Here is a 56429-nt window from a genome sequence, read left to right on the forward strand (position 1 = left end):
ACGAAGTACGCCGCGGCGCCGGCCGGGACGAGCAGGATCGCGGTGGCGAACACGGTCCAGTCGCGGCCGCCGAAGCGGGTGACGGCGTAGCTGTAGGGCAGCCTCAGCAACGACCCGACGACGGTGGGGACGGCGACCAGCAGGAACTTCTCTCCGGGGTCGAAGTCGAAGCCGATGTCGGGGGTCATGAAGAGGACGAGGACGGACCACAGGGTCCACACCGAGAACCCGACGTGTTCCGAGAGGACGGACAGGACGAGGTTGCGACGGGCGATGCGACGGCCGCCCGCCCGCCAGGCGTCCTCGTCCTCGGGGTTCCAGCCGGTGAGCCAGTGGTGTCGCTTTTTCGCTGCTTCGGCCATGGCGTGCTCCAGGTGTGTGGAAGGCTCGTGGGCAAGGGCCGGGCCCCGGCGAATGGTCGTCGCCGGGGCCCGGTCCGTCCGGCTGCGGGGCCGCCTGGATCAGAAGTCGAGGTCGAGCGCCTTGACCTTGTCCCGCTCGCGGTCCGGGTGGCTGTCGGAGAACACGAAGCAGCGGGTGTTCTTGAGCTTGTCGTTCTCGACCTTGGCGGTGGAGAAGATCACCACGGGTACGCGCTCGCCCTTGTTGAGGAAGTCGGCGCGGAAGTCGATGATCGGCGCGTCCTCCCCCCAGCGGCCGAGGAAGTCCTCCACGACCTCCTGGTCGGCGTAGATGTGCCGGATGTGGTGGCCGACGTAGCCGTCCGGCCGCTCGGTCGCGCCGACGATCGCGATGTCCTTCCAGTTGGCGTGGGCGACGGTGCCGTCCTCCTCGATGAGGTGAATGGCCACCGGGCAGTTGTCGTAGTAGCTCTCGATGAACGGGACCGCTTCCTCGCCCACCGGCCGGTACGACGCGTCGGGGCGGTCGACCTCGGCGATCCAGGCGACCGCGGTGGTGTCGCCCTCGCCGGCTCGCGGGGAGGGCGTCGGGTGCGAGGTCACCGGCCGCAGGGCCCAGAAGCCGTAGGTGGCTCCGTCGACCTCGCCGAAGCCGACGTTGGCGTATCCGGCGGGGAAGCGCGGGTGGGCGAAGGTCGTCTCGATGTTCTCGACCGGCCGGCCCGCGGCCAGCAGGGCGGCGTGGTCGTCGATGCCGAGGGCGCCGGGGAGCTTGGCGCCGGTGGCGGAGTGCTCCGCGAGGAGCTCGGTGGCGGCCTTGTTCGCGAGGACCACGACGCCCTCGGCGTCGGTGACGAGCATGCCCGGCGAGGCCCAGTTGAAGAGGTCGAGGAGCTGCTCGGAGGAGGGGTGCTGTGCCATGGTGATCATGCCTTTCGTGGGATCAGAGAACCTTGCGGCTGTAGTTGAAGACCTGGCCCGTGGGGCCGTTGGAGGGGAAGGCGGCGATCGTGACGATCCACTCCGCGACGGTGCGCGGCGACTTGAGCCAGTCGGTGCCGAAGCCCTCGTTGATGGCGCGGATGATCTGGTCGCTCGCCTCGCCGTCGAGACCCGCCATCGTCATGGCGGTGGCCACGGGACCGGGTCGGACCTCGTTCGCCACGACACCGTCGTCGGCGAACTCGACGGAGCACGCCCGCATGAGCGTGGTCATGGCGGCCTTGCTCGCCGCGTACGCCCAGCGTTCCGGCTTGTAGCCGTTGGCCAGGCTGGCCCCGACGAAGGTCAGGGACCCGCCGCCGCCCTGCTTGAGCAGTCCGGCGGTCGCCTGGACGAGGGTGAGGGCGGTGTGCACGTTGTTCTCGTACGCTTCGGCCGCCACGCCCCAGTCGAGCGTGGGCAGGCCGTCCGGGTCGGGTGAGACGCCGGCGTTGAGGACGACGGCGTGCACACCGTCCCGGGTGGTCGCGGCGGCGGACGCGAGGGCGGCTCGTACGGCCTCGTCGTCGCGCAGGTCCGCCACCAGGTCCACGTACCCGTCCTCGGCGGCCAGGGCGGGGTTGCCGCGCCGGGAGAGGCCGATGACGGTGTACGCGCGGCGCAGGAACTCGGCCGCCACGGCGGCGCCGATGCCGGACGAGGTGCCCGACACCACCGCGACCCGGGAAGCCCCGGAGGCCATCAGGCCGCCTGGAAGACGGTCGTGTCGATGGCCTTCAGCGTGCGCATCGACGCGATGGTGATGACGCCGGGGTCCAGCTTCCGGCCGTGGATGCGCTCCACCTCGATCACCATCTGCACGAACTGGAGGCTGGTGACGGTGCCCGATTCGATGAGGTCCGTGTCGTCCTGGATCCGGACCGGCCCATCGTGCAGGTTCTCGAGCCAGGTCCGCAGCACGGATATCTTGCTGTCCACGTGTCTTCTTCCTCTCTTCTCTCTTACTTCGCTGTGAACCGCACCGCGAACGCGCTGGGGTGGGAGAACGACTGGCTCGCCGCCCTTCTGCGGTCGCGGGTGACGGCGATGTCCGCGCAGCGTTCGACGAGGTCCGCCACCAGCAGCGAGAACTCGGTCTTGGCGAGCAGCGCCCCGGGGCACGCGTGTGCACCGACGGCGAAGGGGATCGAGCCCTTTCGGCTCCTGCTGAGGTCGAACCGGTCCGGGTGGGCGAAGACCCGCGGGTCCCGGTTGGCTCCGGCGATGGACGCGAGGACGGCCGAGTGGCGCGGTATCCGTACGCCGCCCAGGGCGAGGTCCTCGCTCGCGAACCGGACGATGGTCTGCACGGGCGGGTAGAGCCGGAGCGCCTCTTCGACGAAGTCGTCCCGGACCGCGGGATCGTGGAGCTCGTCGAGGCCGAACAGGCCGCGGCCCATGCAGTAGACCAGCGAGGTGATGAAGGCGCTGCTGGTCTCGGTGCCCGCCAGGAAGAACAGCAGGGCGGTGGAGCGTACTTCGGCGTCCGTCAGGGAGATGCCCCTGCGGTCGCGGGTCTGCTCGATGGTCTCCAGCAGCGACCGGCCGTCGCCCCGGCCGGCGGTGCGCTGCTCCTCGATCAGCCGCAGCAGTTCGTCGACGTTGGTGTGCGTCTGCTCGGTCTCCTCGGTGGGGTAGTCGAGGAGCCGGGCGAGGGGGCGGGTCAGGGTGTGGAACCGGTCCTCGAGCGCCGGGTCGATCCCGAGGATCGTGCACACGATCCCGTAGGGCACCTTGTGGGCGTGGGTGGCGTGGAAGTCGTCGCACTCCGAGTCGAGGACGGAATCCACGAGGGCTTCGACGAGGCCGGGCATGAGGGTCCGCTTGTAGGCGTCGACGCGCCCGGCGGACAGGATCGGGGCCAGCAGGGCCCGGAAGGCGCGGTGCTCCGCGCCGTCCGCGTCCAGGACGTTGGGCCCGAAGGCCCGCGCGCTGGCCTTGAGCGGGTGCTCGGCCACGATGTCCGGATGGGCGAGGGCCTCCTGCACCGTCCTGTTGCCGGTCACGGCGAACACTCCGCCGTCGAGACGGTGGACGTCCGCGTCCGCGGGCAGTGTCCGGTACCAGTACGGCCGCGCCAGCAGGCCGACGGGATCCGCCGCCGTCGCTACGCCGGGCATGTGAGGGTCCCTCCGGCACCGAGGGCCGCGATGCCGGCCAGGATGCGCATGGCGGCGAGCCATTCGGAGTTCGTCAGGCCCATCGAGCCGGGCTCGGTGTAGTGGGCGGTGAGAGTGCCGGTGCGGCCGTCGGGCAGGCGGATCGCGCCGTGGAACCGAGCGGTGCGGGAGGCGTCGCCCTCGCTTTCGAGGGCGAGGTCACCGAAGGCGAGGGTGACGTCGTCGGTGAAGTTGCGCCTGATGAGTTCGTGGGCGAGCCTCAGGCGTTCGGCGGGATCGGGTTCGGCCGCGTACCGGTCGAGGAGGGCGTTGGCCGCTTCCAGGACCTGTTCGACGCGGCGCTTGCCCTGGATGGAGTCGAGCGCGAGGGAGAACCGCGCTTCGGTAGGGCTGTGCGTCTTCACGGATGTACTTCCTTGCCTGCGCGCGGAGTACCGCGCACGGTGGAGGTGCGGAGGAAGAAACGTTCATTCAGGCCGTCGTCTCCGGCCTTTTCTCAGGCCGACTTCTCAGGCCGACGACTGCTCAGGCCGTCTTCTAGGGCCGGGGGCCGTGCCTCGGACGGTTCCGTCCGGCCGTTCTCTCGGACAGTTCCGTCCGGCCGTTCTCTCGGACAGTTCCGTCCGGCCGTTCTCTCGGGCAGTTCCGTCCGGCCGTTCTCTCGGACGGTGCCGTCAGGCCGCTCTCGGCGACCTTTCCCGGCGGTCGTTCTCTCGGACAGTTCCGTCCGGCCGTTCTCTCGGACGGTGCCGTCAGGCCGCTCTCTGCGACCTTTCCCGGCGGTCGTTCTCTCGGCGGTGGTGGTCGGCGTCGTTCTCGGCGCCCTTCCCAACGGTCGTTCTCGGCGGTCGTTCTCGGCAGCCGTTGTCGGCGGTCGTGCTCTCAGGCCGTTCCCTCCGGCCGGTCCGTCAGTCGGAGTAGCCGAAGTGTGCCGAGAGCCGCCGCTTGTCGATCTTCGTGTTGTCCAGCAGCGGCATGGCGGACACGAAGTGCACCGCGGCGGGCACCATGTAGGAGGGCAGGGTGGCACGGAGCCTGCTGCGCATCTCCGCTTCCGACGCGACCGTCTCGGGCTTCTCGGCGAACAGGACGAGGCGCCTGCCACCGTCGCGGTCCCGCGGCGCGATGACGACCGACCGCGTACTGCCCAGCGCGAGGGCGGCCGCCTCGATCTCCGCCGGTTCGACGCGGTGTCCCGCGACCTTGATCTGGGCGTCCTCGCGCCCCGAGAAGTGGAGGACGCCCGCGGCGTCCAGCCGGCCCCGGTCTCCCGTCAGATAGACCCGGCGCACCCGGCCGTCGACGGTGACGTCGCGGAAGGCGGCGTCCGTCAGGTCGGGCGCGTCCAGGTATCCCGCGGCGAGTCCGGTGCCGCCGATCGCGACCTCGCCCGTCTCGCCGGGCGGGACCGGCGCCCCGTCGCGGAGGATGTGCAGCTCCGTGCCGGGGACGGGCCGTCCGGCGGGGACGCCCGCGGCAGCGACGGTGTCGGCCTCGACGATCCGGTGGACCGTGGCGAAGACGCAGGACTCGACGGGACCGTATCCGTTGTACAGCTCGATGTCCGGATAGGCGGCGAGCAGCGCGCGGCAGTTGGAGGGTGAGGGCTTGTCTCCTCCGAGGAGAAGGGCGCGCAGCCCGGCCAGGCAGTCGATGTCCCCGCCGGCGATCACGTCGTACAGCGAGGGGGTCAGGAAGAGGTGGGTGGCGCCGTGGTCGGCGACATAGGAGCGGATCGCGGGCGGCAGCAGGAGATCGTCCTCGTGGACGAGTACGGTGCCTCCGCGCAGCAGCATCCCCCACAGTTCCAGGGTGAAGGCGTCCCAGGCGACGGCCGCGGCGTTGATCATGACCGGGGTGTCGCCCCAGTCCATGAAGCCCGTCGGGGTGAACAGGCGGGTGGTCGCCCGGTGGGGCGAGAGCACCGCCTTGGGAGTGCCCGTGCTGCCGGAGGTCCAGAAGACCGTCGCGGTCGCGCTCGGGTCGACGTCCGGCAGTGGCCGGGTCGGCGTCGGCGCGGCATGCGCGTCCGCGCGCAGGGCTGCCAGTTCGACGGGGACGATCCCGGCCTCGTCCAGGACCACGGCTCCGGCGGCGTCGGCGAGGACGACGGGAGGGCGCATGTCCTTCACGAAGGCGCCGACGCGGGCGGCCGGCCATCTCACATCGAGCATTCCGTACGCCGCACCGGTCATCAGAATGCCCAGAAGGGCGGCGGGGAGGTCGCGGGACCTGCGGGCCACGACGGGGACGATATCTCCCGGAACGACGCCGCGAGCCGTCAGAACGGATGAGATACGGCGCGCTTCGGTGAATAGTTCCGCATAGGTCACCCGCCCTTCAGAGGAAATGATTGCATCCCTCTCGGGTAATTCTCGTGCCAACCTCCCCAATGCGCCATGAATGGTTTCTTCGGTATTAGTTTCGCCGTACACGCTGCTCGTCATGAACTCCCCCGTAGAAAATCACAGAGATTTCTCCGACACGGCGGGGGAGCTCAGTCATAGATCATCGACGAGGGAACGAGGGAGCCCGGGGCGAGGTCGAGGCGGGGCGGCGCGGAGAACTCCAGGAGAACCGCCCCCTCCTCGCCGACGAACGTGGCGGTGTGACGCTTCCGCGAGGGGATGTAGGCGACGTCGCCGGCGTTGAGCTCGTACTCGGTCCCCTCGCAGACGAAGCGGATCGAGCCCTCGGTGACCACCACCCACTGCTCGTTCTCGTGCCAGTGCGGCGGCAGGTTCAGGTCGCCGGACCGGTCGGCGACGACCCTGAGGCAGGACATCTCCTGCCCGAAGGCGAAGCGGCGCGCCAGCGCGATCCCCTCGGCCTTCAGCTCCTCGTGGTCTTCCCAGTTGATCTTCATTTCTCTCTCCTCGTCTACGTTCGGGCCTCGCGGCCCTTCATGCGGAATTCGGAAGGAATGGAAATTTCAACGGGCTCGCTTATCGAAGCCGAATCCAACAGTACGTGACCTTGAAATGCCGTTCAATGCCGTTTCAGATGATGGGATGACTGCAAAGAGACGTTCAAGTTCCGCAGACGACATTTCAAAGCAGGATTACCTACCTGGGACCTGGGGTACCGGCGGGAATATCTGTCAAGTTGGGCGCATCCTTTTCCGAAGCCTTCCCGACGGGGTCGCGAAGGCGGAACGCCAGCAGTACGGGCACGACGAACAGGCCGAGGAGCGCGTAGAAGGCCGCCCGCAGGCCGCTCGTGTCCGCGAGCCACCCGAACAGCGGCGAACAGAGCCCGCCGGCCGCCATGGCCAGGCCCAGGGTCAGCCCGCTGGCCGTGCCGGGCCGGCTGGGCAGGTAGTCCTGAGCGAGCGTCACCTGGGCCGCGAACGGAAGGAACATCGCGGCACCGAACAGGACCGTGCTCACCGTCAGGACCCAGAAGGACGGCGCCCAGGCGATGCCCGCGAGGGTGGGCATCGCCAGCAGATAGCCGAGCCGCACGGCCCCCATCCGGCCGTACCGGTCGCCGATCCAGCCGCCGAGCAGCGTCCCCACGGCGCCCGCCGCCGTGTATCCGGTGAGCACGGCCGCGCCCGCCGCGCCCGACTGGCCCAGCTCGCGCTGCGCGTACAGGGAGACGAGCGAGGTGACGGTGACGAAGGGGACGGACCAGCCGAGGATGACGACCACCAGGTGCGAGAAGCGCCGCCAGTCGTCCGCCCGGGCGGGTCCATCCGGTGCCGCCGCGGCCCGCGCGCCCGGCGGCGCCGGGGTCGCGGTCCGCAGTCGCCGGCGCGCCCTGCCCGCTTGGAGGAGCCACAGGACCGCCATGACAACGGCCGGGACGGCCAGCAGAGGGCTCGCGGGGAAGCCGAGCGCCCCGATGACCCAGGTGACGAACGCCGGGGCGAGGGAGCCCCCGACGGTCCCGCCGACCGAGAACACGCTCATGGCCTTCTGCGAGGAACCCCCGGCCAGTCTCGCCTGGCTCGTCGCCGGCGGGTGGTAGGCGGCGATGCCCACTCCCGCCAGCGCGACGAACACCCAGGTGGCGAGGTAGCCGGTGGACAGGGCCGCCGCGACCACGCCGAACGCGGCCGTCAGGAACCCGGCCGGCACCAGCCAGGTGCGCGGCCGGCGATCCGACAGCACACCGAAGACGGGCTGGAACAGGCTGGAGACCCCGCTTGCGGCGAACGCCAGGCCGGAGACGGCGGCATAGCTGTAGTGCCGCTCCGTCATCAGGAACGGCAGCATCGCCGGGATGGCCCCCTGGTACAGGTCGTTGACCGTGTGCGTGCCGGTCAGGAAGGCGAGCTGGCCCTTTTTCATCGTGAAACGTCCGGTTCCGTTCTTCAGATGCCGACATATGACCTCAGCTACTCAGGTCCTCTGAGGTGTCACCTTAGCGATCACCCGTGCGGAAGGAAACCCGCCTCCTCGCACGGGTGTTGAGGCGAGCGCCCGCCCTCGGGACAAGACCCGCCGCGCGGTCGACGAGGGCAGAGGACGCGCTCGCCCCGGCCTGCGGGCCGGGCGGTGGCCGCCGCCCGACCCGCGTTCACCCGACGGCGGCCGGGTGCCTCGTCCGTACGCTCCACCGGCCGTCCCGCCGGTCGAGCCGGACCGGATGGTCGAAGCAGGCACTGACCAGATCACCGGTCAGGACCTCCTCGACCCGTCCGGCGGCCAGGCACCTCCCGCCCCGCAGCAGCATCGCGTGCGTCGTCCCGGGCGGAAGCTCCTCCAGGTGGTGCGTGACCAGAACCGATGCCAGTTCGGGGTGGGTCAGGCCGAGTGCGCCCAGCCGGTCGATCAGCTGCTCCCGGCCCGCGACGTCGAGCCCGGTGGCGGGCTCGTCGAGCAGGAGCAGCCGGGGACTGGGCATCAGCGCGCGGGCGATGAGCGCCCGGGTCCGCTGCCCCTGGGACAGCACGGGCCAGCGCGCCTCCCGCCGGTCCCCCAGGCCGAGCAGCCCGATGAGCTCCTCGGCCCTGGCGGCCTCGTCTCCGGTCGGGGACCACCGCGGCACCCGCTCGACGCTGTTCGTCAGGCCGGTCAGCACCACGTCCCGCACCGTCAGGGGCGAGCGCAGCGGATGCCGGGGGTCCACATGCCCCACGCGCGAACGCAGTCGACGCATGTCCACCCGGCCCAGCCGCTCCCCCAGCACCTCGACCGTCCCCCGAGTGGGGTGTGCGAGCGCCCCCAGGAGGGAGAGCAGCGTGCTCTTGCCCGCGCCGTTGGAGCCGAGGAGCGCCCAGTGCTCGCCGGGGCGCACGGCCAGGGACAGGCGGTGCAGGATGGGGTCGCCGTCGCGGACGAAGTCCACGCCGGTGACGCGGAGTACGGGCGCCTCGCTCACGGCCGCGCGGCCCACGCGCGGTTGACCGCGGCCATGACGGCGTGCACCGAGGCGGCGAGGATGGAGGTGTCCCAGCCCGCTCCCCAGACGCCGGCGCCCTCGACCCGGCACTCGGCGTAGGCCACGGCGGGGCTTCCGGGGCCGACGGCGGTGGCGTGTTCCGCGTAGGTGAGGATGTCGACGTCGATCCCCGCGGCGCCCAGGGCGTCGGTGAGCGCCGACAGCGGGCCGTTGCCCGTTCCCCGGAGGGTGTGCTCGGCGCCGCCCACGGACAGGGTGCACAGGATCTCGTGCTCGGCGGGGCCCGTCTGCGCGGTCTGCCAGGAGGCCAGCGTGACCGGCCCGTCCTGGGCGGGTGCGATGTAGGTGCGGTGGAACAGCTCCCACAGGTCCTTGTGGGAGAGCTCGAGCCCGCTGGTGTCGGTGACCTGCTGCACCGTACGGGAGAAGTCCGGGCGCATCGCCTTCGGCAGGTCCAGGCCGTGGTGCGCCTGGAGCAGGTGGGCGATGCCGCCCTTGCCCGACTGCGAGTTGATCCGGATGACCTCCTCGTAGGTACGGCCGACGTCGCCCGGGTCGATGGGCAGGTACGGCACGGCCCACGGCGCCCGCTCGGCCGGTACGCCCAGGTCACGGGCCTGCCGGGCGTGGTGGGCCATGCCCTTGGAGATGGCGTCCTGGTGCGTGCCCGAGAAGGCCGTGTGCACCAGTTCGCCGCCGTAGGGGTGGCGGGGGTGGACCGGCAGTCGGGTGCAGTGCTCGACCACCTCGCGTACGGCGTCGATGTCGGAGAAGTCCACCATCGGGTTGACGCCCTGCGCGTAGAGGTTCAGCGCCAGCGTGACCAGGTCGACGTTGCCGGTCCGTTCGCCGTTGCCGAACAGGCACCCCTCGACGCGCTGCGCGCCGGCCAGGACGGCCAGTTCGGCGCAGGCGACGCCGGTGCCGCGGTCGTTGTGCGGATGCACGGAGAGGATGACCGACTCGCGGCGCGCGAGGTGGCGGTGCATGTATTCGATCTGGTCGGCGTACACGTTCGGGGTCGCGATCTCCACCGTCGCCGGCAGGTTGTGGACGACCGGCCGGTCGGGGCTCGCCTCCCACAGCTCCGTGAGCCCGTTGCAGACCTCCAGGACGTAGTCCGGCTCCGTGAGGTTGAAGACCTCCGGGGAGAACTCGAAGCGGATGTCCGCCCCGCGCCGCTCCTCGGCGCGCCGCATCAGATACGTGGCGGCCTCCCGGATGAGCGCGTGCAGCTCGTCGCGGGTCCGGCCCAGGACCACGTCGCGCCAGGTGGGCGCGGTGGCGGTGTACAGGTGGACCAGGGTGTGGGGCAGTCCTTCGACGGAGGCGACGGTCCGGTCGATCAGGTCCTGCCGGGCGGCGGTGAAGACGGAGATGGTGACGTCGTCGGGGACCGCGCCGCTCTCGGCGAGGTGGCGGACGAAGTCGAAGTCGGTCTGGCTCGCGGACGGGTAGCCGACCTCGATCTCCTTGAACCCCATGGCGCACAGCAGGTCGAACATCCGGCGCTTGCGGGCGATGTCCATCGGCTCGGCGAGCGCCTGGTTGCCGTCGCGCAGGTCGACCGGGACCCAGAGCGGGGCCTGCACGAATTGCCGGGACGGCCAGGACCGGTCCTGGAGGGGCAGGGCGACCCGCTCGTGCGCGGATCGGTAGCGCTCGTGCGGCATCGCGCTCGGCCGCTGCGGATTCCAGGAGGGTGCGCCCGTGGGAACGGCACCCGAGGGCGTGCGCAGCGTGGGGAAGGTCGCGCTTCGCGGGGATTCCATGACTCTGAACTTCCTTCGGTCGACCATCGGTTGACCGGCGCAGAACGGCCCCGCTGCGGGGTGCCGGTCAGGTCAGACCCCGCAGCGGCAGCCGAGAAGAAGGGCACGCAGCGTCATGGCCGGTACACTAACCACAGCTCAGCTCCTCAGACAACCCGATAGGTGAAGAACATGCCACTTGGCGCCCTCCGCCCCAGCCCTCTGGTGGAACAGGCCACGCAGCACCTGCGCGACCAGATCACAGGAGGCCACTGGCCGGTCGGCACCAAGCTGCCCGCCGAGACCGCCCTGGCCAAGACGCTCGGAGTCGGCCGCTCCACCGTCCGGGAGGCCCTGCGCGCACTGGCGGGAGCGGGCCTCGTGCAGGCCCGCCAGGGCTCCGGCGTGTTCGTCGTCGCCACCGAACCGGCCGAGGACTGGCCGACCCGGCTGCGCCAGGCCGCCATCACCGACATCTACGAAGTCCGGATGCTCATCGAGGTCGAGGCCGCTCAACTCGCCGCGCAGCGCCGTACCGAGGACGACCTCACCGTGATCGACGCGGCTCTGGCACGCCGTCGCGAGGCCGCGGGCGGCGACACCATCGGCTTCGTCGACGCCGACATCGCCCTGCACGCGGCGGTCGTGGCCGCAGCGCACAACCCCGTACTCACCGGCCTGTTCACCGAGTTCGTGCCCGTGCTCCGCCAGGCCCTCGTCGATCTGGTGGAGCTGCTCGGTCTGCGCTCCGACGAGCCGAACCATGGCGACGTCGGCCACGCCGCCCTGGTGGACGCCATCGCGCAGTCGGATGCCGAGGCCGCGGGCACCATCCTGCGGGACGAGCTGAACCAGACGCTCGCCCAGCTCCGCAGCATCTGACGAACGCCCCTGCCGCCGACGGAAGGCCCACCGGCATGCCGGACGCCCTGCCCTGGATACGTCCCTATCCGTCCTCCGAATCCTCCGGCCGGCCGGCCCGGGCAGGGCGACGCTGGAGAGTCCTGTTCTTCCCCCATGCCGGAAGCTCCAGCGGCTCCTACGAGCGGCTCGCCTCCTCACTGTCCGGCGAGGCCGACACGGCCTGCGTCCAGTACCCGGGCCGGGCGGAACGGGAGCGGGAGCCGTTCTTCACGGACCTCCATCGGGTGGCGGACGAGGTGGCCACGGCCTTCACCCGCTGGCGCGGTGGCGACCCGGTCCTGCTCTTCGGCCACAGCCTCGGCGCGGCGGTGGCCTACGAGGTCGTCCGACGGACGGCGGACCAGGGCCGACTGGTCCTCGCCGTCTCCGGGCACCCCGCCCCGTCGCGCCTCCCCCACGACCGGCCGACCGTCTCGGACGATCAAGTGGCACGACTGGTCGGGGAGTTGGGCGGTGCCGATGCGGAGTTTCTGGAACATCCGCTGCTGCGCCGGCTGTTCCTTCCCGTGATCCGAGCCGACCTTACGGCGCACGCCCGCTACCGACCCGGCGCGGGCGCGGATGTGCGCTGCCCCGTCGTCGCCCTGATGGGAGACCGCGACCCGCTCACGAACCCGGCGGACGTGTATGCCTGGCAGGACCACACTCGCGCCGCGCTCCGAGTCCACACGCTCGCCGGAGGGCACTTCTTCGCCACGGAGCACCCCGAGGAGGTGGCGGACATCTTGCGCCTCGCCATGCACCTCCCGACGACACCGTGCCTCCGTCCGGCGCGCGGGAACGCGGACGGGGTGTTTCCGGGGCAGTGGTGGCACCTCGCGTGACCGGTGGCTGAAGTCCCTTCTCCCGTTGCCGATGCGCGCTGCGGGGAGACCGTCAGGCGCCGACTGTGGCGGTGGCCTCGACGGCTGCGGCCAGCTGGGACCGAAGTGTTCCCGCGTCGGGACGGAGGGAGCCGCTGAAGGCGGCGGAGCCGATGGTGAAGGCGTCGGTACCGGCGTCGGCCAGGGCCTGTATCTGAGCGGCCGTCGTGATGCTCCCGGCGACGACGAGTCGCCCGGTGGTGGCGGCCCGGGCGGCCCGGACGAGGGCGAGCGGGTCGGCTTCCGTCGCTCGGTAGGCAAGCAGGTCCACGCCCGCGCAGCCCGCCGCCTCGGCTCGGCGGCAGTCGTCGGCTATGCGAGCCGGGCCGCCGGCCAGGCTGGTGGGGTGACCCTGCGGTTCGCCGGCGAAGGGGAGGTACTCGATGCCGGTGCCGGAGAGCAGGGCCTGTGTCTCGTCGATCCAGGTCCCGCCCATGAGCCGGTCGACGCCGAGTTCGACCGCGGTCTTCACCGAGGCGAGGGCCTGTTCGCGCGAGGTGCTGACGACCTCCAGGTAGCTGGTGGCGCCCATGTCCGTGATCTGCCGGTGGAGGCGGGCGAGGGTGACGGGTTCGACGCCGACGTCCTTGAAGCCGATGTGGTCGATGCCGAGGTCGCGGACGGCATCGAGGACGTCGAGGCAGTCGGAGACGGTCCGGTCGTCCCGGGTGAGCATGAAGATGAAGTCCACGGCGAAGGTCCTCCGGGTCGAGATGGGCCGGTGCGGGTGGTCGTGTGCGGGTGGTCGGTGGGTGGTCGTGCGTGGGTGGGCGGGGGGTGTGGGCGGGTGGTCGTGCGTGGGTGGTCGTGCGTGGGCAGCGCGCACCGACGGGTGCGGTCGCGACGCGTGCCGGTCCGGGGACGGGGTGAGGCGAGGCGAGTAGGAGCGGGGGTTGGGGCTCGGTGTACGTGAGAAGGCGCGCGCAAGGTCTCCGGCCGGAGTTCGGTGCGGGCACGGGAGCTCCCGCCGGGGGCCGACGAGGGGACCCCGACTCCCGGCCGGGACGCCGGTCAGGACTCCGACCCGGGGGGCGTGGCGTGGGTGCCGGTGTGGGCGTTGGCGGGTCAGATGCCCGTCGGCGCGGGTATCGGCGGCCCGGCCGCACCCGCGCCCGAACCCGCACCCGTGCCGAACTCCGGGCCCGCTTCCGTGCCGGATTCCGCCCCCGCGAGGGCGTCGGCATGGTGGAGGGCGGTGAGCAGGCTGGTGTGGTCCGCGGTGCCCCGGCCCGCGAGGTCGAAGGCCGTGCCGTGGTCGACACTGGTCCGGACGAACGGCAGCCCGATGGTGATGTTGACGCCGTGCTCAAGCCCCAGGTACTTGACGGGTATCAGACCTTGGTCGTGGTACTGCGCGACGACGGCGTCGAACTCCCCGGAACGCGCGCGCATGAAGACCGTGTCGGCAGGCCAGGGGCCGCTGGCGTCGATGCCTTCGCGCCGGGCTGCCCGAACGGCCGGCTCGATGATGTCGAGGTCCTCGCGGCCGAAGAGCCCGCTCTCCCCCGCGTGCGGGTTGAGCGCCGCGACGGCGATACGGGGACGGGTGCCCGTCGGACCGCCGGTGAGGAGCGTACGGTGCGTCAGCCGGATGATCTCCAGCTCGCGGGCCGTGGTGAGCGCGTCGAGGGCCGTGCGCAGTGACTGGTGGACGGTGACCAGGACGACCCGCAGCTCGTCGTTGGCCATCATCATCGCGTAGTCACGCGTGCCCGAGAGCTCGGCAAGGATCTCGGTGTGCCCCGGGTAGGGCAGCCCGGCCAGCCGAAGCGCCTCCTTGTTGATGGGGGCGGTGGTGAGGGCGCGGACTTCGCCTCGGAGGGCGAGTTCGATGCCCCGGCGTACGTACCGGAAGGAAGCGGCTCCGGCGCGGGCGTCGACCGTGCCGAGAGCCAGGTCGTCGGGCAGCGTGTCCTCGGCCAGGACGTTCATGACTCCGGGGCTGTGGGTTGCCTCCGCCACGGAGCGGACGGGCCGCACGGTCACGTCGGTGCCGGTGACGCGGCAGGCCCTGGCGAGGGTGTCCGGGTCGCCGATGACGAGGGCGGTGGGGCGGCGGCGCGGGTCGGCGTATGCCTTGACGGTGATCTCCGGCCCGATGCCGTTCGGGTCGCCCATGGTGATGGCGATGGGCGGTGTCGAGAGGGATGTCGACCCCGTGGGCGTCATGAGACGGGTCCCCCTTCCATGAGGAGGCGGCGGAGGCGGTCGAGGGTTCCCTCGTCGCCGAAGCCGCCGGCTTTGATCAGGACGGGGAGGTGGGGCGCGCTGAGGAGCACCCCGCGTGCGACTCCGGGTTCGGGTTCGTCGACCAGGTCGATGCCCTCGGTCCCGAGCGCTTCGAGCACGGCCACGGCGGTCTCCCCTCCGGTGAGCACGAGTCCGTCGACCGCCCCGGCCACCACGGATTCCCGTACCGCATGGGCCAGATCTGCGGTGAGGGAGCCGCTGGGGGTACGGCGCTCGTCGGGGGTGTGGAGCACGAGGACGGGTGCGGATGCCCGCCGCACGGCGTGGACCGCCGCAGTCGGGTCGTCGGCCACGGCGACGGCGGCCACCTCGGCTCTCGTCCGCAACAGGTCCAACTGGCGCCGGGTGGCCGGGTTCGCGCTACCGACGACCACCAGGGGGCGCCGGGCGCGAGGAAGCTCGGGTCCACGAGCCTTCGGTGTGCGGGCGTGATGGCGGGCCAGTGCCGCGGCGAGGCCCGGGGAGCCGACCCAGAGCACGTCGCGAGCCCGGGGCGCCGAGGAGACGAGGAGGTCGAGCTCGCCGTCCGTGGCCGCCGAGCAGACGAACACGCCACCCTGGCCGATCAGTTCGGGCAGCTTCTCGAACTGATCCGGTTCCAGATGCTCGGCTTCCGGCAGCAGCCGTGCGAGGTCCGAGCAGCGCACCGGGTGGGCCGGGTCCCGCGCGAACTCCGTGTCGTGCACGGGAACGCCCTGCACGTGCTGGATCCCGCGGATCGTGGTCCTTCCCTCCGCGGGGAAGGCGGGCGCGACGACGACCGCACGTCGGCCCGAACCCGTGAGGGCGGCACGGATCTCGGCCGCCACATGCCCCCGCAGCGTGGAGTCGACGGTCTTGACCAGCAGCTCGGCCGTCGCGAAGGCACGCGCGGCCCGTTCGGTCCGGGTCACCGCCGCCCATTCGTCCAGCAGCCGGCTGCCGAGGTCGACGGCGACCACACCCTCCGGGGCCGCCGACCCGCCCGCTTCGAGCGCGTCCCAGCCCCCGGAACCGACATCGGTACCGGCACCGCCATCGGCACCAGCACCCTCCGTACCGGCACCACCCCCCGTACCGGCACCACCCTGGGCACCGGCACCGGCACCGGCACCGCCCTCGGTAGCCGCGTCACTCTCGGCGATGGTCAACAGGACCTTCGCCCGGTGTCCGGCCCTGCGGAAGGGCGCCGCGCCGTCGCCGGCGCTGGTGAGATCGTCCGCGAGCACGGCGATGCTCGCCACGGGATCGTCCTGGGGTCCCACCCACATGCGTCGTCCTCCTCTGCCGACCGACCGGTGACGACATCAACACTGACGCCAGGAAAGCACCTGGACAAGCGATTCCTTCTCACCCCACCTGTGACTAGATTTCACACATGCGCTGGCCCGACCTTCCTCCGCTGAACTCGCTGCTGCCCTTCGAGGCGACCGTGCGGCACGCGAGCATGACGCGAGCCGCCCAGGAGCTCCATGTCACGCACGGTGCGGTCAGCCGTCAGATCCAGAACCTGGAGAAGTCACTCGGCGTCACCCTCTTCGAGCGCGGGACCCGCTCCCTGCGTCCCACCGCGCAAGCACGCCGTCTGGCGGCCGCCGTCCGCGACGCGCTCGACCAGGTCGACACCGCCGCACGGGAGGTCTCGCGCCGGGAAAGCGGCGGTCCGCTCGCGCTGTCCTGCGAGCCCACGCTGCTCATGCGCTGGCTCATCCCCCGCCTGCCGGACCTCGCCGCCCAGGTGCCCGGTCTCACCGTGCACCTGTCGGCAGGCGGCGGGCCCGTGTCGTTCGAACGGGACACCATCGACGTCGCGCTGCGCCGCGACGACTTTCCCGTACCGCAGGAGGTGAGCCGTTCTCCGTTGTTCCTGGAGCGGATCGGTCCGGTCTGCAGTCCGGAGATGGCGGATCGGGTGACGGGCAAGGGCGGTGTCGTCGGTGTGACGATTCTGCACACGAGCACCAGGCCACGGGCGTGGGCGGACTGGCAGCGGCTGACGCGCCGACGGGTGGAGCCCTCCGAGGAGCAGACCTTCGAGCACTTCTACCTCGCTCTGCAGGCGGCCGTCGCGGGGGTGGGCGTCGCCATCGGCCCGTACGCGCTCGTCCACGACGATCTGATGCGGGGACAGCTGGTGGCGCCGTTCGGCCTGGTGGCCGACGGTACGGCCTACCACCTGCTGAGCCCTCGGCCGCCGGATCAGGACGACCGGATCGCCGGCCTGCTCAGGTGGTTGAGGAGCCAGGCGGGCGAGCTGTAGCCCCACGCTCGGCGCCTGGCTGACTGCTCGGCGGACCCTCGGTGCGCCCTCGCGGGACCCTCGGCGGGCTCTCGGAGGACCCTCGAAGCGCCCTCGACGGGCCTTCGGGGATCCTCGGCGGTCACGCCCCGACGAAGCGCTCCGCCCCCTTGCCGCCCACCCGGCCACCGGGCAGGCGCCGGCCGAAGGCCAGGAGCAGCAGATCCTGTGCGTTGCCGGTCACCGGCGCACCGCTGCCGAAGGACCAGTCGAGGTCGTCGGCGCGCAGGGCGATCCCGTCGAGGTCCGCTCCGAAGAAGCGGGCGCCTCGGGGGGTGACCCGGGCGAGGACCGTGCGCAGGCGATCCTCCGGTACGCGTCGGTCCAGGCCCAGGGCGACCGTGATGTCGAGGCCGTGGACGACGTCGTGGGCGAGCGCCATCGCGTCGCCGCCGATCGGCGGCTTCCAGGGGTGGTCGGCGTTGTCGTGGAGGGCGGCGGCCAGCTCCTCCGCCGTCAGGGCGGCCGTGTCGTGGCGCGCGAGGCGGTCGGTCATGCGGTCGAGGCTGCCCCGGGACCTGACGAGTGCGGTGGCGATGCGCGGGACGGAGTGGCGCATCGCCATGGTCATGTGGGCGGCCGCCTCTCGTACCCGCCAGCCCGCGCAGAGGCTGGGCGCGTCCCACTGCGCCTCGGTGAGGGTGGCGAGGACGGCGGCGAGCTCGCGGCGCTCGGCGGCGATGGCGTCTCTGGTTCCCGTGACGATTCCCATGACGTCAGCCTGGGATCGGGCAGACCATAAGTCCAAGACATGGTTGATCTGATTCCTAGAATCCATGGTTATGGAACTTCGCCAGCTGCGGTACTTCGTGACGGTCGTCGAGGAGGCCAATTTCACCCGGGCCGCCGCCCGCCTCCATGTGGCACAGCCGGGGGTCAGCGCGCAGATCGGGCAGCTGGAGCGGGAGCTGGGTCAGCGGCTGCTCGACCGGTCGGGGCGCGCGGTGACGCCGACGGAGGTGGGCGCCGCGGTCCTGCCGTACGCGCGGGCGGCGCTGGCCGCGTGCGAGGCGGTACGGGAGACGGTCACCGAGTTCACCGGGCTGCTGCGTGGGCGCGTGGCGATCGGGCTCGTGTCGGGTGCCGCCGTCCACGAGTTCGACATGGCCGGGCTGCTGGCCGGCTTCCACGCCTCCCATCCCGAGGTGGAGATCGCGCTCACCGAGGACACGTCGGAGCGGATGCTGGGCGCGCTACGGGCCGGCGAGCTCGACATCGCGATGGTCGGGCTGGCGGAGGAGGGGCCCCTGCCGGGGCTCACGCTGCGGCTGGTGGTCGACGAGCCGCTGGTCGTCGCGGTGGCTCCTGGCGACGTGCTGGCGCGCGAGGACGGGGAGCTGCCGGTCTCCGCGCTGCGCGGCCGGCGGCTGATCTGTCTGCCGCGCGGGACGGGGGTGCGCGGGGTGCTCGACCGCCTCTGCGGGGAGGCGGATTTCACCCCGCAGGTGGCCTTCGAGGCCGCCGCGCCGCAGCTGCTGGCGCGGCTCGCGGAACGAGGGCTGGGTGTGGCGGTGGTTCCGGGCGGTCCGGAGGAGGCGGCGGGCTCGTCGGCGCTACGGCTCCGGCCGCTCTCCGATCCACGCGCGCGTGGCCGGGTGGCCCTGGCCTGGCGCACCGGGGGTCCGTCGGCTCCCGCGGCGAGGGCCCTCCTGGAGGTCCTGCGCGAGGCCGTGCCGGTCCCGGACGGAGCGCCGACGGATTTCCGCCCCCGCCTGACCTGACCGGGGCCTGGGCGGGCGAGGGAGCGCCGTCCCCTCCGGCCCGCTCCGGCCCGGCCTGGCCAGGTCGGCACCCCAGCTGGCAGGATCGCGCCATGTTCGCGTCGCTCTCCCGTGCCGTCCGTCGTCGCCTTCTTCCGGTGTCGGCGGCGGTTGTCGTGGTGTGCGGACTGCTCGTCTGGTGGCTGGTTCCTTTCGGTACTCCCGCTCCGAGTGGGCGGGTCGCCTTCAGCACCGGGGTCCCCACGGGCGTCTACCAGCGGTACGGCGAACTGCTGCAGCAGGCCCTCGCCCGCGATCTGCCGGATGTCTCGATAACGCTCCGGAACAGCGAGGGCTCCCAGCAGAACCTCGCGCGGCTGGCATCCGGCGAGGCGGACTTCACCATCGCGACCTCCGACGCCGTGGCGCAGTACCAGCGGGACCGGAAGCCTGGCTTCGAGCAGCTGCGCGGCTGCGCGCGCCTCTACGACGACTACGTCCAGCTCGTCGTCCGCAAGGAGGCCCCCGTGCGGTCCGTCGCCGATCTGCGCGGGCTGCGGGTCGGCGTCGGCCAGGAGGGCTCCGGGGTCCGGCTCGTCGCGGACCGCGTCCTCGCGGCCGGCGGTCTCACCCCCGGTGTCGACATCAAGCCGGTGTCGGCAGGCATCGACACGATGCCCGGCCTTCTGGAGCGCGGAGAGCTGGACGCGTTCTTCTGGTCGGGCGGTCTGCCTACCCAAGCCGTCCAGGCACTCTCCGAGCGCCTTCCGGTACGGCTCGTTCCGCTGGACGCGACGCTGATCGACAACCTCCACGACGTCGGCGAGTCGAACCGCCACTACCGCTCCGCCGTGATCCCTGCCGACGCCTACGCCAACGCGCAGGACGGACAGCCGGTGGAGACGCTGGCCGTGGCGAACCTGCTGGTGACCACCGACGCGTCGGATTCGTCGCTCGTGGAGGGTTTCACCCGCACCGTGATCAGAAGCCGGGACCGGATCGGCGGCCAGGTGCACCCCGCCCAGCTGGTGGACCTGCGGACCGCGATCTACACGGAGCCCCTGGCCCTGCACGAGGGCGCCCAGCGCTACTACCGCTCCGTGAAGCCGTAGGGCACGGGCGGGGAGCCTCCCCGGGACAGCCGACGGCTCACCCCGACGGGCCAGGGCGCCCCCGGGAGCGCCTACCCCCTCACCGCCGACGGGCCACGGCGACCCCGGGACAGCCGACGGCTCAGACCCCGGAAAGCCCCCGGCACACCGCCGACGGGCCAGGGCGCCCCCGGGAGCGCCTACCCCCTCGCCGCCGACGGGCCAGGGCGACGCCGGAAGGCCCGACGGCTCAGACCCAGGGAGGCCCGACGGCTCAGACCCCGGGACAGCCGACGGCTCAGACCCCGGAAAGCCCCCGGCTCACCGCCCCTGCGGCGCCGTCCTCGGCACCGTGACCGTCACCCGCAGCCCGTGCGGCTCGTTCGGTGCGTAGGCGATCGAGCCGCCTCCCGCGGCCAGCAGGACCCGGGAGATGGACAGGCCGAGGCCCGAGCCCTTGATGTTCTGGTGGCGGTTGCTGCGCCAGAAGCGGTCGCCGACCCGTTCGAGCTCCTCGCTCGTCAGCCCCGGACCGTGGTCGGCCACCACGATCGTGCAGGTGTCCCCGCCCGACGCGACGGCGACGGTCACCTCCTCGCCCTCCGGCGTGAACTTCAGCGCGTTGTCGATCACCGCGTCCAGCGCGCTGGAGAGCGCCACCGGGTCCGCCCACGCCGTCACGGCGCGACGCTCGCCCGCGAGTCGTACGCCTCTCTCCTCCGCGAGCGGCCGCCACGCGGCCACCCGCTCGGTCGCCAGCGCGCCGATGTCGGTCAACCGCAGATCCGCGGCGGCGTGCTCGGCGAGCGCCAGGTCCAGCAGGTCGTCGAGGACCTGCGCGAGCCGCTTGCCCTCGGTGCGGACGGAGGCGATCTCCTCGTTCCCCTCCGGCAGTTCGAGGGCGAGCAGCTCGATGCGCAGGAGCAGCGCGGAGAGCGGGTTGCGCAGCTGGTGGGAGGCGTCGGCGACGAAGGCTCGCTGCTGTTCGAGCACGTCCTCGACGTTGTCGGCCATCTCGTTGAACGAGCGGGCCAGCCGACGCAGTTCGGGCGGTCCGCCCGTCTCGGCCACCCGGGAGTTCATCTGCCCCGTGGCGATGTCGTGGGTGACGGCGTCGAGGACCCGCACCGGCCGCAGCACCCATCCGGTGAGCCGGAAGGCGGCGCCCACGGCGAGCAGCATCGCGGCGAACTCTCCGGCGGCGATGATCAGCCAGCCGTGCAGGATGCGCGAACGGAGCTGTCCGGTGGGCGAGTCGGTGACCACGACGGCGACGACGTCGCCGTCCCGTACGACGGGCGAGGCGATGGTGATGCGGGCGTTCGGCTGCCAGGGCCAGACCTGTGGCGGGTCGTGGCTGCGGCGCCCGAGCAGCGCCTCCTGGAAGGCCCGGCGCCCCTCGCCCTCCTCCGGCACGCCCCAGTCGGACGGTGCCGCGGCCATGGCCCGGTAGTCGCGGTAGAAGATGCCGGTACGGATGCCGTACACGTCGTGGTAGCTGTCCAGTTCGCCGCGCAGCGTCGTACGGCGCTCGTCGATGCCGGGGTCGGTCTCGCTGACGAACTGCGCGAGCGCGGCGAACCTCGCCGCGTCGTCGAGGCGGTCGACGATCACGCGCTGCTGCTCGGCCGCGGCGAGGCTGGCGGCGAGCGGGAAGCCGAGCGCGAGCAGCACCCCGGCCATGAGGACGAGGAGGAGCGGGAGAAGACGCGTGCGCACGTGGGAGCCGGGCCGCTACGCGGCCGGGGCGACCAGGCGGTAGCCGACGCCACGCACGGTCTCGATCAGGGCGGGCATCGCCAGCTTGGAGCGCAGCGAGGCGACGTGCACCTCAAGCGTGCGGCCGGTCCCCTCCCAACTGGTGCGCCAGACCTCGCTGATGATCTGTTCGCGCCGGAAGACCACGCCCGGCCGCTGGGCGAGCAGGGCCAGCAGGTCGAACTCCTTGCGGGTGAGCTGTACGGCGGCGCCGTCGACGCTGACCCGGCGGGTGGGCAGCTCGATGACGACGGCACCGAACCGCAGCGCCGCGTCCTCGCCCGCCGCGCCGGACTCCTCGCCACCGGCCGTGCGCCGGCTGACGGCGTGGATCCGGGCGAGCAGCTCGCCGGTGTCGTACGGCTTGACCACGTAGTCGTCGGCCCCGAGGTTGAGCCCGTGTATGCGGGAGCGCACGTCGGCCCGCGCCGTCACCATGATCACGGGTGTGGCGGTGAGCTTACGGATCCGGCCGCAGACCTGGTAGCCGTCCTGGTCGGGCAGACCGAGGTCCAGCAGGATCACCCCGTACGACGGACGCTCTCCGTGCGCGGCGGGCAGCACGGCCTGCAGCGCCTCCTCGCCGTTGCGGGCGTGCGTGACCGTGAATCCGTGCTTCGCCAGTACGGCGGACAGAGCCGCGGCGACATGGTCGTCGTCCTCGACGAGCAGAAGCCTCATGGCCCCCCTCCGGTGGCTGCGGTGATCGTGTGACGGTGACGGCCGTCCGGTGACGGCTACCTGTGTACCAGGGTGTACCCACGCATGAACGCCGATGGTCGCGGTCACAGTCAAGTGTCCCCCTGTTACCCCGGGGTTTCCGTTATGGACCCGGTACGCCTCCGGGCGTCCCGTTCACGCAGTGTGTCCGTATGCGGCCGTATCGTTATCCTCAATTTCCGCTCAGATGTAATGACGCTGGTAGCAACGCGTGCCTAGTGTCCTCCCCAACCGAGGAGGACGGAGCAAGAGCCGATGAGCGGAGTGTCAGTGACCAAGGGCTCGGAAGACGCCGTAGCGGCGGCGGGCGACCTGGTCGTGCTGTCCAACGTGAACAAGCACTTCGGCGCGCTGCATGTGCTCCAGGACATCGACCTGACCATCGCCCGTGGCGAGGTCGTGGTCGTCATCGGACCCTCCGGGTCCGGTAAGTCCACGCTGTGCCGCACGATCAACCGCCTGGAGACGATCGACTCCGGGACCATCACCATCGACGACCGGCCGCTGCCCCAGGAGGGCAAGGAGCTGGCCCGGCTGCGCGCCGACGTCGGCATGGTCTTCCAGTCGTTCAACCTCTTCGCGCACAAGACCGTGCTCGAGAACGTGATGCTGGGGCAGGTCAAGGTCCGCAAGACGGCGAAGGGCGCGGCCGAGGCCAAGGCCCGGGCGCTGCTCGACCGGGTGGGTGTCGGCACGCAGGCCGACAAGTACCCGGCGCAGCTCTCCGGCGGTCAGCAGCAACGCGTCGCGATCGCACGGGCGTTGGCGATGGACCCGAAGGTCATGCTGTTCGACGAGCCCACGTCCGCGCTCGACCCCGAGATGATCAACGAGGTCCTCGAGGTCATGCAGCAGCTGGCGCGGGACGGAATGACGATGGTGGTCGTCACCCACGAGATGGGTTTCGCCCGCTCCGCCGCCAACCGCGTGGTGTTCATGGCAGACGGCAGGATCGTCGAGCAGGCCACGCCGGACGAGTTCTTCAGCAACCCGCGCAGCGACCGGGCGAAGGACTTCCTTTCGAAAATCCTGCACCACTGACGACGGTCAGCCCGCATGATTCACCCTGCCGACCAACAACCCACGAACCAAGGGATGTTCACCATGAAGCTCCGCAAGTCCGCGGCCGTGGCCGTCGCCGTACTCGCGCTCACCGCGACCGCCTGCGGTGGCAAGGAGGGCTCGGCCGGCGACAAGCCCGCCGTGAAGCCCGGCGACGCGAGCGCCCCCCAGCTCCCCAAGTACATCGTCGCCACCGATGTGCAGCTGGACTCGCCCACCTTCAAGAAGGCGCAGCAGCGCGGCAAGCTGGTCATCGGCTCCAAGGCCGACCAGCCGTACCTCGGCTTCGAGGACCAGGCGACCAAGGAGCGGTCCGGCTTCGATGTCGAGATCGCCAAGATGATCGCGGCGGAGCTCGGCTTCACCGAGGACAAGATCGAGTGGAAGACGGTCGACTCCAAGTCCCGTGAGACGGCGATCTCCGGCAACACGGTCGACTACTACGTCGGCACGTACACGATCAACGACAAGCGCAAGGCGCAGGTCGGCTTCGCGGGTCCGTACTACAAGGCCGGCGCCGACCTCCTGGTCCGCAAGGACGAGACCGCGATCACCGGTCCGGAGACCCTCAAGGGCAAGAAGGTCTGCTCCATCACGGGCTCCACCCCGCTGCAGGAGATCAAGAAGCCGCAGTACGGCGCCGAGACCACCGAGCTCGCCAAGTACTCGGACTGCGTGCAGCAGCTGCTCACCAAGCAGGTCGACGCCGTCACCACCGACGACTCGATCCTCAAGGGCTACGCCGCCGCCAACGCCGGCAAGCTCAAGGTCGTCGGCAAGCCGTTCACCGAGGAGCCCTACGGTGTCGGCGTCGCGAAGGACGACACCGTCCTGCGCAACAAGATCAACGACATCCTTGAGAAGTACACCAAGGACGGCACCTACAAGAAGATCTACGAGGCGACTCTGGGTCTCTCCGGCTCCGCGTACGTCGAGCCGCCGGCGGTCAACCGCTACTGATCGCCCCAGGACGCGAGCGCCCCGTACGGGTGTACGGGGCGCCGCTCCCCCTGCGCGCGCACGCCCGCCCCTGCCTTGCCCGTCCGCCTTGTCCGTAGGCCGCTGACCGCCGACGCGGAGACCTCATGAACGTACTGCTCGACCATTTCCCGGAGTTCCGCGACGGCTTCATAGGAACCGTGTCGATCACCGCCGTCAGCTCGGTCATCGCGCTGGTCCTCGGCATCATCGTCGCCGGCTTCCGGGTCTCGCCCGTACCGCCCCTGCGCGTCTTCGGCACCCTCTGGGTCACGCTGCTGCGCAACACCCCGCTGACGCTGCTCTTCCTGGTCTCCTTCTTCGTCGTCCCGGAGATCCTCTTCCCGGGCATGAGCCCCTTCGTGCTCGGCTCGCTCGCGCTCGGCTTCTACACCTCCGCGTTCATCTGCGAGGCCGTCCGGTCCGGCATCAACACGGTGCCGCTCGGCCAGGCGGAGGCCGCCCGCTCGCTCGGCATGACGTTCTCCCAGACCCTGCGCATGATCGTGCTGCCGCAGGCCACCCGGACGGTGCTGCCGCCGCTGAGCTCGATCTTCATCGCGCTCACCAAGAACTCGGCCATCGCGGGCGCCTTCAGCGTCACCGAACTCTTCGGCTGGCAGACGCTGATGAGCGAGCAGGGCTACGACATCATCCCGATCTTCGTCTGGGTCGCGGCCGCGTACCTCGTCGTCACCTTCACCATCAGCGGGATCTTCCGTCTCCTTGAGCGCCGCATGGAGGTCGCCCGATGAGTGCCAGCGTTCTCTACGACTCCCCGGGCCCCAAGGCACGCGTCCGCAACCGGATCTTCGCCGTCGTGGGCACCCTCGCGATCGTCGCGCTGATCGCCGTGAGCATCGTCCGGCTGAGCGAAAAGGGTCACCTCGACCCCGCGATGTGGGACATCTTCAACTACGCGGGCATCCGGCAGAACATCGCCGACGCCGTCCTCGCCACCCTCAAGGCGTTCGGCCTCGCGGCGATCGGCTCGCTCATCCTCGGTGTGCTCCTCGCCGTCGCCCGGCTCTCGGACCACAAGCCGGTCCGCGTGCTGGCCACCGGTTTCATCGAGATCTTCCGCTCGATCCCGCTGCTGATCACGATCTACGCCGTGTGGGTCGGTTTCCTGATCGACTACTCGATGTGGGCGCTGGCGATCGGCCTGTCCGTCTACAACGGCTGTGTGCAGGCCGAGGTCCTGCGCGCCGGCGTGAACGCCGTGCCGAAGGGGCAGCGCGAGGCCGCGTACGCCCTGGGCATGAGCAAGACCCAGGTCATGACCACCGTCCTGATTCCGCAGGCCGTCCGGTCCATGCTGCCGACGATCATCAGCCAGCTGGTGGTCACCCTGAAGGACACCTCGCTCGGCTTCGTGATCCTCTACCCCGAGCTGCTCCAGACGGCCCGCCTGATCGCCTCCAACACGCAGGTCAACGGTCAGTACCCGTACGTGTCCACCATCGTGGTCATCGGCACCATCTACATCGCGATGTGTCTGGCGCTCTCCGCGCTCGCCACGTGGATCGAGAAGCGGGGCCGCCGGGCGAAGACCGGCATCCTCGCCCCCGACGCCGCCGCGAAGGAGATCGTCCTGACCGCCGACGCCGGCCAGGGCTTCGGAAACGCGGCCGGCGGCGCGGGTGACGCCGACGGGCCCGGTATCACGAAGAACTGACAGTATGTGACATCATCCGGGGGCAGTGGCGGTCGCGCCGCTGCCCCCGTCGCTTGACGCAAGCACCCGCAATGGGTTGCATACGTTCTGTGATCACGCACCGGGCTCGCGCCACACTTCGCTGTGCTTCCCGCATGACCGAACGGCCTTCAGGAGCCGCGCCGTGGACCCGGTGATCATCGTCGGCGCGGGGCCCGTGGGCCTCGCGCTCTCCCTTGCCCTGGCCTCGCAGGGCGTGCCGACCGTCGTCCTCGACGAGGGGTCCGGCAAGGAGGAACCCCGCCCCGCCCGCACCGTCGTGCTGCGCGCCGACATGGCGGCCATGGTGGAGCGGCTCGGCTGCGCCACCCTCCGTGACGAGGGGGTCCGCTGGGTCGGCTGGCGCTCACTGCGTCGCAAGCAACAGATGAGGCACATCGAGCTGAGTCTCGGTCTCGGTGGTACGGAGAGTGACGGCGAGAGCCCGGCCGCTCCCCTGCACATCCCCCAGCACGCGCTCGCGCGGGGACTGCGCGACGCGATCGCCGGGCAGTCGCTCATCCAGCTCGTCACCGACGCCCGGCTCGACACGATCGAGCAGGACGCGAGCGGTGTCACCGCGCACACCCGCGGTCCCGGCGGGACGTGGTGGCGCGGCAGTCATCTGGTCGGCTGCGACGGCGCCCGCTCCACGGTGCGCAAGCTGCTCGGGGTCCGCTTCCCCGGACGCACGGCGGTGGAGCGGCATGCCGTCGCCGCGCTGCGCACCGAACTCCCCTGGCCCGGTGAGGCCCTGTTGCATCGTCAGCCGCCGTGGCGGGGCGGTGGCGAGGAGGTCACGGCAAGGCCGCTGCCGGACGGCGTCTGGCGGATCGACTGGCTGCTGTCGCCGCGCGGCGACCTCGTCACCCCGGACGCGCTCGTCACGAAGATCCGCGACACGCTGGCCGGCTGGTGCGGCGGGGAGACCCCTCCGTACGAGCTGATCGACACCGGCGTCCACACCCTGCACCACCGGCTCGCGCGGCGCTGGCGGGTGGACCGCGTGTTCCTCGCCGGTGACGCGGCCCATCTGCTCGGCGCGGTCGGCACCCAGGGTCTCGACGAGGGGCTGCGGGACGCCGACAACCTGGCCTGGAAGCTGGCCTACTCCTGGCATCACGGGGCCTCGCACACGCTGCTCGACAGCTATCAGAGCGAGCGGAGGGCCGCCGTGGCCTCCCGGCTGCGGGCCGCCGACCAGTCGCTGCCCGTGCTGCGCGGTGGTGGGGGGCTGCGGACGTACCTCTCCGGCGGCACGCGGAGCCACGACAGCATGCTGACGGACGGCCATCTGGGGCGCGGCCCGCTGGGCGCGCCTCCCGCGTACCCGCACTCCCCCCTCGCCCCCCAGGACGCCGGGGTGTCGCAGGTGGCGGTGGGTACGGACGAGGGCGCGCCGGTCGAGGACGTCCGGGTGACCGCGCCGGACGGCACGACGGTAAGGCTCCGGGACCGGCTCGGGCAGGGGCGGCTGCTGGTGGTCCTGGTCGCGCCCGGAACGGGTGTGTGGGACCGGCGGCACTGGATGAGCGCGGGCGTGATGCCCCGGCTCGTCGAGGCGGTCCGGGCGCTGCCGGTGAAGGCGGAGCTGCTGGTGACGGAGGCGTATCCGGGAGCCGCGGCCCACACCGTCCTGCTGGTACGGCCCGACGGTCATCTGGTCGCCTCCTTCCCCGGGGTCCGGCCGGACGAGCTGTACGCGGCCGCCGACGCGACGCGCGGCGGCAAGGCGGCCGATCCCGGCCCCAGGACCTCGCCCGGGACCGGGCCGACGGCGCAGCACACCTCCGGGCCGGCGGCGGAGCACACCCCCGCGCCCGCGTCAGGGCCCGGCGCGCCGTCCTCGTCGCAGGCCGTCGCCAAGCCCATGCCCAAGCCGGTGTCCAAGGACAGCGACCGCACCGCGGACATCAATTGACCCTCGTGGGCGCACATGGTGTACTCCGGAGCGTGACCGACACCGATGTGCGCCTGTGGCGGAGGGTCCATATGGACCTCGTCCGCTACGCGGGCTGCGTGTGTCGCCCGTCCTTCTGAATTCGCCTCTTCCTTCGCGTGCCCCGCGCCGTCGACGCCGGCGTGCTGGTCGCGCGCTTCTTCCGCGAACCTCAGGACGGTCCTCCGTGCCCCAGCATGTCTCCGCGCCTCCGGCGCCCCCCGCCTCCTCGCCCGGCCCCTCCACACCCTCCGCCGCCGACCTTCTGGACTTCGTCCGCCGCACCGCCGCCGACACGGAGTTGATCGACTCCCTCCCGCTCGATCCCGAAGGGCGTACGTGGGTACGGCTCGACGGCCCCGGTGGCAGTGAGGCGTGGCTGATCGGCTGGCCGCCCGGGACGGGTACCGGCTGGCACGACCACGCCGAGTCGCAGGGCGCGTTCACCACCGCGCGCGGCACCCTGAAGGAGAACTCGCTGGCGGTGCGGCTGCCTTCGCGCGGCTGGAAGACCCTGGAGCTGGCCGACGGGGTCGACCGCGAGCGGCTGCTGCCCGCGGGCAAAGGGCGCGCTTTCGGGCAGCACCATGTGCACGAGGTGCTCAACGAGTCCCGTGACGCGCATGCCGTGTCGGTGCACGCGTACTATCCACCGCTCCCGCTGATCCGGCGGTTCAGCAGGTCGGGCGCGGTGCTCCGTCTTGAGCAGGTCGAGGGTCCGGGGGACTGGCAGTGAGCGAGCGGAACGCGACCGAGCGGGTGGGCATCGACGAGCTGTTGGAGCGGGTCCGCTCCGGCCTGGACCGGATCGACCCTCGTGCGGCCCACGAGGCGTACGAGGCGGGGGACGCGCTGTTGGTGGACACCCGGTACGCGGCGCTGCGTGAGCGGGACGGGCTGATCCCCGGTGCGTTGATCGTGGAGCGCAACGAGCTGGAGTGGCGCCTGGATCCACTGGGCAGCCATCGCGCCGCGGAGGCGACGGGCCACGACCTGCGGGTGGTCGTGTTCTGCAACGAGGGGTACGCGTCCTCGCTGGCGGCCGCGTCTCTGCGGCAGCTGGGGCTGCACCGTGCCACCGACGTGATCGGCGGCTTCCAGGCGTGGAAGGCGGCGGGCCTGCCGGTACTGCTGTCGGCCGCACGGGGGTAGATCCCGCGTCCGGCGGCGCCGCGGGGCATGGGCGGTCGCTGCGGCTCGTACGCCGAGGGCAGCCGCGGCGCGCGGCCGGCGGCTCCGAGGTGTACGGGCCGGTGGCGCGGCTCGTACGCCGGTGGGCCGCCCCGACCTGCGCGGGCAGGCCGTCTAGAACGGCTCGTCCAGCCCCTCCGTGTCCTCGCCCTCGGCCTCCAGGGCCTGCCGGACGACGCGGAGGGCCATGCCTTCCGGGTATCCCTTGCGGGCGAGCATTCCCGCGAGGCGCCGCAGCCTGCGGTCCCGGTCGAGGCCGCGGGTGGCGCGGAGCTTGCGGTCGACGAGCTCGCGCGCGGTGACCTCCTCCTGCTCCGAGTCCAGCTGCCCCACGGCTTCCTGGATCAGTGAGGGGTCGACGCCCTTGGTCCTCAGCTCGCGGGCGAGTGCCCGCCGGGCGAGCCCGCGCCCGTGGTGCCGGGACTCCACCCAGGCGTCCGCGAACGCGGCGTCGTCGATGAGGCCCACGTCCTCGAACCGCGAGAGGACTTCCTCCGCGACCTCGTCGGGGATCTCACGCTTGCGCAGGGCGTCGGCGAGCTGCTTGCGCGTGCGGGGGGTCCCGGTGAGCAGGCGCAGGCAGATCGCCCGCGCCCGCTCAGCCGGATCCTGGGGCGACAGCTCTTTCTCGGCCCTCGACGAGTCGGAACTGTCGCCCGGCCATTCGGTGCGACCGGTCACAGCGTCAGCTCTTGGCCGCCGGGGCCTTGGTCGCCTTGGTGGCCTTGGTGGCCGGGACAGCCTTGGCCGGCTCGTCCGTCGGTGCCGCCTCCGTGCCACCCGTGGTGCCCGCGGCCGCCTCGGCGGACGCCTCCTCCGGCCTGACCCCGACGCCGAGCTTGTCCTTGATCTTCTTCTCGATCTCGTCGGCGAGGTCGGGGTTGTCCTTCAGGAAGTTGCGGGCGTTCTCCTTGCCCTGGCCGAGCTGGTCGCCCTCGTAGGTGTACCAGGCGCCGGCCTTGCGGACGAAGCCGTGCTCCACGCCCATGTCGATCAGGCCGCCCTCGCGGCTGATGCCCTGGCCGTAGAGGATGTCGAACTCGGCCTGCTTGAACGGCGGCGCGACCTTGTTCTTGACGACCTTGACGCGCGTGCGGTTGCCGACCGCGTCCGTGCCGTCCTTGAGGGTCTCGATGCGGCGGATGTCGAGGCGCACCGAGGCGTAGAACTTCAGGGCGCGGCCACCGGTCGTCGTCTCCGGGGAGCCGAACATGACGCCGATCTTCTCGCGGAGCTGGTTGATGAAGATCGCGGTGGTCTTGGACTGGTTGAGCGCGCTGGTGATCTTCCGGAGGGCCTGGCTCATCAGGCGGGCCTGCAGACCCACGTGCGAGTCACCCATCTCGCCCTCGATCTCCGCACGCGGGACGAGCGCGGCGACGGAGTCGATGACGATCAGGTCGAGGGCGCCGGAACGGACCAGCATGTCGACGATCTCGAGGGCCTGCTCACCGTTGTCCGGCTGGGACAGGATGAGGTTGTCGATGTCGACGCCGAGCTTCTTGGCGTACTCGGGGTCGAGGGCGTGCTCGGCGTCCACGAACGCCACCTGGCCGCCGGCCTTCTGCGCGTTGGCGACGGCGTGCAGGGTGAGGGTCGTCTTACCGGAGGACTCCGGTCCGTAGATCTCCACGACACGGCCGCGCGGCAGACCGCCGACGCCGAGGGCGACGTCGAGGGCGGTCGAGCCGGTGGAGATCACCTCGATCGGCTCCTGGGTGCGGTCGCCCATGCGCATCACGGCGCCCTTGCCGAACTGCCGTTCAATCTGAGCGAGCGCGGCTTCGAGAGCCTTCTCGCGGTCGGTGCCTGCCATGGGTTCCACCCGGTTTGCTTGAGTCGATCGCTTCATGTGAAAGACGCTAACCCCTGCCACTGACAACGGGCCCCGTCGTCCCCCCGGCCTGTGGATAACTCGCCCACCACCCCGCGATTCCCAGGGCCGGAATCCCATGAGAATGCATGTTCGATTTCAGTGTCAAGCGCACCACGCGGGGCCTGTCGCGCCCGCCTATCCTTCCTGACATGGCCCTCCCCTTCCGCGTCCGACGCGGCCGAATGTCTCCGCGGGCCGCCGATGTCGTCGTGGCGCTGGTCGTCACCCTCGTCGTGGCCGTCTGGACGCTGGTGTCCGCGCGGCACGCGGACGAGCCCGTCAGCCGTACCGTCATCGGCTGGGCGCTGATCGCGGTCGGGGGCGGGGCCCTCTGCTTCCGGCGCCGGGCCCCCGTCACCGTCGCGGTCGTCACGCTCCTCGCCTGCGTCGCCTACTACCCCGTGTCCGCGCAGGACGGTCCCCTGATGATCACCTTCGCGCTCGCGCTCTACACCACGGCCGCCGAGGGCCGCTTCGCCGCGGCCGTCGCACTCGCCGCCGTCACGCTGCTCGCCGTCGGACTGGGCGAGATGCGGCAGGCGCCGGGCCATCGCCAGATCGACGACACCTCGCTCGCGATGCTGGCCGGCTGGCTGATCAGCCTGGTCGCCGTCGGCCGCGCGCAGCGGACCCGCATCGCCTATCTGCGCGAGGTGGAGCAGCGGGCGCTGGCCGCCGAGCGCGAGCAGGAGGCGCGCGCCAGGCAGAGCGCCACCGAGGAGCGGCTGCGGATCGCCCGGGAGCTGCACGACGTCCTCGGCCACACCATCTCGCTCATCAACGTCCAGTCCGGTGCGGTGCTGCACCGGCTCGGCAAGAAGCCGGACCCCGATGTCGCGCTGGCCGCGGCGGAGGAGGCGCTGCAGGCGGTGAAGGCCACCAGCAAGGACGCGCTGCGCGAGCTGCGCGCGACGCTCGGCGTGCTGCGCCAGGCCGACGAGGCCGCGCCGACCTCGCCGACGTCCGGGCTCGCCCTGCTCGGAGAGCTGGTGGAGCGGGCCAGGAGCACCGGCCTCGACGTCCGTACGGAGCTGACCGGGACGCCCGTTCCGCTGGCGCCTCCGGTCGATCTCGCCGCGTACCGGATCGTGCAGGAGTCGCTGACCAACGTCACCCGGCATTCCGGGGCCCGTACCGCCACGATCACGCTCGACTGGCGCGCGGACGAGCTGCGGCTGCGGATCGAGGACGACGGCGAGGGGGCTCCGGAGGAGCAGCCCCTGGGCAGCGGCATCCGCGGTATGGCCGAGCGCGCCCGGGCGTTCGGCGGCGATCTGACCGTACGGGGCACCGACGGGGGATTCCGGGTCGACGCCCGGCTGCCGGTCGACGTCCCGGCGTCCACGACCACCACGTCCAAGGGGGACCCTCGATGATCCGCGTCGTACTCGCCGACGACCAGACCCTGGTCCGGGCGGGCTTCCGCTCGATCCTGGCCGACGAGGAGGACATCGAGGTGGTCGGGGAGGCCGCGGACGGCGAGCAGGCCGTCACGCTCGCCCGCGAACTGCGCCCCGACGTGGTCCTCATGGACATCCGCATGCCGGGTCTCGACGGCCTGGAGGCCACCCGCCGGATCACCGCCGACACCCGGCTCGAAGAGGTCAGGGTGGTGATCCTGACCACCTTCGACATCGACGACTATGTGTACGGGGCGCTGCGCGCCGGAGCGAGCGGCTTCCTCGTGAAGGACACCGAGCCCATGGAGCTGCTGCACGGCGTACGGGTGGTGGCCCGCGGCGACGCGCTGATCGCCCCGGCCGTCACCCGTCGGCTGATCGCCGAGTTCGCCGGCCGCTCGAAGCAGCCCGATCCCGGCCCGCGGCTGAACGCGCTCACCGAGCGGGAGCGCGAGGTGATGGGACTGGTCGGCGCGGGGCTCTCCAACGACGAGATCGCCCGACGGCTCGTGCTGTCCCCGGCGACGGCGAAGACGCATGTCAGCCGGATCATGACCAAGCTCGACGTCCGCGACAGGGCGCAGCTGGTGATCCTGGCGTACGAGTCGGGGATGATCACGCCGGGCTGGCTGGGCTGACCTCCGGCGTCCCCGGCGCCGCGTGATCCACCGGATCCCCCTGGTGTCCCGAGTCCTTGACCCGTCGTTGATCAGTGCATGGGACGTCCTGGGCCGAAGCCGGCCGACGTGGTGCCGTCGGATGAAGGACTCAGGACACCAGGGGCGCGAACTATTCGGGTGCGTGGGCATCCGGCCGGGTGATACAAGATCCCGCGTGACCGAGAATCTCGACTTCCCCACGCTGCTGCAGATGATCGACGAGCGGTCCGCCGCGTTCCGCGCCGCGATCACCGCCGCCCCGAGCCTCGACGCCGACGTCCCGTCCTGCCCGGGGTGGAAGCTGTACGACCTGGCGAACCACCTCAGCGAGGGGGACCGCTTCTGGGCCCACATCGTGCTGAACACCGCGCCGGGCGACGAGCGGCCGAGCAAGGACGGGCTGGCGGCGCCCAAGGGGCGCGAGGCCCTGGTGGCCTGGCTGGCCGACTCGACGGAGCAGCTGCTGACCGCCCTGCGCGAGGCCGGCCCGGACCGGGCCTGCTGGGCCTGGTGGGAGCCGCTGGCCTCGCCGCACACGGTGGCCGCCGTGGCCCGCCGCCGCGTCCCGGAGTCGATGATCCACACCTACGACGCCCAGCTGGCCTCCGGCGCCCCGCAGGAGTTGCCGACGACCGAGGCGCTCGACGCCGCCGAGGAGTTCCTCGCCACCGTCTGCACCGTCACGACTCCGTGGCCCCGGGAGCCCGCGACCATGGACTACCACACGGCCGAGGGCCCCTCCTGGCGCCAGACGCTGGACGCCGTCGGCTCGCGCTTCACCCGCCTCACCCCGGCGGAGGCCGCCGACAGCAAGCCCACCGCCGCCCTCCACGGCACGGCGAGCGAGCTGGCCCTGCTGATGTACATGCGCGTCCCGGCCGAGGCGGTGCGGATGGAGGGCGACGCCGGGCTGCTCCAGCAGCTGCGGGACTGGGACTGATCTTCTGAGTCCTCGATCCGTCGGCCGTACGCGGTGAGGGACTCGGGGATCTGGTCGGCGTGAGGGGTCGACGAGCCCGGCCCGATCGACACGGCACCCCTAGGGGGCACGCGCGCGTGGGCGCAACTCCTGGGGTACGCGCGCGTGGGGCGGCGCAACCACGGGGGTAGGCCCGGTGTCCACCACCGGGCGACGCCCTCCCCGTAGCCGTACGACGACGCTGGCGGCGTGAATCCAGACGTCCTCGATCTCGCCCGGTTGCAGTTCGCCCTCACCGCGGGCGGCCACTTCCTCTTCGTCGCCCTCACCCTGGGACTCGCGACCGTCGTCGCCGTCGTCCAGACGGTGGCGACGATCGGCCGGAAGCCCCTGCACGCGCGCATGGTGCGGTTCTGGGGCCAGCTCTACGTGATCAACTACGCGGTCGGGATCGTCACCGGCATCGTGATGGAGTTCCAGTTCGGCATGGCCTGGAGCGGTCTCACGCACTACGCGGGCAATGTCTTCGGCGCCTCGCTGGCGGTCGAGACGATCGTCGCGTTCTTCGTCGAGTCGACCTTCCTGGGGCTGTGGATCTTCGGCTGGCACCGCCTGAACCGGTGGGCGCACCTGGCGACGATCTGGATCGTCACCCTGACCGCGTACGTGTCCGCGTACTGGATCCTCGTCTCCAACGGCTTCCTCAACAACCCGGTCGGCCACCGGACCGAGGGCGGCAGGCTGGTCCTGGACGACCCGGTCGCCGTGCTGACCAACCCCTCCGCGCTGCTCGCCTTCGGGCACATCGTGGCCGGGGCGCTGCTGACGGCCGGCTTCTTCGTCGCGGGCGTCAGCGCCTACCACCTCTTCCGGCGCACGCCCGAGTGGGAGTTCTTCGGCCGGAGCCTGCGGATCGGGGTGTTCCTCTCCTTCCCCGCCCTGATGGTCACCGCGGCCTTCGGCGGCGTCCAGTTGGGCGCGCTGCGCACCCTCCAGCCCATGAAATCGGCCGTGTTCAGCCAGAAGGCTGCCGATATCGCACAGATACAGGCGGACATGGTCGTCCGCTTCGGGCCCGGCGACTACGTCCCCTCCGAGGCGTGGACCCGGGGCGGCGGTCTGGTCATGCTCGTCTGCTTCGGCCTGATGATGTACCTCACCCTCGCCGGCGTGGTCCTGGCCTGTTTCAGGAAGGTCGTCCACCGCTTCCGCCTCTGGCACCTGACCCTGATGGCCGCGGTCCCGCTGCCCTATGTCGCGATGATCAGCGGCTGGGTCTTCCGTGAGGCCGGCCGCCAGCCCTGGGTCGTGTACGGACTGCTGAAGACCGAGGACGCGGTCTCCGGCCTCTCCCCCGGCGCCATGCGCGCCTCGCTGACCGTCTTCACCACGCTCTTCGCCCTGCTCGTCGTCCTCAACGCCTGGCTGCTCGCCCGGTGGGCGCGCCGTGGCCCCGTCGACGAGGGACTCGGCCACGACGACAGGAGCGGGCCCGAGGCCGAGGACGCCACCGACTCCCCGCCCGCCACGAGCTACTGAGGAGCCGACGTGGAACCCCTCGCCATCGCCCTGCTCGCCTTCTTCGCCACCGGCTACTTCGTGCTCGCCGGCGCGGACATCGGGACCGGGATGCTGACCCCCTACCTCGGCCGTACCGACCACGAACGACGGCTCGTCATCGCCTCCTTCGCCCCCTTCTTCCTGGGCAACGAGGTCTGGCTGATCGCCACTGCGGGTGTGTTCGTCGGCTGCTTCCCCGATCTCGAGGGGGAGCTGCTGACCGGCCAGTTCCGTGTGCTCGTCCCCCTGCTGACCGGCTGGATCGTCCGGGACGTCGGGCTGTGGTCCCGCGGCCGTGGCCACGGCCGTGTCTGGCGCGCGGTGTGCGACGGGGCCGTGGTGTGCGGCAGTTGGACGGTCGCGCTCGCCTGGGGCCTGCTGCTCGCGGCGCTCCTCACCGGTGCGCCGGACGAGACCGCCGACGGCCCCGGCGCGATCCTCCTCGCCCTGGCCACGGCCGCGCTGTTCGCCGCGCACGGGCTGGGATTCGCCACGCTCCGGCTGACCGGCCTCCCGTACGAACGCGCCCGCCTGCTCGTGGGTCGGGCCGGCCGGACCTGGCAGCCCTTCGCCCTCACGGCCGTGCTCCTGGGCCTGCTTCCCCTGCTCGCCGGAAGCGCGCTCCCGCTCGCCGACGCGGCCGCGGACGGCGCGACCCTCACCCTCCTCGTCCCCGCGCTGCTCGTCGTCACCCCGCTTCTCGTCACCGTCCAGGCGTGGACCTGGCGGACCTTCCGGCACCGGGTGACCCGCCCCTCGTACCTGTAACCACTCGAACTCCCAGAAGGAGAAACGACCATGACCGTCACGCGGGACACCGATCCCACGGCCGGCCCGGCGAGTCCGCCGCCCCGGCGGGGCAGCGTCTTCGAGCGCCTGGCCGCCTTCTCGTACCGCCACCGCTGGTCCGCCGTGCTGCTGTGGATCGTGGTCGTGGCCGCCGCGACCGGTGCCTCGACGATCGCCGGCAGCGCGTACCACAACGACTTCTCGCTGCCCGGCACCGATTCCCAGGCGGCGCGGACCGTCCTGGAGTCGCACGGCTCCGCGCAGGCCACCGACGCGACGCTGCAGATCGTCGTCAGGGACGAGGACGGCGTCCGCGAGAAGACGGTCCACGCGCGCGTGGAGGGGCTCCTCGACGAGGTCGAGCGGCTGCCCGGTGTGACCGACGTCCGCGGTCCGTACGAGGACGAGGCCGCCGTCTCACGGGACGGAACGGTCGGCTACGCCACCGTCACCCTCGACGGTGAGGCGGAGAACACGGACCGCGCCGAGGTTCTGAAGATCATCGAGACCGTGCGCGGGGCTCAGGGCGACGGACTGACCGCCGCGGTCGGCGGCGACGCCGCGCGCGGCGCCGAGGAAGGGGGAGGCGGCGCGGCCGAGGGCGCGGGAATGCTCGGCGCGCTCGTCATCCTGGTCTTCCTCTTCGGCTCCCTGGTCGCCGCGAGCCTGCCGGTGGTCACCGCGATCTTCGCCGTCGGCAGCTCGATCGGCCTGATCGCCCTGGCCTCGCACCTCGCCGACGTCGCGGACTTCACCCCGCCGATCATGATGCTGGTCGGTCTCGGCGTCGGCATCGACTACGCCCTGCTGATCTTCTCGCGCTACCGCGGCGAACTCCTGCACGGCGCGGAATCCGAGCGCGCCGCCCGGACCGCGCTCGACGCGGCGGGCCGCACGGTGTTCTTCGCCGGCTGCACGGTGATCATCGCGCTGATGGGTCTCGTCGCGCTCGGGCTCGGCTCGCTCCAGGGCGTCGCCCTCGCCGTCGCCCTGACCGTGCTGGTCACGATGGCCGCCTCACTCACCCTGCTCCCGGCGCTGCTCGGGATCTTCGGCCGGCAAATCCGGCGTCAGGTGGCCAAGCGGGCCGCGCGGTCGACCCGTCCGGAGGGCGCGCGATGGCGCGCCTGGGCGACGGCCGTGCAGAAGAGGCCGTGGGCGGCGCTGCTCGTCTCCGTGGCGGCGCTCGGCGCGCTCGCCGCGCCGGCGCTCGACATGCGGCTCGGCTTCGCCGACGCCGGCAACGACGCCCCGGCGAAGTCCAGCAGGCAGGCGTACGACCTGCTGGGTGAGGGATTCGGGCCCGGCTTCAACGGACCGCTGATCGTGGTCGCGGACGGCGGCGGCGAGCGCGCCGCGACCGCCCTGCGCCAGGCCCTGGAGAACACCGACGGCATCGCAGCGGCCACCGCGCCGATCCCGACGAGGGACGCCTCCGTCTCGACCGTCATCGCCTTCCCCGACTCCGCCCCGCAGGCCGAGGCGACCTCGGAGCTCGTCGAGCGGCTGCGGGCGGACGTCCTGCCGCCGCTGGAGCGGGAGACCGGCGCCGATCTGCTCGTCGGCGGGCCGACGGCGGCGACCGAGGACTTCGCCTCCACCGTCGCCGACCGGATGCCGCTCTTCGTCGCCATCGTCGTGGGGCTCTCGGCGCTGCTGCTGCTCCTCGTCTTCCGGTCGGTGCTCATCCCGGTGAAGGCCGCGCTGCTGAACCTGATCAGCATCGGGGCGGCGCTCGGGGTGATCACCCTGGTCTTCCAGCACGGCTGGTTCGGCGTGCAGCCCGGCCCGATCGAGGCGTTCATCCCCGTCATGATCTTCGCCATCGTCTTCGGCCTGTCGATGGACTACGAGGTCTTCCTGCTCTCCCGGATCCACGAGGAGTGGGAACGCAGCAAGGACCCTCAGGGCGCGGTGCGCGAGGGCCTGGCGGCCACCGGCAAGGTCATCACGGCCGCCGCGGCGATCATGATCGTGGTGTTCGCGGCCTTCGTGCTGAGCCCCGACCGGATGCTCCAGCAGTTCGGGCTCGGCCTCGCCGTGGCGATCCTGCTGGACGCGGTCGTCATCCGGTGCCTCATCGTGCCGGCGGTGATGCAGCTGCTCGGCAGGCGCGCGTGGTGGCTCCCCGCCCCGCTGCGACGGCTGCTGCCGACGGTGCGACTGGAGCGCGACTGACAGGCCCGGGCGGACGACCAGGCGGAGCGCCGGAGGCGGTCGGCGGAGAGCCGGGCGGAAGACCGGGCAGCGCGCCGAGGGGCGGAGACGGAGAGCCGGGCGGAGCGCCGGAGGCGGTGGGCGGAGCGCCGGGGGCGGGCCGGGCAGAGCGCGCCAGGTCAGGCGCTGTCCCGGGAGGGCGATTCCTCCCGGGGCGGCACCACCCCCTGGCCGCCCTGGTCCTTCCGCTGGTGCAGCGCCTTCTGGAGCCGGGCGACGACCGCCTCTCCGTAGCGCCGGTGGCCGTGGACGCGCGGATCGTCGGTGACGTCATAGCGCTTCACATAGGCACCGAGGAACGCCTGCAGGGTGGCCACGGCCGGGATCGCGATCAGGGCGCCGACGGCGCCCAGCAGCGCCGTGCCCGCGATCACCGAGCCGAAGGCCACCGCCGGGTGGATGTCCACGGTCTTGGACGTCAGCTTCGGCTGGAGGACGTAGTTCTCGAACTGCTGGTAGACCACGACGAAGACCAGCACCCACAGCGCGTACCAGGGGTTCTCGGTGAACGCGATCAGCATGGGCAGCGCGCCCGCCAGATAGGTGCCGATGGTGGGGATGAACTGCGACACCAGGCCGACCCAGACCGCGAGCGCGGGGGCGTACGGCACCCCGAGGAACTCCAGCAGGACGTAGTGCGAGACGCCGGAGATCAGCGCCATCAGGCCGCGGGAGTAGAGGTAGCCGCCGGTCTTGTCGACGGCGATCTCCCAGGCCCGCAGCACCTCCGTCTGGCGGGCCGGCGGCAGGACCGAGCACAGGGCGCGGCGCAGCCGGGGGCCGTCCGCCGCGAAGTAGAAGGAGAACAGGAAGATCGTCAGGAGCCTGAAGAGGCCGCCGAGGACGGTGGCGGAGACGTCGAGCACGCCGGTGGCGCTGTTCTGCACGTACTTCCGCAGCCAGTCGGAGCGGAGCACGCTGTCCTGGACCTCGACCCGGGACAGCTCCGTGTGGAACGTCTGGTTCATCCAGTGGATCAGCGAGTCGAGGTACTTGGGGAAGTTCTCGACCATGTCGACGATCTGGCCCGCCAGCATCGACCCGAGCAGCACCACGAAGCCGACGCTGACGACCATGACGGTGAAGAAGACGAGGAACGTGGCGAGGCCGCGGCGCATCCCCCGGGCGGCCATGCGCCCGACGGCCGGTTCGATGGCGAGAGCCAGGAAGAACGCGACGAGCACGTTGACGAGCAGCCCGATGAGCTGGTGGAAGGCCCAGCTGCCGAGCTGGAAGCAGGCGTAGAGCGCCAGGGCGAGCACCAGGGCGCGCGGGAGCCACCGGGGCATCCGCGCGGCGGATCCCACGGAGGTCGGTCCGGCGCCGGGTGGTCCGGCCGCGCCGGCTCCGGACCGGGGCGAGGCGGACTCCTCCGCCCGGCCCGAGGCCGACGGGATCGAGCCGGGCGCGGAGGACGGGGCAGGCACGGAGGACGGAGCGGGGACGGACGGAGCCGACGCGGCCACCGGTTCGCCGGCGGGAGCCGCCACCGGGGCGCCGCGCACCTCCGTGCGCACCGACGGCCCCGTCTCCGGAGCTCTCTCGGTCACGGTCCGGTCGGAGGTCCCGCCGAGGGTCGCGTCGGAGGTCCCGCCGAGGGTCGCGTCGCAGGTCCCGTCGGGCGTCGTCTTGTCGGTCCCGTCGGGCGTCGTCTTGTCGGTCTCGTCGTTGTCGTCAGTCGGAGCCACCACGCCAGTCTGGCGCACCCCGCGGACATGTCCGCCCCTGGCGGGGGCTCAGCGCTTGTCGGCCGGTACCTCGACGGCGGAGCAGACCGCCCGCCACACGTCCTTCGCCTCCCAGCCGGAGTCCAGTGCCTCGCGCACCGTACGGCCGCCCAGTTCCGCCATCACATGGTCCCGCGCGAAGGACTCGGCGTAGGACTCGCCGAAGTGGTCCGCCATCCGTTCCCAGAAAATCGTCAACCGCATGAACCCAGTATCCCGCTCCCAAGAGTGCAGCCCGGTCCGTAAGCCTTGTCACACGTCCTTCGCGGCCTACGGTCGGAGCATGGCTGGAACTCCTCTCGCGGCTCCGCACCCGACGCTCCTCGCGCGCGCCGAGCACTTCATCTGGCTGACGGCCCGTGTGCTCGAACAGCGCCGGTTCGCCTATCACTTCCTGCGCGGCGGCGCGGAACCCGTCGAGGTCGCCCTCAACGCGTACCTCAACGAGGACGGTGGCTACGGGCACGCCCTCGAACCGGACCTGCGCGGCCCCGTCAGCCAACCGCTCCACACCGGGCATGCGCTGCGCGTCCTCGACTCGATCGGCCGCTGCGGCGGGCTGCGGGTCGAGCGGATCTGCCGCTACCTCACCGACGTGTCCACCCACGAGGGGGCGCTGCCGGCGATCCATCCGTCGCTGCGCGGCTACCCCGCCGCGCCGTTCGTCCCGGTCGTCGACGACCCGCCCGGTGCCCTGCTCTCCACGGGCCCCGTCGTCGGACTCCTGCACCGGAATCAGGTGTGGCACGCCTGGCTGTTCCGTGCCACCGAGTTCTGCTGGTCGGCGGTCGAGTCCCTGGAGAAGTCGCATCCGTACGAGATCCAGGCGGCGGTCGCCTTCCTCGACGGTGTCCCCGACCGCTCGCGGGCGCAGGCGGTGGCGGACCGGCTCGGGCGGTCGGTGCGGGAGCAGCGCCTGGCGGTGCTGGATCCCGAGCGCCTCGACGACTTCCCCGTCGCTCCGGGGTACGCGCCGGGCGAGCACCACTTTCCGTACGACTACGCGCGCGTGCCGGACTCCTTGGCCCGTCGCTGGTTCACGGACGAGGAGATGGCACGGTCGCTCGACCACCTCGCCGCCGGCCAGGAGGAGGACGGCGGCTGGCCGGTCACCTGGCGCCGCTGGGCCCCGGGAACGGCGCTGGAGGCGCGTCCGATGGTCACCATCGAGGCGTTGCGGACCCTGCGCGCCCACGGTCGCCCGATCACCTGACGCATCGGATCCGCCTGCCGGATCGGATCGCCGACCGCATCGGACCACCGACCGCATCCGATCCGCCGCCCGTGTCGGGCGGCACCGGGGAGGCGACTCCGAGCGGGTGGCGGCCGAGGCAGCCGTCACCCGCCGAGGCCGCCGTCACCCGCCGAGGGCCCTGACCCCCGCCGTGACCAGCACCGCCGCGGCCACGACGACGAGGAAGGGCGCGCGCAGGACGAGCGCGACGGCGGCCGCCGCGACGCCCACGACACGGGCGTCCAGGGTGAGCGCGCCGTCGGTGCTGAAGGTCTGCTGCGCGGTGAGGGCCGCCAGCAGGGCGACCGGGAGCAGGGCGGCGAGGCGTTGGACGAGGGGGCGTTCCAGGGTGCCGGCGGGCACCAGGAGCCCGACCAGCTTCACGAGGTAGCAGCCGACGACCGTCAGGCCGATCGCGATCCAGACACTCATCGGTTGTTCTCCTCACGGGTGTCGTCGGTCCCGCCGGTCGCGGCGGTGCCACGGGGCTCATCGTTCCGGGCCGCCGCGGAGGTCCCGCCGGCCGGGCCCATGCTCCGGCCCCGCAGCCACAGCACGGCAGGCGCGGCGAGCGCCGCCGCGAGGACGGGGACGCCGGCCGGCAGGAAGGGCATGAGGCCCAGGCCGAGGACGACGGCGATGCCCGCGGTGTACCGCTCCGTGGCCGTCTTGAGCATCGGGGCGAGCAGGGCCAGGAAGACGGCCGGTCCGGCCGCGTCGAGCCCCCAGGCGTCGGTGTCGCCGATGGCCTCCGCCCCGAGGGCGCCCAGCAGGGTCGTCAGGTTCCACAGCACGTAGAGCGTGATGCCGGTGACGGTGAACCCGATCCGCGCGGTCCGTCGCGTCGGCTGGGCGAGCGCCACCGCCGTCGTCTCGTCGATCACCCACTGGGCGGCGAAGGGCTTGGCGGCGCGCGGCAGGGCGAGGAGCTGGGACAGCCGCAGCCCGTAGAACGCGTTGCGCGTCCCCAGGAAGAACGCGCCGGCCGCGGCCGTGAAGGGGTTCCCGCCCGCCGCGAGCGCTCCCACCAGGGCGAACTGCGAGGCCCCTGTGAAGACGAGCAGGCTGAGGACGCAGGTCTGGAGCAGGCTGAGTCCGGATCCCGCGGAGGTCACGCCGAAGGCGAAGCCGGAGAGACCGACGGCGATCCCGACCCCGAGCGCGTCGCGTACGACCGCCGAGTCCGCCTTGGTGCTCTCCCGTATGACTGGGGTTGCTGTCTGTTCTGCCACGTCAGCGACGTTACGACCCAGGGCCGCCGACGGTCTTGTACGTTCTTGCACCCCCGCCGCGCGCGTACGTCCCTGCGTCCCCGCCGCGCGCGTACGTCCCTGCGTCCCCGCCGCGCGCGTACGTCCCTGCGTCCCCGCGTCCCCGCGTCCCTGCGCGCTCGTCCACCCCGCCGCGCTCATCAGTCCCGCGGCGCGCGTCCCCCGCCGCGTTCTCGCACCCCTCCGCGGCTCCGCGCCCGTCTACGTTCCGGTGCCCCGCGCGCGCTGGTACGCCCCCGGCGGGACTCCGACGCTGCGCGTGAAGTGCCTGTTGAGGTGCGGCTGGTCGGTGAAGCCGACGGCGACGGCCGCCTCCGCCGGCGCCGTACCCGCGTCGAGCAGGCGCCGCGCCCGCCGCACGCGCGCGTCCGTCAGCCAGGTGTGGGGCGGCATCCCGTACGTCTCCCGGAACGCCCGCAGCAGGGCGAAGGGGCTGGTGCCGAGTTCGGCGGCGAGGCGCTCCAGGGTCGGCGGCTCGGCCATCCGCTCCTCCAGGACGGCACGCGCGCGTACCGCGTTGCTCGCGCCGGCGGACCGGGGCGAAGGCGACACCAGGCGGCCCCCGTGGCTGCGCAGCATCCTCGCCGTGACCAGCCGCAGCAGGCTGTCGGCGGCCAGCGCGTTGCCCTCCTCGGCGGCCCGGTGGACCCCGATGACGAGCTGCGCGGCGTACGGGTCGTCCACGACGGGTGCGGTGAAACCGGCCGACCCCCGCAACCCGATCGCGTCGGCCGCGATCGACCGGATCACCTCGGCGTCCGGGTAGATCGTCCGGTAGGTCCAGCCCTCCGGGACGCCCGCGTGCCCCGTGTGCGGGGTGTCGGGGTTGACCAGGGCGATCTGGCCGGGTCCCGCGTGCACGAGTTCGTCGCGGTAGTGGAACGCCTCGACACCCTCCGTGATGGCGGCGAAGACGAAGGTCTCGTGGGTGTGCCGGGCGAAGGCCTTGCGGACGTAGTGGGCGTGGAGCAGGTCGACCCCGGGCAGCTCGGAGTACTGCCAGTACCGTGCTCTCTCCCCACTCGCCATACCTCCATTCTGCGCCACCGGCCGTCTCGGCATCGATCGGGTTTCCCCAGGTCCGGGCGGTTGTCAGTGACGGGGTGCACGATGGGTGGCATGGTCAGGTCTGCGCTCGACTCGTTCTCCCCCGCGACCCGCGGGTGGTTCACCGGGGCCTTCCGCGCGCCCACGTCGGCGCAGGAGGGTGCCTGGCAGGCCATCGGCGCGGGCTCGGACGTCCTCGTGGTCGCCCCGACCGGTTCCGGCAAGACCCTGGCCGCCTTCCTCGCCTCGCTCGACCAGCTCGCCTCCACCCCGCTGCCCGCGGACCCCAAGAAGCGCTGCCGGGTGCTGTACGTCTCGCCGCTGAAGGCGCTCGCCGTCGACGTCGAGCGCAATCTCCGCTCCCCGCTGACCGGTATCCGCCAGGAGTCGGTCCGCCTCGGGCTGCCGGAGCCGGACGTCCGTGTCGGTATCCGCTCGGGTGACACCCCGCCCGCCGAGCGCCGGGCGTTGGCCACGAAGCCGCCGGACATCCTGATCACGACCCCCGAGTCGCTGTTCCTGATGCTGACCTCCGCCACCCGGGACGCCCTCGCCGGGATCGAGACGGTGATCGTGGACGAGGTCCACGCCGTCGCCGGGACCAAGCGCGGCGCCCATCTGGCGCTGTCCCTGGAGCGTCTCGACGAGCTGCTGCCCCGCCCCGCGCGCCGGATCGGTCTGTCCGCGACGGTGCGCCCCGTCGACGAGGTGGCCCGCTATCTCTCCCCGCAGCGCAAGGTGGAGATCGTCCAGCCGCCGTCGGGCAAGGAGTTCGACCTGTCGGTCGTCGTCCCGGTCGAGGACATGGGCGAGCTGGGAGGGTCCCCGGCCTCCGAGGGCACGGACGGCGGGGACAAGCCGTCGATCTGGCCGCATGTCGAGGAGCGGATCGCCGACCTCGTCCAGGCCCATCGCTCCACCATCGTCTTCGCCAACTCCCGCCGCCTCGCGGAGCGGCTCTGCAACCGGCTGAACGAGATCGCGTACGAGCGTGCCACCGGCGAGGCCGTTCCGGAGAGTCGGCCGCCCGCCGAGATCATGGCTCAGTCCGGTGCCGCCAAGGGGGCTCCCGCCCTGCTCGCCCGTGCCCATCACGGCTCGGTCTCCAAGGAGCAGCGCGCCCAGGTGGAGGAGGACCTCAAGGCCGGCCGGCTGCCCGCCGTGGTGGCCACCTCCAGTCTGGAGCTGGGCATCGACATGGGGGCGGTGGACCTGGTCGTGCAGGTCGAGTCGCCGCCTTCGGTCGCCTCCGGCCTCCAGCGGGTCGGTCGCGCCGGACACCAGGTCGGTGCCGTCTCCACGGGTGTGGTGTTCCCCAAGTACCGCGGCGACCTGGTGCAGGCGGCCGTGGTCACCGAGCGGATGCGCAGCGGCTCCATCGAGTCGATGCGGATCCCGGCGAACCCGCTGGACGTCCTGGCGCAGCAGCTGGTCGCGATGGTCGCCCTGGACACCTGGCAGGCGGACGACCTGCTGACGACGGTCCGGCGCGCGGCGCCCTTCGCCTCGCTGCCCGAGTCCGCCTTCACCGCGGTGCTGGACATGCTGGCCGGCCGCTACCCCTCGGACGCGTTCGCCGAGCTTCGCCCGCGCGTGGTGTGGGACCGGGTCGCCGGCACGGTCACCGGGCGCCCGGGCGCGCAGCGGCTCGCCGTCACCTCCGGCGGCACGATCCCCGACCGGGGCCTCTTCGGGGTCTTCCTCGCCGGCGCGGATCCCAAGAAGGGCGGCGGCCGGGTCGGCGAGCTGGACGAGGAGATGGTGTACGAGTCCCGGGTCGGAGACGTCTTCACGCTGGGCACGACCTCCTGGCGGATCGAGGACATCACCCGGGACCGGGTCCTGGTCTCGCCCGCCCCCGGGGTGCCGGGGCGGCTGCCGTTCTGGAAGGGCGACCAGCTGGGCCGCCCGCTCGAACTGGGGCGCGCGGTGGGCGCCTTCCTGCGCGAGGTCGGTTCGCTGGCGGCCGAGGACGCCCGGCTGCGGCTGGTCGCCGCGGGGCTGGACGCCTGGGCCGCCGACAACGTCCTGGCGTATCTGGACGAGCAGCGCCGGGCCTGCGGGCACGTTCCGGACGACCGCACGATCCTGGTGGAGCGCTTCCGGGACGAGCTCGGTGACTGGCGGGTCGTCATCCACTCCCCCTTCGGGGCCCAGGTGCACGCCCCGTGGGCGCTGGCCCTCGGAGCCCGCCTCGCCGAGCGTTACGGCATGGACGCCCAGGTCATGCACGCGGACGACGGGATCGTGCTGCGCCTGCCGGACGCCGATCTGATGGGCCTCGACCTGCTCGACGACCCGGTGAGCCAGGATCGGCACCTCGACACCACGTACGACTCCGACCAGGCCCCGATCGGCGCGGCGGACGCGCTCTTCGACAAGGGTGAGATCGGCCAGATCGTCACCGACCAGGTCGGCGGCTCCGCCCTCTTCGCCTCCCGCTTCCGCGAGTGCGCCGCCCGGGCCCTGCTGCTGCCCAAGCGCAACCCCGGCAAGCGCACCCCGCTCTGGCAGCAGCGCCAGCGCGCGGCCCAACTGCTTCAGGTGGCGAGCGAGTTCGGATCCTTCCCGATCGTCCTGGAGGCCGTCCGCGAATGCCTCCAGGACGTCTTCGACGTCCCCGGGCTCCAGGAGCTGATGGGCGACATCGAGTCCCGCCGGGTCCGTCTCGTGGAGGTCACCACCCCCGAGCCGTCGCCCTTCGCCCGCTCTCTGCTCTTCGGCTATGTCGCCCAGTTCCTCTACGAGGGCGACTCCCCGCTCGCCGAGCGGCGGGCCGCCGCCCTGTCGCTGGACTCCCGCCTCCTCGCCGAGCTGCTCGGCCAGGCGGAGCTGCGCGAGCTGCTCGACGCCGAGGTGCTCACCGAGCTGGAGCGGGAGCTCCAGTGGCTCACCGAGGACCGCAGGATCAAGGACGCCGAGGGCGTCGCCGACGCGCTGCGGGTCCTCGGTCCGCTCACCGATGCCGAGTTGGCCGAGCGCGGGGGCGACCCGGGCTGGGGCCGGGAGCTGGAGGCCGCCCGGCGGGCGATCCGGGTCCGGATCGGCGGCGCCGACCACTGGGCGGCGGTCGAGGACGCCGGCCGGCTGCGGGACGCCCTCGGCACGGCCCTGCCCGTGGGTGTCCCCGAAGCCTTCACGGAGCCGGTCAAGGACCCGCTGGGCGACCTCCTGGCCCGCCACGCCCGCACCCACGGCCCGTTCACCTCCTCGGCCGCCGCCGCCCGCTTCGGCCTCGGCGCCGCCGTCACCGACGGCGCCCTTCAGCGCCTCGCTGCCGCCGGCCGGGTCGTCCAGGGCGAGTTCCACCCCTCGGGCATCGGCCAGGAGTGGTGCGACGCCGCGGTGCTGCGGCGCCTGCGCCGCCGCTCGCTCGCCGCGCTGCGCCACGAGCTGGAGCCCGTGCCCCCCGCCGCGCTCGCCACCTTCCTGCCGCAGTGGCAGCACCTGGGGAGCAACAGCCTGCGCGGGATCGACGGACTGGCCCGTGCCGTGGAGCAGTTGCAGGGCGCCCCCGTGCCGGCGTCGGCCCTGGAGAAGCTGATCCTGCCGTCCCGGGTCAGGGACTTCTCCCCCGCGCTGCTCGACGAGCTGACGACGACCGGGGAGGTCCTGTGGGCCGGCGCGGGCGCCCTGCCCGGCAAGGACGGCTGGGTCTCCCTCTACCTCGCCGACGCGGCTCCGCTCCTGCTGCCGGCCCCGCACCCGCTGGAGACCACCGCCCTCCACGAATCGGTGCTCACCACCCTGTCCGGCGGGTACGGCCTGTTCTTCCGTCAGATCGCCGACCAGGTGCGGGCCACCACCCACCCGGACGTCACCGATCCCCAGCTCGCCGACGCGGTCTGGGACCTGGCCTGGTCGGGACGGCTCACCAACGACACGCTCGCCCCGCTGCGCTCCCTCCTCGGCTCCGGCCGCACGGCGGGGTCGACGGCCCACCGCGCCAAGCGCACAGTCCCCCGCGGCCGTTACGGCACGCTCACCGCGGCCGCCCGGCCCGCCTCGCGGACCGGACCGCCCACGGTCAGCGGCCGCTGGTCGCTGCTGCCCCCCGCGGAGCCGGAGCCGACCCACCGCGCCCATGCGCTCGCCCGCACCCTCCTGGACCGGCATGGCGTGGTCACCCGGGGAGCGGTGGCCGCCGAGGGTGTGGAGGGCGGCTTCTCCGCCACGTACCGCATCCTGTCGGCCTTCGAGGACAGCGGGCAGGCCCGCCGCGGCTATGTGGTGGAGGGGCTCGGCGCGGCCCAGTTCGCGATGGACGGCGCCGTCGACCGGCTGCGCGCGGCGGCGACCGCCCGCGACCGCGGCGCGGAGTCGGGCGCCGGCCCGCGCGCGGTGGTCCTGGCGGCGGCCGACCCCGCCAACGCGTACGGGGGCGCGCTGTCCTGGCCCGAGCCGCCGAGCGGCGCCGGGCACAAGCCGGGCCGGAAGGCCGGCTCGATGGTCGTCCTGGTCGACGGCGAGCTGACGCTGTACATGGAGCGCGGCGGGAAGACCCTGCTGTGCTGGCCCACCGACCCGGACGCCCCCGCGCTGAGAGCGGCGGCCGAGTCCTTGGCGAAGGCCGCGGTGGCGGGGTCGCTCGGCACGGTCACGGTGGAGCGGGTCAACGGCTCCCCCGCCCTCACCTCCCCTCTCGCCCGCCCCCTGGAGGCCGCCGGCTTCCACGCCACGCCGAGGGGGCTGCGCCTCCGCCCCTGACCGACCGATGATGGAGTCATGCCCGAAGGAGACACCGTCTGGCAGGCCGCCCGCCGACTGCACTCCGCGCTCGCCGGACGCGTCCTGACCCGGTCGGATCTGCGCGTCCCCCGCTTCGCCACCGCCGATCTCACCGGCCGCGCGGTCCTGGACGTGACGCCGCGCGGCAAGCATCTCCTCACCCGTTTCGACGGCGGCCTCACACTCCACTCGCATCTGCGGATGGACGGCTCATGGCGGGTGTACGCCACGGGTGAGCGCTGGCGCGGTGGCCCCGGTCACCAGATCCGGGCGGTTCTCGGGAACGAGGAGAACACCGCCGTGGGCTACCGCCTCCCCGTCCTGGAGCTGATCCGCACGGCGGAGGAGCAGAACGTCGTGGGTCATCTCGGCCCCGACCTCCTCGGCCCGGACTGGGACCCGGCGGAGGCCGTCCGCAGGCTCACCGCCGACCCCGCCCGCACGCTCGGCGAGGCGCTGCTGGACCAGCGGAATCTCGCGGGCATCGGCAATGTCTACAAGTCGGAGCTCGCCTTCCTCGCCGCGGTCACCCCGTGGCTCCCCGTCGGCGAACTGCCGACCGGCGTCCCCGAACGGCTCGTCGCCACCGCGCATCGCCTCCTGGAGGCGAACAAGGACCGCCCCGACCGCCGCACCACCACGACCCGGCAGCCCGCCCACCGTCTCTACGTCTACGGCCGCGAGCACGCCTCCTGCCTGCGCTGCGGTGCCCCCATCAGCAGGGCCGAGCTCGGCGAGCGCGTCACGTACTGGTGCCCCGGCTGCCAGCAGGGCCCTTCCGGACAATCCCCGCACAACAATTGACGCTCCGTCAGATCGGGTCGTACGGTCCGGTCATGGCCCTCACGGCGTACGACCTCACCGGCCGCACCGCGTTCGTCACCGGCGCCGCGAGCGGGATCGGCCGCGCGACGGCCACGCTCCTCGCGGAAGCGGGCGCCACCGTCCACTGCGCGGATCTCGACGAAGTCGGCCTGCGCGGAACGGCGGATCTCGTCGAGAAGCGGGGCGGCACCGCGCACACCCACACCCTCGACGTCACCGACCGCGCCGCACTCGCCGCCGCCGTCGCCGGCGCGGGCCCGCTGCACACGATGGCGGCGGTCGCCGGAATCATGCACACGAGCACCGTTCTGGACACCCGCGACGAGGATCTGGACCGCGTCCTCGCGGTCAACTTCAAGGGGGTGCTCCACGCCTGCCAGGAGGCGGCCCGCTCGATGATCGCGACCGGGACACGGGGTTCCATCGTCACCATGGCCTCGGGCGCGATGGACACGGCAAGCCCGGGCCTGCTCTGCTACAGCGTCACCAAGGCCGCCGTCGTGCAGCTGACCAAGACCCTGGCCACGGAGGTCGGGCGGCACGGCATCCGGGTCAACGCGATCGCCCCCGGCTGGATCCGCACTCCCATGACCGACCGTCACGAACCGGCGGCCCAGGAGCAGGCGGAGGCGGCCATGGCCCGCCACTCCCCCCTGGGCCGGGTGGGCGAGCCGGAGGACATCGCACATGCCGTCCTCCACCTCGCCTCCGACGCGGCGTCGTTCACGACCGGCCAGATCCTCCGCCCCAACGGCGGGGTCGCGATGCCGTGGTGACCGGTGCGCCCCCCGCGCGCTCCGCCCGCCCGTCGTCGCGTGCCCGGCCGCCCGACGCGGCGGACGCCGCCACGTGCACCGGCAGCAGGCTCAGCCCCCAGCCGCCGGCCGCGACCGCCCCCTCCACCAGTCCCGACTGCTCCGGAACCAGCACCAGTCGCAGCACCGCCCACCACCACAGCCCACCGGCCACCAGCCCGCCCGCGATCCACGCGGGCGTCACCAGCGGAACCCGTCGCCGCACCATGGCCGCCTCCTCCGGTCGACGCTAGACCGGGCGTATCGCACGACGGGAGGGCGCACCGGACGCAGACCCGGCGCACGAAGCGCACGACGCGGGCGCCGGACCGGGCGCGCCCCGCACCGAAGCGGGCGCCACGCCTAGGCGCTCTCGGCCTGGAACATCCACGCATGCTTCTCGAGATCGGCCGTGAGGGCGATCAGGATGTCCTGGCTCACCGGGTCCGGCTCGTCCGTGGCGTCGATCCGCTCCCGCATCCGGGAGACGACCGCCCCCAGGGCGTCGACCAGGATCTTCACGGCCTCGACGTCCTTGATCCAGCCGGTCGGGACATCACCGATGGCGCTGCCGGAGGCCACCGAGGCGGCCCTGCCGTCCGGATTCACACCGATCGCGGAGGCACGTTCGGCCACGACGTCCGAGTGCTGACGTGCGGTGACGACGACCTCGTCGAGTTGAAGATGGACGGAGCGGAAGCGCGGTCCGACCACGTTCCAGTGCACCTGCTTGGCGACGAGGCTGAGGTCGACCAGGTCCACCAGAGCCCCCTGCAGGGCGTCGCCGACGGTCTTCCGCTCAGTCTCGGACAGCGAACTCTTCACGACGGACATGCCTGTTCTCCCACCAGTCGTACGGTTTTCCCACCATGGCACGCCTGACCGAAATCGGGCATCTCAAACCCGACCGCACGAAGCCCGTCAAACCCCCCGGAAAGCACTAAAGCCCCGGTGGGTGCCCCAATGGGACACCTTCCGGGGCCTTAGCCCACGTAGCGTCAGGCAGCGACGACGTCCACCGCTTCCGCGGGCGCCTTGATGGTCACCCGCTCGGTGGGCACGCCTGCCACCGACGTCACCGACACCGAATTGAGCATCGGACGGCGTACCGGCGCGGGCACCGGTTCGCTCGCCGCTGCAGACTCGGCCAGTTCGGCCAGCGACAGCTCGTCGCTCACTTCACGCATGAGCTCGGACATCCGTACGTCAAGCGCGTCGCAGATCGCGGAGAGCAGCTCGGAGGAAGCCTCCTTCTGCCCCCGCTCCACCTCGGAGAGATAGCCGAGCGAAACTCGGGCGGACGAGGAGACTTCGCGCAGAGTACGGCCCTGGCGCTGGCGCTGCCGACGCAGCACGTCACCCAACAGGCGACGGAGCAGAATCATCGGTGGCTCCCTCCTCGGACCGCGTAGCCGCATCCTTCACGCCCCACCGTACCGCCTCGCGCTGCGGCCGTGCGGGGAGCGATGTCGTGTTCACTCAGGGCTGCAAACATCAATTCCCCCCGTTCTGTTCCGTATCCTGTGCCCGCGCATTTCCCGAGAGTTCGTCGCGGAGCAGTTCCAGCACGCTCCGTACGCTCTCTCTACGGATTTCCGCACGGCCGCCGTTCAACCGCAATGCGGCCACTTTGCCCGCTCCGACGGGCCCCGCGACGGCCACGTACACCGTTCCGACGGGCTGTCCGTCCTGTGGTTCGGGCCCGGCGACACCGGTCGTCGCGACCCCCCAGTCGGCGCCGAGGCGTCGGCGCGCACCCGCGGCCATCTGCAGCGCGACCTCGGGATCGACCGCTCCGCGCTCCGCCAGAAGGGTCGCGTCGACCCCCAGGAGTTCATGCTTGAGCGCCGTGGCGTACGCCGTGACGGACCCGCGGAAGCTCTTCGATGCCCCCGGTTCCCCGGTGAGCTCCGCGGCCACCAGGCCGCCCGTGAGGGACTCCGCGGCGGCCACCGTGTGACCACGCTCCGCGAGCAGTTCCAGCACCCGGGCGGCTTCGCTCATCGCGTCGACCCCGCCGCCGGCCCCTTCGCGGAGGCCCCGGAACCTCCGGGCGCCTCCGGCTCCCCGGCCTCCGACCCCGTGGCATGCGGCCCCGGAAGGGACTCGCCACCCGGCTCACCGCCGCCGTCGGCGGCCCCGCCGTCGGTCTTCGCGGCGCGCTCCGCGGCCAGCCCCTTGCGGCGCAGGACGATCGCCTCTCGCACATAGTCCAGAGCGGTGACGACCGTCAGCACGACGGCCACCGTCATCACCCAGAAGCGCAGGGTGGCGAGTGGACCGGTGAGCACGAGCACGTACATGCCGACCGCCGTGCCCTGTGCCAGCGTCTTCATCTTGCCGCCGCGGCTCGCCGGAATGACCCCGTGCCGGATCACCCAGAAGCGCATCAGCGTGATGCCCAGCTCGCGCGCGAGGATGACGGCCGTCACCCACCAGGGCAGGTCCCCGAGCGACGACAGACAGATCAGTCCGGCCGCCATGATCGCTTTGTCGGCGATCGGGTCGGCGATCTTCCCGAAGTCCGTGACCAGGTTGTACGTCCGCGCCAGATGCCCGTCGAAGACGTCCGTGATCATGGCGACGGCGAAGGCGGCCCAGGCCCAGGCACGCCAGACCGGGTCGTGCCCGCCGTCCTGGAGCAGCAGCACCACGAAGGCCGGCACGAGGACCAGACGGATCATGGTGAGGATGTTCGCGATGTTCCAGAGGCCGGCCTGAGCGACGGGCTTGGTTCCTCCCGCGCTCTGCGAGCGAGGAGGGACCCCCAGCTTGCCGCCGGGCGCGGGCCTACCGGTCCCGCCCGAAGCGGATGCCGGGACTCCGGTCATCTGCCCGCCTCCTCGAAAAGACACTCGGCCACCAGGTCGACGCCTTCCGTTCCCACGACCTTCGCCACGACCATACGGCCGGGAGCGAGGTCCAGGCCCGCGGCCGAGTCCGCGGTGATGACGACCTGGCCGTCCGTCTCGGGCGCCTGGTGGGCCGCACGGCCGATCACGCCGTCCTCCTCGTCGAGCGATTCGACGAGTACTTCCAGGGTCTCTCCGATCCGCTCCTCCGCACGCTGGGCGGTGAGCTCCTCGGCGAGGCGCGAGAGATGGGCGAGCCGCTCGTCCACGACCTCCTGGTCGAGCTTGTCCTCGTAGGTCGCGGCTTCCGTGCCGTCCTCGTCGGAGTAGCCGAAGACGCCGATGGCGTCGAGACGGGCATGGGTGATGAAGCGTTCCAGCTCGGCGAAGTCCGCCTCGCTCTCGCCGGGGAAGCCGACGATGAAGTTCGACCGCGCGCCGGCCGTCGGGGCCTTGTCGCGAATCGTGCCCAGGAGCTCCAGGAAGCGGTCGGTGTCACCGAAGCGGCGCATGGCCCGCAGCACGGCCGGGGCGCTGTGCTGGAAGGACAGGTCGAAGTACGGGGCGACCTTCTCGGTCGAGGTGAGCACGTCGATGAGACCGGGGCGCATCTCGGCGGGCTGGAGGTAGCTGACCCGGACCCGCTCGATGCCGTCGACGGCGGCGAGGTCGGGCAGCAGGCTCTCCAGCAGGCGGATGTCGCCCAGGTCCTTGCCGTAGGAGGTGTTGTTCTCGGAGACCAGCATGATCTCCTTCACACCCTGCTCGGCGAGCCAGCGCGTCTCGTTGAGGACGTCGGAGGGACGCCGCGAGACGAAGGAGCCGCGGAAGGACGGGATGGCGCAGAAGGAGCAGCGGCGGTCGCAGCCGGAGGCGAGCTTCACCGAGGCGACGGGGCTGCGGTCAAGCCGGCGGCGCAGCGGGGCGCGCGGGCCGGAGGCCGGGGCGAGACCCTCGGGGAGGTCGGCCGGGACGTTCTCGGGCGCCTCGACGGCGCCGTGGCCCGGGAGGGCGACCTCGGCGGCGGCCTGCTGCCGCTCCACCGGGGACAGCGGAAGCAGCTTGCGACGGTCGCGCGGGGTGTGAGCCTCCACACTGCCACCGCTGAGGATGGTCTGGAGGCGGCCGGAGATGTCGGCGTAGTCGTCGAAGCCGAGCACGCCGTCCGCCTCGGGCAGGGCCTCGGCGAGCTCCTTGCCGTACCGCTCGGCCATGCAGCCGACGGCGACGACGGCCTGGGTCTTGCCGTGGTCCTTCAGATCGTTGGCTTCGAGGAGGGCGTCGACGGAGTCCTTCTTGGCGGCCTCGACGAATCCACAGGTGTTGACGACGGCGACATCCGCGTCCTCGGCGTTCTCGACGAGCTCCCAGCCGTCCGCTGCCAAGCGGCCTGCGAGCTCCTCCGAGTCCACCTCGTTACGGGCGCAGCCAAGAGTGACAAGGGCGACGGTACGGCGTTCGGGCATGGACTCAAGACTACTTCGTCCCGGCCGTACCCCCGCCGCGCAGGGTTCACCTGCGCGACGGCTGCCCGGAAGCTCATCCGGACTCGGGAGCGCCCTTGGTGTACGAGAGCCGCTCGACGGCACCCGATTCGAACTTCTCTTCGATCTTCTTGCCGTTCACGAAGAGCTCGATCGGGCCGGCGTTGCCGAGGATCAGATCGACGCGCTCGTCGTCCTGGAAGGTCTTGGACTCTCCCTTGAGGAGGAGCCCGTCGAAGAGCAGCTTGCCGTCGCTCGCCTTGGCCGAGATCCAGCTCTTGTCGTCGATCGCGGTCAGCTTGACCGTGACCTTGTCCTTCGGGACCGCCGCGATGGCGCTGCCCGTGGGGACCGGCTTCGGGGTCTTGGTCGGCTTCGTGGTGGGGGTGGTGGTCTTCTTGTCGGGGGCCGGGCCCTCCGCCACCGCGCCGGTGCTCGTCGTGTCGTTCCCGTTGAACATCGTGAAGCCGACGAATCCGACGACGGCGACGATCGCGGCCACCATGGCGGCGGTCCAGTTCGGGCGACGCGGCTCGGGGCGGATGCGTTCCGCCTCGAAGAGGGGCGCGGCGGGGGTCGGAGCGGGCCGGCCGCCGTGGTCGGCGTCGTACTGCTCGACGAGCGGCGCGGGATCGAGTCCCACGGCGCGCGCGAGCGTACGAATGTGACCGCGGGCGTAGACGTCGCCGCCGCAGCGCGTGAAGTCGTCCTCCTCGATCGCGTGAACGATCGGGATGCGGACGCGCGTGGAGGCACTGACCTCGTCGACGGTGAGACCGGCGGCGATCCGGGCCTGCTGGAGAGCACGACCGATCGAATCCCGGTCGTCTGCCGGGAAGTTCCGGTCGTCTTCGGGGGATTCGGGGGAGTTGCCGATGGACACGAGAGCGCCTTTCGAGCGTGTAACCACCTGCTGGATGTTCAGTCTATGGGTGGTACGAAAGGGTGGGGCAACCGGGCGGACGCAGTTTGTACGCCATGAGGCTGGGACATCGTTCTGTCCCTCCCTCCAACTTGACGTACGCCCAAGGGAAACGGTTGCCCAAGTTCCCTTACGAGTGAGTCTCGGCCAGGTCTCGATACGGCCCGGCCGGCCCGTGGATCAGGCGTGGGACTCCCCCGCGGACCGTGCCCGGGGCATCCGCCGAACGGCTCAGGACGGCCGTCGGCTCACTCCGCGGACTCCCCGCGGATGACGGCCAGTACCCCGTCCAGCTCATCCGGCTTGACGAGCACGTCGCGCGCCTTGGACCCCTCGCTCGGCCCGACGATGTTCCGCGACTCCATCAGGTCCATCAGCCGGCCGGCCTTGGCGAAGCCGACGCGCAGCTTGCGCTGGAGCATCGAGGTCGAGCCGAACTGGGTGGAGACGACCAGTTCGGCCGCCTGGCACAGCAGGTCCAGGTCGTCGCCGATCTCCTCGTCGATCTCCTTCTTCTGCTTGGTCCCGACGGTGACGTCGTCCCGGAAGACCGGCGCCATCTGATCCTTGCAGTGCCGCACGACGGCCGCGACCTCGGCCTCGGTGACGAAGGCGCCCTGCATCCGGACGGGCTTGTTCGCACCCATCGGCAGGAACAGACCGTCACCCTTTCCGATGAGCTTCTCGGCTCCGGGCTGGTCGAGGATGACCCGGCTGTCGGCGAGCGAGGAGGTGGCGAACGCGAGCCGCGAGGGCACGTTCGCCTTGATCAGACCGGTGACGACGTCCACCGAGGGCCGCTGGGTGGCGAGCACCAGATGGATGCCGGCGGCTCGCGCCAACTGGGTGATGCGGACGATGGCGTCCTCGACGTCCCGGGGCGCGACCATCATCAGGTCGGCCAGCTCGTCCACGATGACCAGCAGGTACGGGTAGGGCTTGAGCTCCCGCTCGCTGCCCTCGGGCAGCTTGACCTTGCCGTCGCGGATGGCCTCGTTGAAGTCGTCGATGTGCCGGAAGCCGAAGGCGGCCAGGTCGTCGTAGCGCAGGTCCATCTCGCGCACGACCCACTGCAGGGCCTCGGCGGCCCGCTTGGGGTTGGTGATGATCGG

At 71.9% G+C, this 56429-nt stretch carries 52 protein-coding genes and 3 pseudogenes (1 of these 55 running past the window's edge); 23 read left to right on the forward strand and 32 right to left on the reverse strand.

Going from position 1 to position 56429, the window contains the following annotated elements:
* From AB0D99_RS28950 to leuA, 11 genes and pseudogenes are all read right to left on the reverse strand, one after another.
* A pseudogene (locus AB0D99_RS28950) lies at positions 1 to 362 on the reverse strand (MFS transporter); the annotation flags it as partial.
* 99 nt (positions 363 to 461) lie between these two features.
* On the reverse strand, positions 462 to 1283 hold the full coding sequence (locus AB0D99_RS28955; protein ID WP_362368584.1) for a PAS domain-containing protein: 822 nt from the start codon (positions 1281 to 1283) through the stop codon (positions 462 to 464).
* 22 nt (positions 1284 to 1305) lie between these two features.
* The gene (locus tag AB0D99_RS28960) at positions 1306 to 2046 is read right to left on the reverse strand and encodes an SDR family oxidoreductase (RefSeq protein WP_362368587.1); all 741 of its coding nucleotides are present in this window, start codon (positions 2044 to 2046) and stop codon (positions 1306 to 1308) included.
* Positions 2046 to 2282, reverse strand: coding sequence for a phosphopantetheine-binding protein (locus AB0D99_RS28965; RefSeq protein WP_362368590.1), 237 nt, complete (start codon positions 2280 to 2282; stop codon positions 2046 to 2048). The genes AB0D99_RS28960 and AB0D99_RS28965 overlap by 1 nt, the downstream gene beginning before the upstream one ends.
* 23 nt (positions 2283 to 2305) lie before the next feature.
* Positions 2306 to 3463, reverse strand: a complete 1158-nt coding sequence (locus AB0D99_RS28970; RefSeq protein WP_362368593.1) for a cytochrome P450 — start codon at positions 3461 to 3463, stop codon at positions 2306 to 2308.
* Positions 3451 to 3867, reverse strand: a complete 417-nt coding sequence (locus tag AB0D99_RS28975) for a hypothetical protein (RefSeq protein ID WP_362368596.1) — start codon at positions 3865 to 3867, stop codon at positions 3451 to 3453. The genes AB0D99_RS28970 and AB0D99_RS28975 overlap by 13 nt, the downstream gene beginning before the upstream one ends.
* Positions 3868 to 4371: 504 nt before the next feature.
* The gene (locus AB0D99_RS28980) at positions 4372 to 5910 is read right to left on the reverse strand and encodes an AMP-binding protein (protein WP_362368599.1); all 1539 of its coding nucleotides are present in this window, start codon (positions 5908 to 5910) and stop codon (positions 4372 to 4374) included.
* A 50-nt stretch (positions 5911 to 5960) separates the two neighbouring features.
* A complete protein-coding gene (locus tag AB0D99_RS28985; RefSeq protein ID WP_362368603.1) occupies positions 5961 to 6329 on the reverse strand; it encodes a cupin domain-containing protein in 369 nt (122 codons plus the stop codon).
* 199 nt (positions 6330 to 6528) lie between these two features.
* Positions 6529 to 7758, reverse strand: a complete 1230-nt coding sequence (locus AB0D99_RS28990) for an MFS transporter (protein WP_362368606.1) — start codon at positions 7756 to 7758, stop codon at positions 6529 to 6531.
* A 229-nt stretch (positions 7759 to 7987) separates the two neighbouring features.
* A complete protein-coding gene (locus tag AB0D99_RS28995) occupies positions 7988 to 8791 on the reverse strand; it encodes an ATP-binding cassette domain-containing protein (protein ID WP_362368609.1) in 804 nt (267 codons plus the stop codon).
* Positions 8788 to 10584 (reverse strand): 2-isopropylmalate synthase, encoded by a 1797-nt coding sequence (gene leuA / locus AB0D99_RS29000; protein ID WP_362368612.1) that lies wholly within the window; start codon positions 10582 to 10584, stop codon positions 8788 to 8790. Before leuA ends, AB0D99_RS28995 begins: the two co-directional genes overlap by 4 nt.
* Positions 10585 to 10755: 171 nt before the next feature.
* On the opposite strand from leuA, the gene AB0D99_RS29005 reads away from it, so the two are divergent.
* Positions 10756 to 11445: an FCD domain-containing protein gene (locus tag AB0D99_RS29005; RefSeq protein ID WP_362368615.1), complete on the forward strand. Its 690-nt coding sequence runs from the start codon at positions 10756 to 10758 to the stop codon at positions 11443 to 11445.
* A gap of 35 nt (positions 11446 to 11480) precedes the next feature.
* Complete coding sequence (locus AB0D99_RS29010; RefSeq protein WP_362368618.1) at positions 11481 to 12311, forward strand: alpha/beta fold hydrolase; 831 nt, start codon at positions 11481 to 11483, stop codon at positions 12309 to 12311.
* 52 nt (positions 12312 to 12363) lie between these two features.
* On the opposite strand, the gene AB0D99_RS29015 is transcribed toward AB0D99_RS29010, so the two are convergent.
* The 3 genes from AB0D99_RS29015 to AB0D99_RS29025 all read right to left on the reverse strand — a co-directional run bounded on the left by AB0D99_RS29015 (position 12364) and on the right by AB0D99_RS29025 (position 15850).
* Positions 12364 to 13041, reverse strand: a complete 678-nt coding sequence (locus tag AB0D99_RS29015; RefSeq protein WP_362368621.1) for a HisA/HisF-related TIM barrel protein — start codon at positions 13039 to 13041, stop codon at positions 12364 to 12366.
* Between the two features lie 374 nt (positions 13042 to 13415).
* Positions 13416 to 14519: a 4-hydroxythreonine-4-phosphate dehydrogenase PdxA gene (pdxA, locus tag AB0D99_RS29020; RefSeq protein WP_362368623.1), complete on the reverse strand. Its 1104-nt coding sequence runs from the start codon at positions 14517 to 14519 to the stop codon at positions 13416 to 13418.
* Positions 14516 to 15850 (reverse strand): four-carbon acid sugar kinase family protein, encoded by a 1335-nt coding sequence (locus tag AB0D99_RS29025; protein WP_362368626.1) that lies wholly within the window; start codon positions 15848 to 15850, stop codon positions 14516 to 14518. The genes pdxA and AB0D99_RS29025 overlap by 4 nt, the downstream gene beginning before the upstream one ends.
* Positions 15851 to 15957: 107 nt before the next feature.
* Here AB0D99_RS29025 and AB0D99_RS29030 point away from each other — a divergent pair, with 107 nt between their 5' ends.
* Positions 15958 to 16839 carry a LysR substrate-binding domain-containing protein gene (locus tag AB0D99_RS29030; protein ID WP_362368629.1) on the forward strand — a complete coding sequence of 294 codons (882 nt, stop codon included), beginning with the start codon at positions 15958 to 15960 and terminating at the stop codon, positions 16837 to 16839.
* A gap of 121 nt (positions 16840 to 16960) precedes the next feature.
* Here AB0D99_RS29030 and AB0D99_RS29035 read toward each other — a convergent pair whose 3' ends face one another.
* Entirely contained in the window at positions 16961 to 17590 is a 630-nt protein-coding gene (locus tag AB0D99_RS29035; protein WP_362368632.1) for a maleylpyruvate isomerase family mycothiol-dependent enzyme, read from the reverse strand.
* Positions 17591 to 17660: 70 nt separating this feature from the next.
* On the opposite strand from AB0D99_RS29035, the gene AB0D99_RS29040 reads away from it, so the two are divergent.
* Together AB0D99_RS29040 and AB0D99_RS29045 are read left to right on the forward strand one after the other, a co-directional pair.
* Positions 17661 to 18599 (forward strand): LysR substrate-binding domain-containing protein, encoded by a 939-nt coding sequence (locus AB0D99_RS29040; RefSeq protein ID WP_362368635.1) that lies wholly within the window; start codon positions 17661 to 17663, stop codon positions 18597 to 18599.
* 92 nt (positions 18600 to 18691) lie between these two features.
* Entirely contained in the window at positions 18692 to 19690 is a 999-nt protein-coding gene (locus tag AB0D99_RS29045; protein WP_362368638.1) for a TAXI family TRAP transporter solute-binding subunit, read from the forward strand.
* A gap of 300 nt (positions 19691 to 19990) precedes the next feature.
* Here the strand turns inward: AB0D99_RS29045 and AB0D99_RS29050 are convergent, their stop codons facing one another.
* Both AB0D99_RS29050 and AB0D99_RS29055 read right to left on the reverse strand, forming a co-directional pair.
* Positions 19991 to 21388, reverse strand: a complete 1398-nt coding sequence (locus AB0D99_RS29050; protein ID WP_362368641.1) for a HAMP domain-containing sensor histidine kinase — start codon at positions 21386 to 21388, stop codon at positions 19991 to 19993.
* 15 nt (positions 21389 to 21403) lie between these two features.
* The gene (locus tag AB0D99_RS29055; RefSeq protein WP_362368644.1) at positions 21404 to 22108 is read right to left on the reverse strand and encodes a response regulator transcription factor; all 705 of its coding nucleotides are present in this window, start codon (positions 22106 to 22108) and stop codon (positions 21404 to 21406) included.
* 294 nt (positions 22109 to 22402) lie between these two features.
* Here AB0D99_RS29055 and AB0D99_RS29060 point away from each other — a divergent pair, with 294 nt between their 5' ends.
* The 8 genes from AB0D99_RS29060 to AB0D99_RS29095 all read left to right on the forward strand — a co-directional run bounded on the left by AB0D99_RS29060 (position 22403) and on the right by AB0D99_RS29095 (position 28974).
* A complete protein-coding gene (locus AB0D99_RS29060; RefSeq protein WP_362368647.1) occupies positions 22403 to 23188 on the forward strand; it encodes an amino acid ABC transporter ATP-binding protein in 786 nt (261 codons plus the stop codon).
* A 63-nt stretch (positions 23189 to 23251) separates the two neighbouring features.
* A complete protein-coding gene (locus AB0D99_RS29065) occupies positions 23252 to 24169 on the forward strand; it encodes a glutamate ABC transporter substrate-binding protein (RefSeq protein WP_362368650.1) in 918 nt (305 codons plus the stop codon).
* Positions 24170 to 24294: 125 nt separating this feature from the next.
* The gene (locus AB0D99_RS29070) at positions 24295 to 24942 is read left to right on the forward strand and encodes an amino acid ABC transporter permease (protein ID WP_362368653.1); all 648 of its coding nucleotides are present in this window, start codon (positions 24295 to 24297) and stop codon (positions 24940 to 24942) included.
* Positions 24939 to 25865, forward strand: a complete 927-nt coding sequence (locus AB0D99_RS29075) for an amino acid ABC transporter permease (RefSeq protein ID WP_362368656.1) — start codon at positions 24939 to 24941, stop codon at positions 25863 to 25865. The genes AB0D99_RS29070 and AB0D99_RS29075 overlap by 4 nt, the downstream gene beginning before the upstream one ends.
* 163 nt (positions 25866 to 26028) lie before the next feature.
* Positions 26029 to 27804, forward strand: a complete 1776-nt coding sequence (locus AB0D99_RS29080) for an FAD-dependent monooxygenase (RefSeq protein ID WP_362368660.1) — start codon at positions 26029 to 26031, stop codon at positions 27802 to 27804.
* Between the two features lie 71 nt (positions 27805 to 27875).
* A complete protein-coding gene (locus tag AB0D99_RS29085; protein WP_352018865.1) occupies positions 27876 to 27923 on the forward strand; it encodes a hypothetical protein in 48 nt (15 codons plus the stop codon).
* 86 nt (positions 27924 to 28009) lie between these two features.
* A complete protein-coding gene (locus AB0D99_RS29090) occupies positions 28010 to 28558 on the forward strand; it encodes a cysteine dioxygenase (RefSeq protein WP_362368663.1) in 549 nt (182 codons plus the stop codon).
* On the forward strand, positions 28555 to 28974 hold the full coding sequence (locus tag AB0D99_RS29095; protein ID WP_362368666.1) for a rhodanese-like domain-containing protein: 420 nt from the start codon (positions 28555 to 28557) through the stop codon (positions 28972 to 28974). The genes AB0D99_RS29090 and AB0D99_RS29095 overlap by 4 nt, the downstream gene beginning before the upstream one ends.
* A 153-nt stretch (positions 28975 to 29127) precedes the next feature.
* Here the strand turns inward: AB0D99_RS29095 and recX are convergent.
* Together recX and recA are read right to left on the reverse strand one after the other, a co-directional pair.
* Positions 29128 to 29820: pseudogene (gene recX / locus AB0D99_RS29100) on the reverse strand (recombination regulator RecX); the annotation flags it as partial.
* An 85-nt stretch (positions 29821 to 29905) separates the two neighbouring features.
* A pseudogene (recA, locus tag AB0D99_RS29105) lies at positions 29906 to 30967 on the reverse strand (recombinase RecA); the annotation flags it as partial.
* 71 nt (positions 30968 to 31038) lie between these two features.
* On the opposite strand from recA, the gene AB0D99_RS29110 reads away from it, so the two are divergent.
* The 6 genes from AB0D99_RS29110 to AB0D99_RS29135 all read left to right on the forward strand — a co-directional run bounded on the left by AB0D99_RS29110 (position 31039) and on the right by AB0D99_RS29135 (position 38394).
* The gene (locus tag AB0D99_RS29110; protein WP_362368669.1) at positions 31039 to 32265 is read left to right on the forward strand and encodes a sensor histidine kinase; all 1227 of its coding nucleotides are present in this window, start codon (positions 31039 to 31041) and stop codon (positions 32263 to 32265) included.
* Positions 32262 to 32927: a response regulator transcription factor gene (locus tag AB0D99_RS29115; protein ID WP_362368672.1), complete on the forward strand. Its 666-nt coding sequence runs from the start codon at positions 32262 to 32264 to the stop codon at positions 32925 to 32927. The genes AB0D99_RS29110 and AB0D99_RS29115 overlap by 4 nt, the downstream gene beginning before the upstream one ends.
* Positions 32928 to 33123: 196 nt before the next feature.
* Complete coding sequence (locus tag AB0D99_RS29120) at positions 33124 to 33888, forward strand: maleylpyruvate isomerase family mycothiol-dependent enzyme (RefSeq protein WP_362368675.1); 765 nt, start codon at positions 33124 to 33126, stop codon at positions 33886 to 33888.
* A 228-nt stretch (positions 33889 to 34116) separates the two neighbouring features.
* Complete coding sequence (locus AB0D99_RS29125; protein ID WP_362368678.1) at positions 34117 to 35406, forward strand: cytochrome ubiquinol oxidase subunit I; 1290 nt, start codon at positions 34117 to 34119, stop codon at positions 35404 to 35406.
* A gap of 9 nt (positions 35407 to 35415) precedes the next feature.
* Positions 35416 to 36195: a cytochrome d ubiquinol oxidase subunit II gene (locus AB0D99_RS29130; protein ID WP_362368680.1), complete on the forward strand. Its 780-nt coding sequence runs from the start codon at positions 35416 to 35418 to the stop codon at positions 36193 to 36195.
* A 30-nt stretch (positions 36196 to 36225) separates the two neighbouring features.
* On the forward strand, positions 36226 to 38394 hold the full coding sequence (locus AB0D99_RS29135) for an MMPL family transporter (RefSeq protein WP_362368683.1): 2169 nt from the start codon (positions 36226 to 36228) through the stop codon (positions 38392 to 38394).
* Positions 38395 to 38552: 158 nt separating this feature from the next.
* Here the strand turns inward: AB0D99_RS29135 and AB0D99_RS29140 are convergent, their stop codons facing one another.
* Both AB0D99_RS29140 and AB0D99_RS29145 read right to left on the reverse strand, forming a co-directional pair.
* On the reverse strand, positions 38553 to 39740 hold the full coding sequence (locus AB0D99_RS29140; RefSeq protein ID WP_362368736.1) for an AI-2E family transporter: 1188 nt from the start codon (positions 39738 to 39740) through the stop codon (positions 38553 to 38555).
* Positions 39741 to 40169: 429 nt separating this feature from the next.
* Positions 40170 to 40364 (reverse strand): DUF3046 domain-containing protein, encoded by a 195-nt coding sequence (locus AB0D99_RS29145; protein ID WP_362368686.1) that lies wholly within the window; start codon positions 40362 to 40364, stop codon positions 40170 to 40172.
* 79 nt (positions 40365 to 40443) lie between these two features.
* Here AB0D99_RS29145 and AB0D99_RS29150 point away from each other — a divergent pair, with 79 nt between their 5' ends.
* Entirely contained in the window at positions 40444 to 41373 is a 930-nt protein-coding gene (locus AB0D99_RS29150) for a hypothetical protein (protein ID WP_362368689.1), read from the forward strand.
* 144 nt (positions 41374 to 41517) lie between these two features.
* Here the strand turns inward: AB0D99_RS29150 and AB0D99_RS29155 are convergent, their stop codons facing one another.
* The 3 genes from AB0D99_RS29155 to AB0D99_RS29165 all read right to left on the reverse strand — a co-directional run bounded on the left by AB0D99_RS29155 (position 41518) and on the right by AB0D99_RS29165 (position 43694).
* Complete coding sequence (locus AB0D99_RS29155) at positions 41518 to 41826, reverse strand: AzlD domain-containing protein (RefSeq protein WP_362368692.1); 309 nt, start codon at positions 41824 to 41826, stop codon at positions 41518 to 41520.
* Positions 41823 to 42626, reverse strand: coding sequence for an AzlC family ABC transporter permease (locus AB0D99_RS29160; RefSeq protein ID WP_362368694.1), 804 nt, complete (start codon positions 42624 to 42626; stop codon positions 41823 to 41825). The genes AB0D99_RS29155 and AB0D99_RS29160 overlap by 4 nt, the downstream gene beginning before the upstream one ends.
* 240 nt (positions 42627 to 42866) lie before the next feature.
* A complete protein-coding gene (locus AB0D99_RS29165) occupies positions 42867 to 43694 on the reverse strand; it encodes an AraC family transcriptional regulator (RefSeq protein WP_362368697.1) in 828 nt (275 codons plus the stop codon).
* Between the two features lie 90 nt (positions 43695 to 43784).
* On the opposite strand from AB0D99_RS29165, the gene AB0D99_RS29170 reads away from it, so the two are divergent.
* The 3 genes from AB0D99_RS29170 to AB0D99_RS29180 are packed head-to-tail and all read left to right on the forward strand — an operon-like array spanning position 43785 to position 50041.
* Positions 43785 to 48419, forward strand: a complete 4635-nt coding sequence (locus AB0D99_RS29170; protein ID WP_362368700.1) for an ATP-dependent helicase — start codon at positions 43785 to 43787, stop codon at positions 48417 to 48419.
* Positions 48420 to 48437: 18 nt separating this feature from the next.
* Positions 48438 to 49244 (forward strand): DNA-formamidopyrimidine glycosylase family protein, encoded by an 807-nt coding sequence (locus AB0D99_RS29175; RefSeq protein WP_362368703.1) that lies wholly within the window; start codon positions 48438 to 48440, stop codon positions 49242 to 49244.
* A gap of 32 nt (positions 49245 to 49276) precedes the next feature.
* A complete protein-coding gene (locus tag AB0D99_RS29180; protein WP_362368706.1) occupies positions 49277 to 50041 on the forward strand; it encodes an SDR family NAD(P)-dependent oxidoreductase in 765 nt (254 codons plus the stop codon).
* Here AB0D99_RS29180 and AB0D99_RS29185 read toward each other — a convergent pair.
* From AB0D99_RS29185 to AB0D99_RS29220, 8 genes are all read right to left on the reverse strand, one after another.
* Positions 49989 to 50288, reverse strand: a complete 300-nt coding sequence (locus AB0D99_RS29185) for a hypothetical protein (protein WP_362368709.1) — start codon at positions 50286 to 50288, stop codon at positions 49989 to 49991. The genes AB0D99_RS29180 and AB0D99_RS29185 overlap by 53 nt on opposite strands.
* Positions 50289 to 50422: 134 nt before the next feature.
* A complete protein-coding gene (locus AB0D99_RS29190; RefSeq protein WP_362368712.1) occupies positions 50423 to 50893 on the reverse strand; it encodes a DNA starvation/stationary phase protection protein in 471 nt (156 codons plus the stop codon).
* A 164-nt stretch (positions 50894 to 51057) separates the two neighbouring features.
* Positions 51058 to 51444, reverse strand: coding sequence for a helix-turn-helix transcriptional regulator (locus tag AB0D99_RS29195; RefSeq protein ID WP_352018529.1), 387 nt, complete (start codon positions 51442 to 51444; stop codon positions 51058 to 51060).
* A gap of 109 nt (positions 51445 to 51553) precedes the next feature.
* Positions 51554 to 52063 carry a nicotinamide-nucleotide amidohydrolase family protein gene (locus tag AB0D99_RS29200; RefSeq protein WP_362368715.1) on the reverse strand — a complete coding sequence of 170 codons (510 nt, stop codon included), beginning with the start codon at positions 52061 to 52063 and terminating at the stop codon, positions 51554 to 51556.
* The gene (gene pgsA, locus AB0D99_RS29205) at positions 52060 to 52890 is read right to left on the reverse strand and encodes a CDP-diacylglycerol--glycerol-3-phosphate 3-phosphatidyltransferase (RefSeq protein WP_362368718.1); all 831 of its coding nucleotides are present in this window, start codon (positions 52888 to 52890) and stop codon (positions 52060 to 52062) included. The genes AB0D99_RS29200 and pgsA overlap by 4 nt, the downstream gene beginning before the upstream one ends.
* Positions 52887 to 54377: a 30S ribosomal protein S12 methylthiotransferase RimO gene (gene rimO / locus AB0D99_RS29210; protein WP_362368721.1), complete on the reverse strand. Its 1491-nt coding sequence runs from the start codon at positions 54375 to 54377 to the stop codon at positions 52887 to 52889. Before rimO ends, pgsA begins: the two co-directional genes overlap by 4 nt.
* Positions 54378 to 54450: 73 nt before the next feature.
* Positions 54451 to 55278, reverse strand: a complete 828-nt coding sequence (locus AB0D99_RS29215; RefSeq protein WP_362368724.1) for a helix-turn-helix domain-containing protein — start codon at positions 55276 to 55278, stop codon at positions 54451 to 54453.
* A 287-nt stretch (positions 55279 to 55565) separates the two neighbouring features.
* Positions 55566 to 56429: the 3' portion of a DNA translocase FtsK gene (locus tag AB0D99_RS29220; protein WP_362368726.1), read on the reverse strand. 1926 nt of this gene lie beyond the right edge of the window; only the last 864 of its 2790 coding nucleotides appear in the window; the start codon falls outside the window, past its right edge — the gene reads right to left on this strand; the stop codon is at positions 55566 to 55568.

Origin of the sequence: Streptomyces sp. NPDC047971, assembly GCF_040653355.1 — a bacterium.
GTDB lineage: Bacteria > Actinomycetota > Actinomycetes > Streptomycetales > Streptomycetaceae > Streptomyces.

Coding starts and splice junctions, on each gene's coding strand:
- AB0D99_RS28970 (WP_362368593.1), bottom strand. CDS start 3,463: ATGCCCGGCGTAGCGACGGCGGCGGATCCCGTCGGCCTGCTGGCGCGG.
- AB0D99_RS29010 (WP_362368618.1), top strand. CDS start 11,481: ATGCCGGACGCCCTGCCCTGGATACGTCCCTATCCGTCCTCCGAATCC.
- AB0D99_RS29045 (WP_362368638.1), top strand. CDS start 18,692: ATGTTCGCGTCGCTCTCCCGTGCCGTCCGTCGTCGCCTTCTTCCGGTG.
- AB0D99_RS29175 (WP_362368703.1), top strand. CDS start 48,438: ATGCCCGAAGGAGACACCGTCTGGCAGGCCGCCCGCCGACTGCACTCC.
- AB0D99_RS29180 (WP_362368706.1), top strand. CDS start 49,277: ATGGCCCTCACGGCGTACGACCTCACCGGCCGCACCGCGTTCGTCACC.
- AB0D99_RS28960 (WP_362368587.1), bottom strand. CDS start 2,046: ATGGCCTCCGGGGCTTCCCGGGTCGCGGTGGTGTCGGGCACCTCGTCC.
- leuA (WP_362368612.1), bottom strand. CDS start 10,584: ATGGAATCCCCGCGAAGCGCGACCTTCCCCACGCTGCGCACGCCCTCG.
- AB0D99_RS28985 (WP_362368603.1), bottom strand. CDS start 6,329: ATGAAGATCAACTGGGAAGACCACGAGGAGCTGAAGGCCGAGGGGATC.
- rimO (WP_362368721.1), bottom strand. CDS start 54,377: ATGCCCGAACGCCGTACCGTCGCCCTTGTCACTCTTGGCTGCGCCCGT.
- AB0D99_RS29035 (WP_362368632.1), bottom strand. CDS start 17,590: ATGGGAATCGTCACGGGAACCAGAGACGCCATCGCCGCCGAGCGCCGC.
- AB0D99_RS29075 (WP_362368656.1), top strand. CDS start 24,939: ATGAGTGCCAGCGTTCTCTACGACTCCCCGGGCCCCAAGGCACGCGTC.
- AB0D99_RS29030 (WP_362368629.1), top strand. CDS start 15,958: ATGCGCTGGCCCGACCTTCCTCCGCTGAACTCGCTGCTGCCCTTCGAG.
- AB0D99_RS29055 (WP_362368644.1), bottom strand. CDS start 22,108: ATGAGGCTTCTGCTCGTCGAGGACGACGACCATGTCGCCGCGGCTCTG.
- AB0D99_RS29070 (WP_362368653.1), top strand. CDS start 24,295: ATGAACGTACTGCTCGACCATTTCCCGGAGTTCCGCGACGGCTTCATA.
- AB0D99_RS29115 (WP_362368672.1), top strand. CDS start 32,262: ATGATCCGCGTCGTACTCGCCGACGACCAGACCCTGGTCCGGGCGGGC.
- pgsA (WP_362368718.1), bottom strand. CDS start 52,890: ATGACCGGAGTCCCGGCATCCGCTTCGGGCGGGACCGGTAGGCCCGCG.
- AB0D99_RS29190 (WP_362368712.1), bottom strand. CDS start 50,893: ATGTCCGTCGTGAAGAGTTCGCTGTCCGAGACTGAGCGGAAGACCGTC.
- AB0D99_RS29195 (WP_352018529.1), bottom strand. CDS start 51,444: ATGATTCTGCTCCGTCGCCTGTTGGGTGACGTGCTGCGTCGGCAGCGC.
- AB0D99_RS29170 (WP_362368700.1), top strand. CDS start 43,785: ATGGTCAGGTCTGCGCTCGACTCGTTCTCCCCCGCGACCCGCGGGTGG.
- pdxA (WP_362368623.1), bottom strand. CDS start 14,519: ATGACGCCCACGGGGTCGACATCCCTCTCGACACCGCCCATCGCCATC.
- AB0D99_RS29200 (WP_362368715.1), bottom strand. CDS start 52,063: ATGAGCGAAGCCGCCCGGGTGCTGGAACTGCTCGCGGAGCGTGGTCAC.
- AB0D99_RS29135 (WP_362368683.1), top strand. CDS start 36,226: ATGACCGTCACGCGGGACACCGATCCCACGGCCGGCCCGGCGAGTCCG.
- AB0D99_RS29005 (WP_362368615.1), top strand. CDS start 10,756: ATGCCACTTGGCGCCCTCCGCCCCAGCCCTCTGGTGGAACAGGCCACG.
- AB0D99_RS29185 (WP_362368709.1), bottom strand. CDS start 50,288: ATGGTGCGGCGACGGGTTCCGCTGGTGACGCCCGCGTGGATCGCGGGC.
- AB0D99_RS28955 (WP_362368584.1), bottom strand. CDS start 1,283: ATGGCACAGCACCCCTCCTCCGAGCAGCTCCTCGACCTCTTCAACTGG.
- AB0D99_RS29040 (WP_362368635.1), top strand. CDS start 17,661: ATGGAACTTCGCCAGCTGCGGTACTTCGTGACGGTCGTCGAGGAGGCC.
- AB0D99_RS29150 (WP_362368689.1), top strand. CDS start 40,444: ATGGCTGGAACTCCTCTCGCGGCTCCGCACCCGACGCTCCTCGCGCGC.
- AB0D99_RS28990 (WP_362368606.1), bottom strand. CDS start 7,758: ATGAAAAAGGGCCAGCTCGCCTTCCTGACCGGCACGCACACGGTCAAC.
- AB0D99_RS29110 (WP_362368669.1), top strand. CDS start 31,039: ATGGCCCTCCCCTTCCGCGTCCGACGCGGCCGAATGTCTCCGCGGGCC.
- AB0D99_RS28980 (WP_362368599.1), bottom strand. CDS start 5,910: ATGACGAGCAGCGTGTACGGCGAAACTAATACCGAAGAAACCATTCAT.
- AB0D99_RS29060 (WP_362368647.1), top strand. CDS start 22,403: ATGAGCGGAGTGTCAGTGACCAAGGGCTCGGAAGACGCCGTAGCGGCG.
- AB0D99_RS29025 (WP_362368626.1), bottom strand. CDS start 15,850: ATGTGGGTGGGACCCCAGGACGATCCCGTGGCGAGCATCGCCGTGCTC.
- AB0D99_RS29145 (WP_362368686.1), bottom strand. CDS start 40,364: ATGCGGTTGACGATTTTCTGGGAACGGATGGCGGACCACTTCGGCGAG.
- AB0D99_RS29065 (WP_362368650.1), top strand. CDS start 23,252: ATGAAGCTCCGCAAGTCCGCGGCCGTGGCCGTCGCCGTACTCGCGCTC.
- AB0D99_RS29155 (WP_362368692.1), bottom strand. CDS start 41,826: ATGAGTGTCTGGATCGCGATCGGCCTGACGGTCGTCGGCTGCTACCTC.
- AB0D99_RS29165 (WP_362368697.1), bottom strand. CDS start 43,694: ATGGCGAGTGGGGAGAGAGCACGGTACTGGCAGTACTCCGAGCTGCCC.